At 67.6% G+C, this 57,671-nt stretch carries 42 protein-coding genes (1 of these 42 running past the window's edge); 30 read left to right on the top strand and 12 right to left on the bottom strand.

The window, feature by feature from the left end; all coding sequences use genetic code 11:
- Together ACFQW6_RS07360 and ACFQW6_RS07355 are read left to right on the top strand one after the other, a co-directional pair.
- A protein-coding gene (locus ACFQW6_RS07360; RefSeq protein WP_378542831.1) for a hypothetical protein crosses the window boundary here: on the top strand, window positions 1–1,463 show its 3' portion. Its footprint begins 55 nt before the window's first position; only the last 1,463 of its 1,518 coding nucleotides appear in the window; the start codon falls outside the window, past its left edge; its stop codon occupies window positions 1,461–1,463.
- A 248-nt stretch (window positions 1,464–1,711) separates the two neighbouring features.
- Entirely contained in the window at window positions 1,712–2,743 is a 1,032-nt protein-coding gene (locus ACFQW6_RS07355) for a hypothetical protein (RefSeq protein WP_378542829.1), read from the top strand.
- Window positions 2,744–3,002: 259 nt separating this feature from the next.
- Here the strand turns inward: ACFQW6_RS07355 and ACFQW6_RS07350 are convergent, their stop codons facing one another.
- Window positions 3,003–4,262 (bottom strand): hypothetical protein, encoded by a 1,260-nt coding sequence (locus tag ACFQW6_RS07350; RefSeq protein ID WP_378542827.1) that lies wholly within the window; start codon window positions 4,260–4,262, stop codon window positions 3,003–3,005.
- A 114-nt stretch (window positions 4,263–4,376) separates the two neighbouring features.
- A complete protein-coding gene (locus ACFQW6_RS07345; protein WP_378542825.1) occupies window positions 4,377–4,538 on the bottom strand; it encodes a hypothetical protein in 162 nt (53 codons plus the stop codon).
- A gap of 957 nt (window positions 4,539–5,495) precedes the next feature.
- Here ACFQW6_RS07345 and ACFQW6_RS07340 point away from each other — a divergent pair.
- The 15 genes from ACFQW6_RS07340 (at window position 5,496) to ACFQW6_RS07270 (ending at window position 24,004) form a co-directional block, all read left to right on the top strand.
- Entirely contained in the window at window positions 5,496–8,390 is a 2,895-nt protein-coding gene (locus tag ACFQW6_RS07340; RefSeq protein WP_378542823.1) for an ATP-binding protein, read from the top strand.
- 544 nt (window positions 8,391–8,934) lie between these two features.
- Window positions 8,935–9,900, top strand: a complete 966-nt coding sequence (locus ACFQW6_RS07335; RefSeq protein ID WP_378542821.1) for a hypothetical protein — start codon at window positions 8,935–8,937, stop codon at window positions 9,898–9,900.
- Between the two features lie 45 nt (window positions 9,901–9,945).
- Window positions 9,946–10,164 (top strand): hypothetical protein, encoded by a 219-nt coding sequence (locus tag ACFQW6_RS07330; protein ID WP_378542819.1) that lies wholly within the window; start codon window positions 9,946–9,948, stop codon window positions 10,162–10,164.
- Window positions 10,161–11,009 (top strand): hypothetical protein, encoded by an 849-nt coding sequence (locus tag ACFQW6_RS07325; RefSeq protein WP_378542817.1) that lies wholly within the window; start codon window positions 10,161–10,163, stop codon window positions 11,007–11,009. The genes ACFQW6_RS07330 and ACFQW6_RS07325 overlap by 4 nt, the downstream gene beginning before the upstream one ends.
- Window positions 11,010–11,056: 47 nt before the next feature.
- A complete protein-coding gene (locus tag ACFQW6_RS07320) occupies window positions 11,057–11,341 on the top strand; it encodes a hypothetical protein (protein ID WP_378542815.1) in 285 nt (94 codons plus the stop codon).
- Complete coding sequence (locus ACFQW6_RS07315; protein WP_378542813.1) at window positions 11,341–12,237, top strand: hypothetical protein; 897 nt, start codon at window positions 11,341–11,343, stop codon at window positions 12,235–12,237. Before ACFQW6_RS07320 ends, ACFQW6_RS07315 begins: the two co-directional genes overlap by 1 nt.
- Window position 12,238: 1 nt before the next feature.
- Entirely contained in the window at window positions 12,239–13,057 is an 819-nt protein-coding gene (locus tag ACFQW6_RS07310) for a hypothetical protein (protein ID WP_378542811.1), read from the top strand.
- On the top strand, window positions 13,054–15,111 hold the full coding sequence (locus ACFQW6_RS07305; protein ID WP_378542809.1) for a type IV secretion system protein: 2,058 nt from the start codon (window positions 13,054–13,056) through the stop codon (window positions 15,109–15,111). Before ACFQW6_RS07310 ends, ACFQW6_RS07305 begins: the two co-directional genes overlap by 4 nt.
- Before the next feature lie 66 nt (window positions 15,112–15,177).
- The gene (locus ACFQW6_RS07300) at window positions 15,178–16,683 is read left to right on the top strand and encodes an SCO6880 family protein (protein ID WP_378542807.1); all 1,506 of its coding nucleotides are present in this window, start codon (window positions 15,178–15,180) and stop codon (window positions 16,681–16,683) included.
- Window positions 16,683–18,230, top strand: coding sequence for an ATP-binding protein (locus ACFQW6_RS07295; RefSeq protein WP_378542805.1), 1,548 nt, complete (start codon window positions 16,683–16,685; stop codon window positions 18,228–18,230). The genes ACFQW6_RS07300 and ACFQW6_RS07295 overlap by 1 nt, the downstream gene beginning before the upstream one ends.
- Before the next feature lie 21 nt (window positions 18,231–18,251).
- The gene (locus ACFQW6_RS07290) at window positions 18,252–20,615 is read left to right on the top strand and encodes a peptidoglycan DD-metalloendopeptidase family protein (RefSeq protein ID WP_378542804.1); all 2,364 of its coding nucleotides are present in this window, start codon (window positions 18,252–18,254) and stop codon (window positions 20,613–20,615) included.
- 75 nt (window positions 20,616–20,690) lie between these two features.
- Window positions 20,691–21,305, top strand: coding sequence for a hypothetical protein (locus ACFQW6_RS07285; RefSeq protein ID WP_378542802.1), 615 nt, complete (start codon window positions 20,691–20,693; stop codon window positions 21,303–21,305).
- On the top strand, window positions 21,302–22,792 hold the full coding sequence (locus tag ACFQW6_RS07280) for a type IV secretory system conjugative DNA transfer family protein (protein WP_378542800.1): 1,491 nt from the start codon (window positions 21,302–21,304) through the stop codon (window positions 22,790–22,792). Before ACFQW6_RS07285 ends, ACFQW6_RS07280 begins: the two co-directional genes overlap by 4 nt.
- Window positions 22,789–23,487: a hypothetical protein gene (locus tag ACFQW6_RS07275; RefSeq protein ID WP_378542798.1), complete on the top strand. Its 699-nt coding sequence runs from the start codon at window positions 22,789–22,791 to the stop codon at window positions 23,485–23,487. Before ACFQW6_RS07280 ends, ACFQW6_RS07275 begins: the two co-directional genes overlap by 4 nt.
- 208 nt (window positions 23,488–23,695) lie before the next feature.
- Window positions 23,696–24,004, top strand: a complete 309-nt coding sequence (locus ACFQW6_RS07270; RefSeq protein ID WP_378542796.1) for a hypothetical protein — start codon at window positions 23,696–23,698, stop codon at window positions 24,002–24,004.
- A 114-nt stretch (window positions 24,005–24,118) separates the two neighbouring features.
- Here ACFQW6_RS07270 and ACFQW6_RS07265 read toward each other — a convergent pair whose 3' ends face one another.
- Window positions 24,119–24,532 carry a hypothetical protein gene (locus ACFQW6_RS07265; protein WP_378542794.1) on the bottom strand — a complete coding sequence of 138 codons (414 nt, stop codon included), beginning with the start codon at window positions 24,530–24,532 and terminating at the stop codon, window positions 24,119–24,121.
- A 118-nt stretch (window positions 24,533–24,650) separates the two neighbouring features.
- On the opposite strand from ACFQW6_RS07265, the gene ACFQW6_RS07260 reads away from it, so the two are divergent.
- From ACFQW6_RS07260 to ACFQW6_RS07250, 3 genes are all read left to right on the top strand, one after another.
- Entirely contained in the window at window positions 24,651–25,325 is a 675-nt protein-coding gene (locus tag ACFQW6_RS07260) for a thermonuclease family protein (protein WP_378542792.1), read from the top strand.
- Between the two features lie 292 nt (window positions 25,326–25,617).
- Window positions 25,618–27,294 (top strand): recombinase family protein, encoded by a 1,677-nt coding sequence (locus ACFQW6_RS07255; RefSeq protein ID WP_378542790.1) that lies wholly within the window; start codon window positions 25,618–25,620, stop codon window positions 27,292–27,294.
- Window positions 27,295–27,517: 223 nt separating this feature from the next.
- Window positions 27,518–27,853 carry an Lsr2 family protein gene (locus ACFQW6_RS07250; RefSeq protein ID WP_378542787.1) on the top strand — a complete coding sequence of 112 codons (336 nt, stop codon included), beginning with the start codon at window positions 27,518–27,520 and terminating at the stop codon, window positions 27,851–27,853.
- A gap of 330 nt (window positions 27,854–28,183) precedes the next feature.
- On the opposite strand, the gene ACFQW6_RS07245 is transcribed toward ACFQW6_RS07250, so the two are convergent.
- Together ACFQW6_RS07245 and ACFQW6_RS07240 are read right to left on the bottom strand one after the other, a co-directional pair.
- Complete coding sequence (locus ACFQW6_RS07245; RefSeq protein ID WP_378542785.1) at window positions 28,184–29,137, bottom strand: hypothetical protein; 954 nt, start codon at window positions 29,135–29,137, stop codon at window positions 28,184–28,186.
- Window positions 29,130–30,017, bottom strand: coding sequence for a hypothetical protein (locus ACFQW6_RS07240; RefSeq protein WP_378542783.1), 888 nt, complete (start codon window positions 30,015–30,017; stop codon window positions 29,130–29,132). Before ACFQW6_RS07240 ends, ACFQW6_RS07245 begins: the two co-directional genes overlap by 8 nt.
- A gap of 479 nt (window positions 30,018–30,496) precedes the next feature.
- On the opposite strand from ACFQW6_RS07240, the gene ACFQW6_RS07235 reads away from it, so the two are divergent.
- Window positions 30,497–32,149, top strand: a complete 1,653-nt coding sequence (locus tag ACFQW6_RS07235) for a hypothetical protein (RefSeq protein WP_378542781.1) — start codon at window positions 30,497–30,499, stop codon at window positions 32,147–32,149.
- 279 nt (window positions 32,150–32,428) lie between these two features.
- Complete coding sequence (locus tag ACFQW6_RS07230; protein WP_378542779.1) at window positions 32,429–33,223, top strand: hypothetical protein; 795 nt, start codon at window positions 32,429–32,431, stop codon at window positions 33,221–33,223.
- Between the two features lie 471 nt (window positions 33,224–33,694).
- On the opposite strand, the gene ACFQW6_RS07225 is transcribed toward ACFQW6_RS07230, so the two are convergent.
- From ACFQW6_RS07225 to ACFQW6_RS07215, 3 genes are all read right to left on the bottom strand, one after another.
- A complete protein-coding gene (locus ACFQW6_RS07225; protein ID WP_378542777.1) occupies window positions 33,695–33,865 on the bottom strand; it encodes a hypothetical protein in 171 nt (56 codons plus the stop codon).
- A 142-nt stretch (window positions 33,866–34,007) separates the two neighbouring features.
- The gene (locus ACFQW6_RS07220) at window positions 34,008–34,697 is read right to left on the bottom strand and encodes a response regulator (RefSeq protein WP_378542775.1); all 690 of its coding nucleotides are present in this window, start codon (window positions 34,695–34,697) and stop codon (window positions 34,008–34,010) included.
- 16 nt (window positions 34,698–34,713) lie between these two features.
- Window positions 34,714–36,972: an ATP-binding protein gene (locus ACFQW6_RS07215; RefSeq protein WP_378542773.1), complete on the bottom strand. Its 2,259-nt coding sequence runs from the start codon at window positions 36,970–36,972 to the stop codon at window positions 34,714–34,716.
- Window positions 36,973–37,230: 258 nt separating this feature from the next.
- Here ACFQW6_RS07215 and ACFQW6_RS07210 point away from each other — a divergent pair, with 258 nt between their 5' ends.
- The 6 genes from ACFQW6_RS07210 to ACFQW6_RS07185 all read left to right on the top strand — a co-directional run bounded on the left by ACFQW6_RS07210 (window position 37,231) and on the right by ACFQW6_RS07185 (window position 44,251).
- Entirely contained in the window at window positions 37,231–37,575 is a 345-nt protein-coding gene (locus ACFQW6_RS07210) for a hypothetical protein (protein WP_378542771.1), read from the top strand.
- 106 nt (window positions 37,576–37,681) lie between these two features.
- Window positions 37,682–38,068, top strand: coding sequence for a hypothetical protein (locus tag ACFQW6_RS07205; protein WP_378542770.1), 387 nt, complete (start codon window positions 37,682–37,684; stop codon window positions 38,066–38,068).
- 486 nt (window positions 38,069–38,554) lie between these two features.
- On the top strand, window positions 38,555–40,528 hold the full coding sequence (locus tag ACFQW6_RS07200; RefSeq protein WP_378542768.1) for a prolyl oligopeptidase family protein: 1,974 nt from the start codon (window positions 38,555–38,557) through the stop codon (window positions 40,526–40,528).
- Window positions 40,529–40,957: 429 nt separating this feature from the next.
- Window positions 40,958–41,545 (top strand): hypothetical protein, encoded by a 588-nt coding sequence (locus ACFQW6_RS07195; RefSeq protein WP_378542766.1) that lies wholly within the window; start codon window positions 40,958–40,960, stop codon window positions 41,543–41,545.
- A gap of 285 nt (window positions 41,546–41,830) precedes the next feature.
- Window positions 41,831–43,042, top strand: coding sequence for an IS110 family transposase (locus ACFQW6_RS07190; protein WP_378542764.1), 1,212 nt, complete (start codon window positions 41,831–41,833; stop codon window positions 43,040–43,042).
- A 783-nt stretch (window positions 43,043–43,825) separates the two neighbouring features.
- Window positions 43,826–44,251 (top strand): hypothetical protein, encoded by a 426-nt coding sequence (locus tag ACFQW6_RS07185; protein ID WP_378542762.1) that lies wholly within the window; start codon window positions 43,826–43,828, stop codon window positions 44,249–44,251.
- Window positions 44,252–44,439: 188 nt separating this feature from the next.
- Here the strand turns inward: ACFQW6_RS07185 and ACFQW6_RS07180 are convergent, their stop codons facing one another.
- From ACFQW6_RS07180 to ACFQW6_RS07170, 3 genes are all read right to left on the bottom strand, one after another.
- On the bottom strand, window positions 44,440–45,312 hold the full coding sequence (locus ACFQW6_RS07180; RefSeq protein WP_378542760.1) for a hypothetical protein: 873 nt from the start codon (window positions 45,310–45,312) through the stop codon (window positions 44,440–44,442).
- Window positions 45,309–45,818: a SigE family RNA polymerase sigma factor gene (locus tag ACFQW6_RS07175; protein WP_378542758.1), complete on the bottom strand. Its 510-nt coding sequence runs from the start codon at window positions 45,816–45,818 to the stop codon at window positions 45,309–45,311. Before ACFQW6_RS07175 ends, ACFQW6_RS07180 begins: the two co-directional genes overlap by 4 nt.
- A gap of 267 nt (window positions 45,819–46,085) precedes the next feature.
- Window positions 46,086–46,847 carry an MBL fold metallo-hydrolase gene (locus ACFQW6_RS07170; RefSeq protein WP_378542756.1) on the bottom strand — a complete coding sequence of 254 codons (762 nt, stop codon included), beginning with the start codon at window positions 46,845–46,847 and terminating at the stop codon, window positions 46,086–46,088.
- Between the two features lie 212 nt (window positions 46,848–47,059).
- On the opposite strand from ACFQW6_RS07170, the gene ACFQW6_RS07165 reads away from it, so the two are divergent.
- Window positions 47,060–48,214 (top strand): IS30 family transposase, encoded by a 1,155-nt coding sequence (locus tag ACFQW6_RS07165; protein ID WP_378542754.1) that lies wholly within the window; start codon window positions 47,060–47,062, stop codon window positions 48,212–48,214.
- A 493-nt stretch (window positions 48,215–48,707) separates the two neighbouring features.
- Window positions 48,708–51,485: an ATP-binding protein gene (locus tag ACFQW6_RS07160; RefSeq protein ID WP_378542752.1), complete on the top strand. Its 2,778-nt coding sequence runs from the start codon at window positions 48,708–48,710 to the stop codon at window positions 51,483–51,485.
- Window positions 51,486–51,873: 388 nt separating this feature from the next.
- Here the strand turns inward: ACFQW6_RS07160 and ACFQW6_RS07155 are convergent, their stop codons facing one another.
- A complete protein-coding gene (locus ACFQW6_RS07155; RefSeq protein ID WP_378542750.1) occupies window positions 51,874–57,543 on the bottom strand; it encodes a PKD domain-containing protein in 5,670 nt (1,889 codons plus the stop codon).
- Window positions 57,544–57,671: the final 128 nt, after the last annotated feature.

The raw sequence follows: 57,671 nt of genomic DNA, 5'->3' as shown, positions 1-57,671 counted from the left end.
ACGGCACGCTGGACAAGGAGCTCAAGAAGACTTCGTACAGCTGGACCACAACCAAGATCTCGGTGCCGCCGACGTTGCTGGCGGCCATGTCGAAGATGGCGCAGTCCTTCTTCTGGTTCCTCCTAGAGATCCCGACCAGCGGCGACACAAAGGCGCTCCGCGGAGATCAGCTTCTAGCCCCCTGGGACCCTGAGTCACGACGCTACTTTGCGGAGCTCGAACCCGAGGTCCAGGTTGAGATCTGCGCCTGCGTCTGCGCCATCTCTCACGAATGGATCCACCACTTCGACCTACTTGGCACTCCGTTCGGAGCCAATCTGCACGGAAAGCTCTGCCGCGAGTACCTAGCATTTCAGAAGTGGGCTCCCCTGCTGACCCAGAAATGCCCCGACGTTTTCGACGGGCCCCTGATGGATTGGCTCGCGTCGACACCGGCTGGCCCCGATGCAGCTCAGGCGCTCGTCGGATCCGGCCCATTGGGACACGCCCAGGTCGAGCTCCGCGGCCCTGTGCGGTTCTACGAGGTGGTTCACGGAGCATTCCCTAGGCACGTCACGACAGGTTGGGGGGAGAACACGACGTTTCCCACGATCAAGCTCGGCGGGGATCGCCAGTACGAGAAGATCACGGTGAACGAGCTGTGGTCGACCATCCGCGGGGCGGGGCCCGACGGGTACCTGAGTCCGCGCGACATCGTCGAAGGTCGCGCATTTGTGCTCAACCTCTTGTTCATTTGGCACTTGGTCGGCGGGGCCGACCCACCCGACGGCATGGACGCGCTGGGACTGCTGCGGCGTTATACGGCCGCGTACTACGAAGACTCGCCTCGCTATACGGCCGCATTGGAAGTCGTTGCTGGGCAAACGGTCGACGACCTGCTAGCTAGCGGTGACACCGACCTAGTGCAACGCGAGCTCACGACCACGGCCGTCATCACGTGGTACGCACTACAGTCCCCGCCGCCGATCGAACGGGACGACGTCCTCCAAGGCATCACGGCACGTTTCCTGTACGCAGCCAAGGTCGCCAAGGACAACGACTGGCGAAGCTTCAAGGACGGTCCCCTAAGGCTGCTCGAGGGCGTAGACGAGCACTTCGCAGAGGTCGGATCCAAACCCTGCGATGCCCTGTTGCGGCAGTCCGTGCAGGTGCTGGAGCTGACCCGCACGGAGAACGCAGCCTGCAGCGCCCCCGAGGTCCGCGGCTGGTACGAAAAGGTCCTGTCTGCCATCCAGAGGACCCTTCATGCACGCATAGGAGACGGCTACTGGTCCCCTTGGGGACTGGCCTTCTCAGGGAATCCAATCGACCACGTCGACGACACCATCAACGCGGGCATTGGCCAGTTGGAGGACGCCCCCGCTTTGATGACTGACTGGTACGAGCTGCGTGCCCTCGTTCTGCGCAAGCAGGGCAGGCGCGAGGAGAAGATCAGCCAGTTGCGGTCCTGGTTCTCCGTTTAGACGTCGGCATACTTGGTGTTTTGATCGCGCGTGGTTCGGGCCGTTGAACCCGCCCCAGCTTTAATCGCGGCGGTTCACTAGTCGCCTGCGCAACCGCTGCCAGCCGTCAGCGTCACCTCAGGTGCCCCATTCCGCTTGGGCACGCCGTGAGCGGCCTAGGTTGGCCAGCGTGAGACGCCATCCTCCAGCGATTTTCCGAGCCACCGCGGAGCCTTAGGATCGGCTTCTCGACACCGAACGGAATCGTCATGTTCGAACTGCTTTACTACCCGCTGGTCCATCCGCCCAGGCGGACCCTCCTCGAGGCGACGCTGTATTGGGACTCGCTCACCAGCCTCGCCCCCGGCCCAGCCAGCGAAGGTTGGTACGTCTGGGAGGAGGACTTGCGGGTCCTGGAAGGCGAGGGCGTCTACAGGCGGACTCACCTAGAGCCGATGATGCTTGAGCACGACGTCGTCCTCGACAGGGTGATGGACAGGATCACGGAGGTGATCGATCATGCCGACCCGTCGACGCTCACCGTCCCTGACCGGTTCGCTCCCGACACGCGATTGTGGTCAGGCAAGTTGCCCTCACGAGTAGAAGAAGGACTTCGTGAGCGTCGCCTTCTCGTTGACGATGACCGTCACGAGGGAGCCCTGCGTGGCAACCCGCAGATCCTACTTGCATCGATCGCCTGTTTGGCCGAGGAAGCGTCCATGCTGCTAGAGGAGCAGACGGGTAACCGGGTCGTCCCCTCCACCGACAACCGGTACTCCCACGCATGTGCCACCATCCCTCTCCCGAGCACGGGAGCGGAAGTTAGTTGGATGGTGGACGTGGGGCAACTGCTTCCGATCCCGGACGCCGACACGCCCATCGCGGACGTCATCCAGTTCCGCAATAGCCACACCGATGAGCTCGGGCGCTGCTTGGATGCCTCGAGGAATATGCTTGCCGAGCTTCGCCAAGAGATTGCGAACCCCCGCGAGGTGGTCATGGAATTTGCCCAGCGACTTACGGCCGCAATCACTGATCTTCAGAACGCTGGAAAGTCCAGATTCCGTTGGGGAGTCAAGCGTGCAAGTTGGCTTACTGTCGCTACAGGAGCCACAGCGGTCGGAGGCTCAGCAGCCATAGACGTATCAGTCCACGCAACGCCGCTAGTGCTCGCCTTGAGCACAGTCGGCGGCGGCATTGCTGTGAACCTAGCTTCCGCTCCGACGAGGCCACGAGACGATAACTTCACCTATCTCCACCAGCTGAGTGAGGTCTTCCCGTCCGCCTTGGCGGCAAGCTAGGTCCGGGCCGCCGCATGCCAGCCAGAGACCTGCCGTCTACTGCGCCTCGTTGGCCGCGGCGCCGCTCTATGGAGACGTTGTATTTGAGTGGCCTGCTCAAGCAGCAGTAGAGAATCGCGGAATGCTGGCACACGATGCCGCGTTCCTGGGCTCACAGTCATATCGCCGCATGTCGGGTTGGGGAAGAAGGGCTTCTGCGGCCGTCAGGTCCGGACCGCAGACATACCGAGTCGACGCCGGGAATAGGCGTCGAGACGGCCTAAACCAGTGGACCCATGGTGCTGTACTCGACGGTTCGGGGGTCGACGTCGGTCGTCAGGAAGTGTTCACGCCGAACGTCGACGGATGACCGCCCATCACCGTCTTCGTGGCGCTCGTATACCGTCACGTCGACCGTCCATCGCCATTGAGCCGGCTCGACCTCGACGCCAGGATCGGGCACTGTGCAGTCCCAGCAGGCCGGCTCGAAGTCCTCGTGGACCTCGCATCCCACCGGGTCGAAGACGTTGAGCAGACCTGGCGTCCACAGGCTGGCGTCCGGCGGCCAGGAGACCTCTAACGTCATTCCGTCATCGCCCTCGTGCTCTGCAAGGCCCGCTTCGAGGGACGACCGGTGCAGGTCGGTCCAGTCAAAGTTCGGCGGACATGCGTGGTCCTCGGGAATGAGGAGGTCCAGCTCGGATCCTGGTTGCCACGTTCGTGAGTAGTCCGAGTAGATCGACCAGTCGAGAAGCACGGGGTCTTCCCAGCCGTCCGGCAGATCGATCACAAGGTCGTGCACCGTGTCTACGACGTTGGTGTGACCCGAGAGCACGGGTTCGGAGTAGTACCCGGGCGGGTCTCCACGCAGGCTGGCCGCGACCTCGTCGATGCGGAAGCTCAGCTCGAAGCTGCGCTCGACCTTGGAACCGAGCTCGCGCAGGCGATCAGCGATGTCGTCGCCGTCCCTGCGCAGTCGCTCGTAGTAGGCAAACTGCGACAGTGGGACACCCGCCTTCAGGTAGTCGAGCACGTGGACCGGAGGCAGTGGCCACGAGAGGAGCTCGTGCCGAGCCTCGACGCTGTAGCGATCCCGCAGTAACAGGTCGAGAAGGTCCCGCTGACGGCGACTCCACCCAGCGTTCTCCAGCAATACGGCCGAGCGGAGCTCTTCGTTGTCCGCCCACGTCGCGGCGGTTTGCGCATCGAAGCCTGACTCGCGCCACCGGCGCGCCACCTTCGGTCGCTCAACGGGATCGACGTGAGCCAGGGCGTTGAGCCAGTCCGAGTAGTCCTCCGCCACGACCCCCGCGACCACCCAGGCAGCCGCAATGGCGGGAAAGTCCGACTCCTCGAGATCGTCGTAGCCCGCGCTCAAGGCTTCGTGCCACGCCTCAGCCTCGGCGTAGGCGAATCCGAACTGCTGCCATAGGTTGACCTCGGTGAGCTCCGTGAAGCCCTCCCAGTACCCCGGCTCCTGCTCGTCCAGCCAGTCGGTGCTGGCCATGACCGTGCCCACGTCAACTCTCTCCCCACTCATGCGTCGAACCCTGTAGCAACGCACCGACAGCACACGCAGTCGGTGCCCGTCGTCCATCGAGCTCAGCTGGCCCCAGAGCGGAGCTCGTCGTAGGTCCCGGACAGTAGTTGAGCATCATGGTCTGGAAGTACGGGTTGGCGAAGAAGAGGTCGAAGAGCGCGCCGTTGGCGTCGTGACGCTGGACAGGAACTTCTTGATCTTCTCCGCGAGCACCAGCTCGTATTGGCTCCGATCGTTGTGCAAGGCGACCTCACGCAGCTCGACGTCGTCCTTCACGACTACCCACTGCTGATCGCCCCAGACTTTGGAAGCTGCAGTTGTGCAGAATGTAGACCTCGCCGGATTCGCCCATGAGCGGAGTCTGACATGACGGCAATCTTGAGCCGTTCTCGCTCTCGCACACCTTGGGCCGCTTGACCTAGTTCAAGCCCAGTGGCGGGCTCAGCGTGTTGGTGGCACCCGCACCGCGCGTCATTCCAGCCGCTAGGCGGGACGCCTCGCGCGCCGACCCGTCTCCTCGAGCCAGCTGTCGAAGTCTCGGAGTGCTCGAGCTGAACGGTCGCTATCGCCCCATCGCACAAGCGCGTCGAGCACGTGGGTGATGTAGTCGTCCGCGAAGTCCTGCCACTTGAAGTCCGGCTCTGCCAATGGGTACGCGGCCATCTCCGGTCGTAAGTGCGCGATGGCGACGCCCCCAAACACCTCACCGACCGCGGCTCGGACGCTTCGACCCACATGTCGCCAGTCGGCCGGCAGTCGGTGGCCCTGCCGATCGAATGCCTCGGACCATGCAACCACGGAGGAGCCGACTTCGACCTGTGCCAACTCGACTCGCCCCCAGCGCCGAGACATGCCTCGTAGGTCTCGAAGCGGCGCGCATAGGTCAGCAGCCGCTTCGCGGCGGATAGCGCGCGTCTCTGTTGCGCGCGTGGCGCGACTCGAGAGCCGGTATCCCGCATAACTGCCCAGCAACCCGGAGGCCACGCCGGGCACCAGTGCAATGAAGAGTTCCATGGGCGCAGCATCTACAGGACCACCGACAACGATGGTGCGCCCGAAGTGGCGCCAGGCAGAGGTGCGGCATTCCGCCGCTTGGGGACCAGGCAGCGTTGCTGAGCAGTGCCTGGCAAGCTGCTGCAAACGCTTCGGTCCACCCTCGTCACCACCTAGACAGAATGGCGGGCACGGTCGATTCTGGGGCTAACGCCATCCGTACGGGTGAGGGAGGTGGGGATGAGCGCCCTGCCGCGCCCGGACGTGCCGTTCGGAGCGCATCGCGACCTTGTCGATGCCCTCCACGCACTTCACCACAGCGCGGGATGGCCGTCCCTGCGCACTCTCGCGAGGGCGACGGGCGTCTCTCACACAACCGTTTCCAAAGCCTTCTCGACTCCGACCGTCCCGTCGTGGGGGACGTTGGAGCTGCTCGTACAGGCCATGGACGGCGACGTGGCCTACTTCCACGAGCTTTGGGTGAGCGCCACGATGCCGACCGGCGCTGCGGCACAGGACGTGCCTGGTATGGCCGGGCGCCGAGTCGAAGTCGCCGTCCTTAGACGTCATCTCGCGGGTGGAGACGGGCTCGTTCTCGTGGCTGGAGAGGCTGGCATCGGCAAGTCCGTGCTTGTCGAGTCCGCCGTGTCATCGACCGACGTCTTCGTGGCCATCGGTCACTGCCTCCCTCTGTCTGCCGCTATGCCGCTCATGCCGATCGCGGACGTCGTGCGCACGGTGGCCAGAGTGGACGACGGCCGATGGCTCGAACAGGCACTGGGGCATTGCCGACCGTACGTGACTGGGGCGTTGGCGCCGTTGCTGCCTGAGCTCTCCGACGATGCTTCGGAAGTAGCGAGCGGCGAGTTCGCACGCCACCGCATGTCCATGGCGGTCGTCGAGGTCTTGGAGGCGCTGGCTCGGATCCGACCGGTGGCTTTGGTGCTCGACGACCTGCACTGGGCCGACATGCCCACGCTGGATCTGGTGGAGCAGGCTCTCAGCTGGGGACTCGGTCTGCCCCTGGTCGGCACGTGGCGGCTTGAGGACCCTGACGTCTCTCCAACGCATCGCGAATGGGAGGCGCGCATCCGCCGGAACCGCGCCGTGACCTCGCTGGTGTTGGAACCCTTCACCCGGGAGGAGACGGCCGACCAGTTGCGGCTGACATACGGCGAGACGCCGCCTGACGCCGTCGTCGACCGCATTCATGGGCTGGGACAGGGACTTCCGCTGTACACCGATCAGCTGGCCGGCTCGCATGACGGCGAGGTCCCGCAGCAGTTGGCCAACTTGCTCGACCTCCGGCTCGGCCAGCTTGAGGGCGAGCCTTGGCAGGTGGCTCGCGTCCTGGGCGTCGCCGCACGGCCGCTGGCTCCGGACACGCTTCAGCAGGCCACGGGGTTGTCGACATCGGAGCAGTTGCGCGGGCTTGCAGGTTTGGCCGAGCGCCGCGTGCTGCGAGTTGGAGTGACCGAGCGCGTGGCGTTGGCTCATCCGTTGCTCCAGGATGCCATCAGACGTCGACTACTCCCCGGCGAGGCATCCACCGTGCATGCCCGCCTCGCGGCCGTGCTGGCCACGCTTCCCGACGTCGAGCCGGGCGAGGTCGCCCGACACTGGCACGAGGCCTCACGCCCCGACGAGGAGATCGAGTGGCGCATCGCCGCCGCCCAACGCGCCCGCGAGCGGCACGCTCCAGCGGAGGCGTTAGAGAACTGGCTGCGCGTCCTGGTGCTACGCGACCTAACGGACCGGGCCGTCGACGTCCCGCTGTGGCAGATGCTCTGCGAGGCCGCGGACGCGGCTGCAGACAGCCAAGACATCGACTCTTCTCGTGCTCTCGTCAACCGAGCCCTCGCACTCGACCTCGGCGACCCGATACGCGTGCGGGTGCTCAGGTTGGCCGGCGCGATCCACTGCTACGGCGGCGACCAGGGAAAAGGCGTGGAGTTCCTCGATCAGGCGAGACAGCTGGTCGATGTGGTGCCCCCATCGGTGGAGCTGGTCGACGTGCTTCTTGCGCGGGTGGCGAACCTGTCGGATGCCGGTCGCATGGACGATTGTCGCGTTGACTTGGCGCGAGCGATGGAACTGCTCGCCGACTACGACGATGGAGCTCGGCTGCAGCGGGTTCTCATGTGGTCGGCGTGGTACGCGATGGCCGACGGCGAATACGACCGTGCCCGGGAACTCATCGGAGACGCACGTGCCGCCGCAGAGCCTGGCGCCGACCCGCACGCAGACCTTGCTCTCGCCGTGAACGCTACCGACATCCTGTTACACACCGGCGCTCCGCCAGCCATGTTGACCGCCGTAGCCGCTGAACCCCTGGAAGTGGCCGCGCGATGGAATCTGGACGAGCGTTTCCTCGCAGCCGTGTTGCGGGGCAACGTAGCTGAGGCCTACCTCCGCGCCGGCGATGTCGACCTGTGCGCGCAGATGCTCGAGCCGGACGTCGGTCAAGCGCCGACCCTCAACACGGCGATGTCGCACATCACCTACGCAGCCGTCGAGCTACGTCGCGGGCACATCACAACCGCCCTCCACCGTTGCGCCACGGCCGACGCCGCACAAGGCAGTCGGGGTTCGAACTGGGCCGAGGTGGTCCCGCAGTACGCCGAGGTCCACATCTGGGCCGGATCGCCGGCCGCCGCGATCGTCCTTCTCGAGCAGACGCTGGCCGAAACCCTCCTCACTGACAACGCACGAACCGCCGCGCCCACGCTCGCCTGGTGCGCTCGTGCGTACGCTGACTTGATGGACCTCGACCAGGCATCCGACGCCGAACGGGAGGGGACGCAAAGACACCTGCTGACTCTGCTCGAGCAGGCCCATGTCGACCCATTCGGTGCCACGGCGACAGGGATCCTCGTCCCCGCGTGGCGATCGCTCTGGCGTGCGGAACTGGCGCGCCTCATGCGGACTGACCTCGTGTCGGCATGGACGGACGCGGCCGCCACATGGGACCTACGCAACCGCCCCCACGACGCCGCGTACTGTCGCTGGCGAGGCGCACAGGCCGCCCTTCGTCAGCACCAAGGCACTCTTGGCAGACGGCTGCTACGCCGAGCAGCAGCCGACGCCCGTACGCATGTACCTCTCCGTCTGGCTATCAACGCCACCGGGCAGTGAGGGCGGCGCTCCGAGGCATACCCCTCTCCAATAGGCGTGCTGGCGAACCTCTACGCCGTCGGCTCGATCTCTCCGACGTACGTCATACCGCCGCCTATGACTGTCAAGCGCGGCCGCCCTGCGGTCGACGCTCGGGTGCATTCCGTCCCGCAAGCCGATCCCTCTGCGGGATATTCGCCTGGAGCAGCGACGGGATGCCGCTCCTCCAACACCTGCGCAATGTCGCATCTTGGGGGTCGACGCGGCTCGGTGACTGCGCAGATGCGCGATCGAGGCTGACGTAACGGGAGGTGTTCAACAACGCCGTCGAGTTTCAGTCTTCGCAGCATCTCGATAAGAAGGCCGCGCAAGGGTCGGCCGGGAACTTCTTCAGTTTTCGGGGGGACGGGGGCGTCCCCCCGCTCTGACCTGCGCAAACGCAAAGACCGTATCCCCGTCGAGCAGGCGTCCCCGCTCGAAATCAGGGGTTGGGGGGACGGATGCGGGTACGCCCGCTCGCGATCTTTTCTGCCGTGCTCAGCCACGGACGAAAGGAGCGAGCGCGATGAGTGTGGGCGACCAGCTTGGCCTCGACGACAACAGCGAACTGCTCGACCAGGCCCGCCAGAAGTGGCCGGCCTGGGTGGCCGCAGATCCGCGCCTCGGTGTGGTCGACAACTTCGACGACCTCCGCTCCTGGTTGCCGGCGGTGGACCACGAAACCTCCGACCAGGTCCTCCTCGCGCTGGCCATGCTGGCGGCCCCCGACGGTGGCGACGACATCGCAGCTGCGGCCGCTCTGGCCAAGTGCTTGCTGCCCGGCGCCTGTCGGCTCGCGTGCTGGCTGAGCACCCTCCCGCCACGCGAGGTCTTCCGCGACAGCCAGCCGGTTATGGCCGGCGCCTGGTCAGCAGTCGAGCGGATCGACGAGCTGGTGGCCTCGCAGCTATGGATCGAGGTCCGCACGTTCAAGTGGCGCCGGACCCGCAAGGTCGCGGCCAACATCTTGATCAACACCCGCGTCGGTGTCCTCCGCGAGGTCGGCGGCTTCTTCTACGTCTCCCGCGCCGACCGCTCCTGGGCCAACACCACGCTCGTCGAGTCTTTCTCAGCCGGCGACCTGACGAGCGTCGACGGCGGTGCCGGCTACTCGGCTGAGATGCCGACGGAGCGGGCCGCCGGCACGCTGTTCCACCGACCCGAGATCCTCGCCGCTGCCGGACCCGAGCAGGACGAGCAGTCGGCCGCCGAGGAGCTCCTGGAGTTGCTCGCGTGGGCCTGCGACCACAAGGTGATCAGCGCCGCGGATCGGTACCTGTTGCTGTGCTTGGTCGAGGAGGCCGACCGAGTCGAGACCCGCAGGCTGGCGCGTGGGTATGGCGGACTCCTCAGCAATGAGGTGTCCAGCCGGGTCGCGCCCCGCATCGGGGTCTCTGAGGCAACGGTCCGTCGCCACGGCTCGCGAACCATGCGCGCCCTCGCCGCGGCCGCCCCGAGGAAGTTTGGCCATGACGAATCAGCCCGGAAGTGATCGCTCGCGCCACCCGCGACACATAGGCGACTGGAGGTGAAGCCCATGACGAACACCCACGACGGCGAGCCCCGTACGCCTGAGCAGATCGCCGAGCTGTTCGCGATCGCCGGCCGCGAGATCGAGGCGGTCGAGCAGCTGACCGGCTGCGTCGCCCAGCTGCACGAAGTGCAGGCCGCGAAGGCTCAGCTGGCGATCCTGACCCCGGCCGAGATCCGCGCCGCGCTCGCGTTCCGGCGATGCGCCCTCAGGGGGGCCCAGTGAGCACCCGGTCCCCGAGCCGCCCGGTCGGTGTCGACGAACTCAAGCGGGCCTGGCACGCACTGAACGCCGGCGAGTTCCGCACCAGGACCGGCGCCGGTAGGGGTCCCCGCGGCCGCGGCGCCGCCGCCGCCGAGGACAACTGGTCACCGGTCCACGGCGAGCACACCATCGCCGTTCTCGGGTCCGCCGGCTCGGTGGGCGCGAGCACCGTCGCCCTGGCCACCGGTCTCGCCGCAGCTGCCCCGGTCCGAGTCATCGAGTGCTGCTCGGTCACCACCTCCGGACTCGCCGCGGCGAGCACCGCCGAGCTCGGCCTCCACCAGAGGGACTGGCGTCAGGGCAAGCGCGACCACGTCCTGCTCGAGCGCGCCAGCGAGGTCCTCGCCGGCGTCGACGAGGTCCCGCCGCCCATCGAGGCTCAGAACGAGACACAGCTGACCATTCTCGACATCGGCTGGGAGGCCGGCCAGCTGCTGGCCACCGACTGCTGGCTGGCCGAGGCCGTCCGCGCCGCCGACCAGATCGTCCTGGTCACAACCGCCACCGTCCCCGGGATGCGTCGCGCGGGAGTCGCCATGGACCTGCTGTCCCCTTGGCAGCCCGAGCAGATCGCCCTCGCCGTCCGCGGGCCACGCCGCAAGAAGTGGCCGCGCGGCCTCGAGCACGCCGGCGGCCCCGCCGTCCACCGCGCCCTGGTCGCGGAAAGGTGCGTGGAGATCCCCGTTGACCGCGAGCTCGCGGTCAACGGCCTGGACTCCCGCCCCGTCCCTGCCCCCCTCATCTCGGCAGCACGTCGGCTGCTCGAGCCCGCACAGCGGCCCACCGACACCAGCGAAGGCGCCTGACCCTCCCGGGGTCAGCAACCCAGAAAAGGGAATCCCCCATGGACGTCATGACCGCAACCGCAAGCACCGTGATGGCTGTCTGCCCGAAGGCGCCTCCGGGTGCTGTCGGCCCCACCAACGAGATCACCAGCTACGTGCTGTGGGGCGTCATCGTCCTGTTCGGTCTGGGCATCATCATCGCCATCGCCGCGATCATCGCCGGCCGAGTGTTCTCCCTGCCGCACGCCTCCAAGGTCGGCGTGATCTCGGTGGTGGTCGTCTTCGCCTGCGCGATCGCCTACCTGGTGCTCCCCGGGATGCTCAACGGGATCCTCGGCAAGGGCTGCATCTGATGCGGCGCGCGGCCGCGAAGAAGGCAGCTCCCTTCGAGCAAGGCACCAGCGAGTGGAGCCAGCGCAGGCTGCTCGGCATCCTGGCCGCCGCCGTCGCCGTGGCTGTACTCCTGCTCGCCGGCCTCGCGTACGCGGTCTACCTGGCGATCGCCGGCATCGGCGACGAGACCAGCGCGAACACCGGCGTCGCCACCGGCGAGACCGTGCGCTCGACGGTGGCCCGCGGTGCCGCGCATCGCGATGAGATCGCGGCCGTGCCGATGCTGACCGTGCCCGAGAGCGCCGCCTTCCCGCCAGCAGGCTCGGGGACCCCCCGCGCCAATGCACCGGAGATCAACGTCCCGACCGGGACCGGAGTCAACGGGCCCGCGTTCGTGGTGACCGGGTTCCCGCACACCCCGGAGGGCGCGGTCGGCCAGCTCGCCCAGATCGACCTCGCGGTGCTGCAGTCGATGAGCCTGAGCACCGCCGAGGAGGTTTACAACGCCTGGGCGCTGCCCGGCGGGGTCAGTGCGGAGGACTGGTGGATCACCGCCAGCGTCCGTGCGTTTCTCTCCAGCACCGGGATGGGCGAAGTCAAGGACCCCAGCGCCTCGGTGTCTCTGGAGCCGGCCGCCGCGCTGGTCAAGGGCACCGACGGCCCCGACTGGGCGACGGTGTGCGTGCTGATGAAGGTCAGCGCCACGTACAAGTCCGAAGGCCAGATCGCCTTCGCGCACTGCGAGCGCATGCAGTGGGTCGGCGGCCGCTGGATGGTCGCCCCCGGCGCTCCGCCTGCACCCGCACCCGCGACCTGGCCCGGCACCCAGCTGGGGCACGAGGCCGGCTGGCGCGCCTGGTCCACCGACCACACCGCCGAACCCGCCCACCCCGGCGACACGGAAGAGGAGCACTGACATGCGCAACGGGATGAGCAGTCGGATCAAGGACCCGACGGGGGAGTCCCGTACGACCCTGCTGCGCGTGGGGGTCCTGGCGGTGATCGCCGCCCTCGTGGCCACCGCCGTCTGGCTCGGAGCGCGCGGCCGGACCGATGACAACAGCGGAGCCGACAAGACCCCCCGGGACTCCTCGAGCCAGACCGGGCAGCAGGGGCGGAACGTCTCACTCGACCAGGTCGACCAGGTCGCCCCGGAGGCCGCACCCGCAGACGGCGTCGTGATCCCGACCGGCGCCGACCAGGTCGACGGCTACCCGACCCAGTTCCCCCAGACCGACCTGGGCGCGGTCGCGCTGCAGGTCGAGGTCGCCAAGGCGCAGTTCGGGTTCGACTACGACCAGGCCGCCACCGTCGCTGGCCTGTACGCCAACCCCGAGGACAAGGCCGTCTTCGAGCAGCGCGCCCGCGACGCTGTGGCGCTGCGCCGTCAGCAGGCCGGCGTCCCGAAGGAGGGGGACGTCCCCCCGCCCGCGTCGTACGCCGTGACGCCGATCGCCTACACACTCGAGGAGCTCGACACCGGCTACTACGCGGTGAACCTGCTCAGCTACGTCACCCTCACCACTGCCAACGGCAACGTCAGCGACGGCCTCTACGCCGGCACCCAGCTCATGCGGTGGCTCGAGGTCGACGGCGTGGGCGACTGGCGACTGGTCTCGGGCAGCACCGCAGACATCGAGCACTTGGTCTCCACCGGACAGCCTAAGGCGGTCGCGCCGGGCGCCCCGCAGTACAAGCAGGCCGGCTGGATCCCGATCAACGGAGCACCCCAGTGAGCACCGCTGATCTCTTTCGCCGGGTCACTCGGCTGGGCATCGGCGCCCTGGCGGTCCTGGTCCTCACCACGCTCCTCGGAGCCGCCACAGCTCTTCAGGCGCCCGCCGCCGCAGCCGAACCGGCGACCAGCGCGGCGGCCAGCACGGCGGCCAGCGCAGCGGCCAGCACAGCGCAGGTCGCCACGGTCGAGACCCCCAGCCAGGCGCTGGCCCGCTCTCTCAAGATGAGCTGTCTTGGTCCCGACGAACTGTGCGACCTCGGCGGCGACGCCGTCGAGTGCGCGGAGGACCCGGTCGGCTGCGGCAAGGCCGCGGCCGGTGGCGTCAAGGACGAGATCGAGGACCAGGTCGAGGGCGTCCAGGAGTGCCTCGATAACCCCAGCCTCACCGACTGCGCAAAGGGAGTCGGGGGAGTGGTGCCGGGCGTCGGCGGGTGTGGGCTGCTCGACGCGATCTGCGACGCCGGGCTCCCGGGGATCGGAATCCCTGGCGTCCCGGGGGTGCCCGGCATCCCCGGACTCCCGAACGTGGGGGACCTCTTCGGCGCCGGCATCCCGGGCCTCGGTGACATCCCCAATCCGTTCGAGAACATCGGCGACGTCATCGCCAAGGCGGCGGCCGATGCCTGGACCTCGGCAATGCTCGCGGTCTGGAGCTCCGGCCTGTTCGTGCTGCGCATCGTGCTCACATTCAGCGAGCTGTTCTTGACCCCCGACCTGAGCAACGACGGACCCGGCAAGGACCTCTACACCTTCACCCTCTGGCTCGCACTCGCCCTGGTGGTCATCCTGGCGATGATCCAGCTCGGCGCCGCGGCCTTCAAACGAGAGGGCAAGGGCCTCGCGCGGGCGTTCATCGGCGCAGGCCAGTTCGTCCTGGTCTGCGCCTGCTGGTTCGGCTACTGCGTCATGATCGTCGCGGCCTGCGGCGCCATCACCAAGGCGCTGATGAAGTCGCTTCTCCAGGTGCAGACCTGGCCAGACTGGGATCCCCTGGGCGGCCTCGGCGTCGACGACATCACCGAGTCCGGCGTGGCCACCGCGCTGGCCTTCCTTGGCATCTTCTTGTGGCTAGCCGCGATCGGGCACGTCCTGGTCTACCTCGCCCGGGCGGCCTCGCTGCTGGTCCTGGTCGCCACCGGTCCGCTCGCCGCGGCCGGGTTGGTCTCCGACTTCACCCGCTCCTGGTTCTGGAAGTCGCTGCGCTGGTTCCACGCCGCGGCGTTCACACCGGTGCTGATGGTGATGGTGCTGGGCATCGGCGTGCAGTTCGCCAACGGCGTCGCTGCCCACCTCGCAGACAGCACCGCCAAGGCGTTCGGCACGGCACTGCCGGCGGTCATGACGATCCTGATCAGCGTCGTCGCGCCGCTGGCGCTGTTCAAGCTTCTGGCCTTCGTCGACCCCGGCACGTCCAGCGGCGCGTCGTTCCGTCAGGGAATGGCCATCCAGGGCGGCCTCCACGGGCTGCTGAGCGGCGGCGGTGCCGGCTGCGGCTCGTCGGCCGCGTCGACCACCGACGGCAACGGTCGCTCGTCGGGTGAGCATAGCGCCGAGGCCTCGACCGGCGATCGGTTCAACAAGTCCACCCAGGGCGTCCTCGGCAGCTTCGGCCCGGTCGGACAGGCGTTCGCTGCCGGGCTCGGGATGGTCAGCAGCGCCGGAGCGAAGGCCACGTCCCTGATGTCGGACGAGACCAACCAGGCCGGCGTCGGGCAGAGCACCTACGGACCCGATTTCAGCGGCATGGGTGGCCGCCAGTCCGGCCAGTCCAGCGGTCAGCCCGGCGACCAGAGTGGCGGCACCCACCCCGGCTCGCAGAACGGCGGGGACGACGACTCGCCGTTGCCGACCCCGCCGCCCCCGCATGCCCCGCCTGCTTCGCCCACCGGCGGCGGACCCGGCGGTGGCTCGGGTGGCGGCTCTGGCGGACAGGGCGGCGGTGGTGCCGGAGCAGCGCCCAAGACGCCGGCCGCCGGTGGCGGCGGGGGAGCGGCCGGAGGTGCCGGCGGAGCCGCTGCGGCTGGTGGCGCGATTCCCCCGGTGGCGGTGTAGCCGACGCGCCGCACGACCTGCCCCCAGCTCCGATCGACAGGCAGTGACCCGGGAAGGAAACCGACGATGACCATCTACGCCGACTACCAGCGCGACCGCATCGGCTGGTTCTTCGGCCTCTCCGGAGGCCAGCTGATGTTCCTGGCGCTGGCCAGCCTGCCGGCGTTCTGGGCGATCAGCCGCGGAGCATGGTTCTCCGCGTTCCTGTTCACCCTGGTCTGGCTGTTCCTGCTGGCCATCACCGTCATCCCGGTCCGAGGCCGCTCGGCCACCGGCTGGGTGTTCGTCTCGACGATGTACGCCGTCGGCGGGCTGCTCAGCTGGACCTCGTTCCGTGCCAAGGCCACCGAGGGCCGCGTAGAGGACGTAGACACCCCCGACCTCCCCGGGGTGCTTCAGGGCATCAAGATCCACGACGGCCCGCCGCACGGCTCCCAGCTGCAGCGGGTCGGAGTAATCCACGATGACGCCGCGAAGACGTGGGCAGTCACCGCCTCGATCGTCCACCCCGGCATCGGCATGAAGGACACCGAGGAGCGCAGCCGCTACGGCGAGGCGCTGGCCGGGCTGCTCGACGTCGCCGGCCGCACCGAGAAGATCGACGAGATCCTGTTTATGGTCCGCACCGTCCCCGAGGACGGCGCCGAGCGCGATCTGTGGGTCAACAAGCACCGCCGCGACAACGCCCCCCAGCTGTCCGAGGTCGTCAACAGCGACCTCGCGGTCGGACTCACGCAGGCGTCGGTTCGCACCGAGCAGTTCGTGACAATCGTCGTCCCGGAGACCCGGATCGCTCGGTCGGCCAAGGAGTCCGGCGGTGGCTTCGAGGGCCGCTGCCGCGAGCTCTACCTGCTGATGGCCGAGATCGAGGCCCAGCTGCGGGGCCCGATGGGGATGACGTCGGTCCGCTGGCTCACCTCGCCGGAGCTCGCCCTGGCGTCCCGCACCGGGTTCGCCCCAGGCGATCGCGCCGGCATCGTCGAGGCCCTCGCCATGCGGGAGCAGGACCCGAGCGTGAACGCCGACGTCCCGTGGGCGCTGGCCGGGCCCTCGGGCGCCGACGCGACGGTGCGGCACTACAGCCACGACGCGTGGAACTCGATCAGCGCCACCATCAAGCTCCCGACCCGCGGCGTGGCGATGGGCGCCCTGGCGCCGATCCTCACCCCGAGCGAGTCCGGTGAGCGACGCTCGTTCGTCGTCGCCTTTCCGATCGTGGCCCAGTCCAAGGCCGACCGGCAGTCGGGCAACGCAGAGTGGGCCGCAGACCTGGCTGAGGGAATGAACGAGAAGCTCGGCCGCAAGACCCGTGCCAAGCAGCGCGACGAGGCCCACAAGGCCCGCGGCCTGGACGCCAAGCTGGCCCACGGCAACGCGCTGGTCCGGCCTTACGCCGTGTGCACGGTCACGGTTCCCAAGACGCTGCGGATCACCGAGTTCGGCCGCCGCCTGGACGCCTCGATCCGCCGCGCCGGGTTTGCGCCCCTGCGGCTCGACCTGGCCCAGGACGTCGGTTTCGCCGCCTCGACCATCCCCGTCGGGATGAGCCTGACCCGGAGTGGAGACGCCTGATGCCCACCACCGCCCGCAGGAACCTCGGCGGCGCCAAGTCGGGAAGGGACATGGCGGCGTTGCTCTCCGACTTCGGCCACGACCTGCCCACGATCCCCACGCTCGCCCCGGAGGCCAAGGAGCCCCGGATCTTCAAGTACGCCTCGCGCCGCGGTGCATCCCGCCGCGGCCGCGGCTGGGCGCCCGCCACCGCCCCGGCGCAGGCCTGGCGGATGACGAGTGACCAGGCACCGGTGTTCTGGCCGTTCGTGTCTGCGCCGGCCCTGCCGCCGACCGGGGCGCAGATGGGCGTCGACCAGCTCTCCGGCGGCTCGTTCTACTGCGACCCCTTCGGCTGGGTGCTGCGCGACGACGTGTCGGTGACCAACCCGAACATCTTCCAGTTCGCCAAGCCGGGCACCGGCAAGTCCGGTACCACCAAGGCGTTTTGCACGCGGGTGATGCCCTTCGGCTACCGCACCTTGGTCCTGGGTGATCCCAAGGACGAGTACGAGTCGCTGTGCCGCGCGCTCGGCGTCGAGCCGTTTGTCATCGCCCCCGGCTTCTGGGCACGAATCAACCCGCTGGCCATGGGCCCGCTCGGCCACGACTGGGAGAAGCTCTCGGCCGAGGAAGCCCGACGGCGCACGACGATCATCTTCAAGCGCTGGCTGGTTCTGATCCGCGGCTTGGTCGGCAGCATGAAGCTCGACGACCAGCGCCGGGTGCCGTTCGGACCCGACGAGGGCGACGTCGTCCGCAACGCCTTGGGGATCCTCACCGGCTACGCCCCCGGCAACTCGATCCTCACCGAGACCACCATCCCGCGGCTGTGGGACCTGCTGCGCAATCCCACCGAGGAGCTCGTCCGGGCGTGCGAGTACGGGAGCCCCCGCCAGTTCCTCGACCAGACTCGGCTGCTGCGCAACGCGCTCGGCGAGCTGGTCACCGGGAGCCTGGCCGGTCTTTTCGACGACTTCACCAACATCGAGGTCGATTGGCGCGCCCCGATCCAGTCGTTCAGCCTCTCCCGGCTCGATGGACTGGGCGAAGAGGCCGTGGGCGTCGCGCTGCTGTGCATGAACTCCTGGGGCCGCGGACTGCGCGAGATCGCCGAGCCCGGCGACCTGCGCATCGTCGTGCGCGACGAGGTCTGGAAGCAGATGCGCCTCGGCGTCTCCGCGGTGATGAGCTTCGACGCCGACCTGCGGCTCTCGCGCGGCATGGCCGGCAAGGGCGGCGACATCCAGTTCGCCAACCTGCACAAGCCCTCCGACCTGCTCTCGGTCGGCGACGCCGACTCCCAGGCCGCGATGATCGCCAAGGACCTCCTCGAGCTCGCTGACATCAAGATCCTCGGCGGCCAGAAGCCGCGCGTCGCGCGCGAGCTCGACTCGATGCTCGGCTTCGGCCCGATCGCCCAGGACCTCGTCTCCGGGTGGGCGATGCAGGACAAGGGCCGAGCGCTGTGGTGCGTCGGAGACGCCACCTACAAGGTCCAGACGGTGCTCCACCCGCTGGAGAAGAAGATCTACTACACCAACGAGGCCATCGAGGCCGCCGGCTGAAGCGCTCGGGACTGACCTGTCGTGAAAAGGCTACTCCTCGCTGGACTGCCGGTCCTGATCGTCATCATGGCGCTGCCGTTCGTCGTGACCCTGATGGTGGTGATGACCTCGACCGCGGCCGCCGAGTGCCGCACCCAGACCAGCGAGTCCGCACTCACCGAACTCGGGGACCTCGGAGTCATCGATGGCCCCTTGGGCGGCCCAGTTAACGGCACAATCACCATGGCCTCTGTCGAGGAGCCGCCGACCGGCGACGTGTTCGCCCAGCTGATGCAGCTGAGGTTCGCCTCCAGCTACCCGACCGTGACCACCGAGCAGGCCCGCAACGCGATCACCATCGCCCAGGTCGCCCACGACCTCCAGGTTCCCCGCTACGGGCTACAGGTCGCGATCGCCACCGCGATCCAGGAGTCCAAGCTGGTCAACCTCACCGGCGGCGACCGCGACTCCGGTGGCCTGTTCCAGCAGCGTCCCTCGACCGGCTGGGGGAACCGTGCTGAGGTGACCAACCCGGTGCTCGCCACGCGTGCCTTCTTCGGCAAGGCCCAGCACGCAGGCAACCCGGGACTGCTCGACGTCCCCGGCTGGCAGGACATGCCGCTGACCCGGGCGGCCCAGGCCGTGCAGCGGGCGGGCCTTCCCGACGCCTACGCCCAGTGGGAGGACGTCGCCGGCGACATCACCCACCTCCTCGGCGGCGACCTACTCGACCTGCCAGACGTCGACGGCGCGGTCTCGAACGCGAGCAATTGCGAGGACACCGTCAACCCGATCACCGTCGGGACCTTGAACATCCTGGGCGCCGGCCACACCGACAACCAGGCTGGCGGCGGCAACGAGAAGGCCGGGTACGCCACCTGGGACAAGCGGCTGCCCGGGGCACTCAGCGCGATCGAGAACGCCGGCGTCACCATCGCCGGCCTTCAGGAGGTCCACGGCCCCCAGGCCAGAGCCCTGGTTGACCGCTATTCGGCCAAGTGGGGCATGTACCCGGCCACGGGCAACACCCAGAACAAGGTGATCTGGGACCGCGGCAGCTGGAAGATGACCGACTCACGCCTCGTCCAGATCCCGTACTTCAACGGCAAGGACGTCGGGATGCCGGTCGTCCAGCTGACGGGTGCTGCCGACAGGGTCAACACCGGGCAGGTCATCTGGGTCTGGAGCATCCACAACCCCGCCAACACGCAAGGGAACGCCGCCGGGCACCGCACGGAGGCGTTGCGCCGCCAACTGGCCACCATGACCGAGCTCGCCGGCACCGGCACCCCGGCAGTGATCCTGGGCGACTTCAACGACGGCAAGGACGGCAATAACTCCTCACACTGCGTCCTCACACCTAACCTGAGCAACGCCTTCGGGGGATCGGCCGAGCCCTGCAAGAAGCCCCAGGACGACGCGCCAATCGACCACATCTACGGCGCCAACCTCACCTGGGCCAGCGCGGAGGTCGACAGCAGCACCCAGGCCAGCAAGGTCGCTGACCACCCGCTGGTGACCGCCACCACCGACGGCAGCAGCGCGGGCTGCGCGGTCGCGACCGAGACCGACTACAACCTCGGCCCGGTCAAGCCGCAGCTGACGCAGCTGGTCAACATCCTCGGCCCGATGTTCGACATCAAGACCGTCGGCGGCTACCGCGAAAGCGCCACCGACCCCCACGGCCACCCGGCCGGGCTGGCGGCCGACTTCATGGTCCCGCTGACTCCCGCCGGCAAGGCCCAAGGGGACGCGCTCGTGGCGTACGCCCAGGCCCACGCCCGCGAGCTCGGGATCGACTACATCATCTGGTACCAGCGCATCTGGTCGGCCGCGCGAGCCGACGAGGGCTGGCGGCTGATGGAGGACCGAGGCTCGGCCACCGCGAACCACCTCGACCACCCGCACATCAACGTGCTGCCCAACGCCCAAGTCTCCCCGGTCGGCCTCGAGGGCGCGTCCTGCGACGAGGTGGTCTACCCGGTGCCGGCGGAGTACATCGGCACCGACAAGGGAAACTGGCACGACACCGGGCCCTACTGGTCCAACTGGCACACCGGAACCGACTTCTCTGCCCCGTGCGGCACGACCGTCTACGCCGCCCACGCCGGCACCATCGAGATCGACACCAGCCAGAGCTGGGCCGGCCCGCAGCTGGTCAAGGTCACCACCGGCGCCGCTTCCATGGCCAGCTGGTACGCGCACATGCAGGGCGTCATCGTCAGCCGCGGCCAGACCGTCGCTGCCGGCGAACCGATCGGCCAGGTCGGCAAGGAGGGAAACGGCTCCGAGTGCCACCTCCACTTCGAGGTCCACCTCGGGAACGGCTCCATCTACGGACCCGACAACGTCGACCCCTCGACCTGGCTGGCTGAAAACGCCTCGAACTCGAGGCGGTCTGTGTGATCGCTGCCGGGCCCCCCGACACATAGGTGACCAGCCAGAACTTCGACCACCCACGATTCCAGGAGGCGGAATCCAATGCAGCGAGAGCGACGACGCAACCCCTATCCCTGGACCTGGGAGATCCCTGTGGCCGTGGCCCTGGCGACCCTATCCGTCACTGTCAGCGGCATCCAGTTCGGCCGCTCCATCGCGAACGTGCTCGCCGGCGCCGGCTGGACCTGGCCCGACGCCAACGCCGGTGCGTTCCCCACGCCGATCGGCACCGCCTTCTGGACCAGCCTTCCCGGCGTGCTCAGCGGGCACGCCGACGCCGGTCTCCCCACGCCGACACCGGACAGCCTGGCTGGCCGCGGTCTGGTCTGGGTCAGCCTCGCGATGACCGAGGCCGTGCTGCTGACCGCCACCATCTGGGTCGGCGTCTGGGCCTACCAGCGCTGCGGCCCGGGACGCATGCGCGGCATGGCCACCGCCGCACAGGCCGAGAAAGTCCTGGGCGTCACTCGGCTGCGCAAGGTCGCCGACATCGTCCGCCCCGACCTCTACGGCAAGCACGCCACCGCCACCGCGGCACCCGTTCAGCGCACCGCCGGCGACCTCACCGAACAGACGGGACCGCAGCTCGGCCACGGGCTCAGCCCGTGGCTCCTGAACGGCCGCTGGACGAAGCCATCAACGGGGGAGGAGCGATGAAGCTGAGGTTCAACCCGTGGGAAGTGGGCTGGCGCATCGGAGACGCGCACGAGCCGCGTGGCGGCGAGCTGTGGGTGCCGTGGGACCGCACCGCCGGGGTGATCGGTCCGCAGGGCTCCGGCAAGACCCTTGACCTGCTCACCCCGGCGCTGCTCAGCGCGCCGGGCGCTGCCCTGGTCACCCTGACGAAGGTCGAGGACCTGCTTCTGAGCCTCACCGAACGTTCCCGTGGGGACCGGCCCTGCGTGGTCCTGGACCCGTTCGGGCTGGCCGAGGGCGTCTGGGGTCATGGGGCCGACGAGTTGATCTGGGACCCGATCGCCGGGTGTGTGGAATCCAAGGTCGCCGAGCGGCGGGCCAAGGCCTTCACCGCCGGCACCGTCAAGGGCGCGATTACCGGCGGCACCGGGGACGATGCCGCCCGGTTCTACGCCGCGGAGTCGGCGAAGGTGTTGCAGGGCTACTTCCACGCCGCGGCCCTGACCGGCAAGACCCTCGAGGACGTCTTGCAGTGGGTGGCGAACCCGACCGCGGCCACCCAGCCGATGGAGATCCTGCGACGCCATCCGCACGCCGAACCGTTCTGGCACGGCCTGTTGCACGGGGCGCTCAACGGCGACGACCGCACCGCCGGAAACACGATCACCACGGTGCAGCAGGCGGTGTCTCTGTTCTTCCAGGCCGACATCCGCCGCCGATGCGTGCCGAACGACGGGCACCCGGCTACCGATCTGGCCGACGTGATCCGTCGACGCGGCACCATCTACCTCCTTGGCCGCGAAGACCCCTACGCCTCAGCGAGCCCGCTGATGACCGCGGTAGCCGAGCACGTCCTGGACACCGGGCTGCTGCTAGCCAACACCTCACCGTGGGGCGGCCGGCTGTGCCCGCCCCTGGTCTCGGTCCTCGACGAGCTGCCCTCGACCGCACCGCTGCCGACCCTGCGCACCCGGATGGCCAACGAGCGGGCCCTGGGCCTGTCGTTCATCTGGGCCGCCCAGACCCGTCCCCAGCTGACCAGCATCTTCGGTGAGCACGAGGCCCGGGCACTGCTCGGCCTCACCAACACCTTGGTGACGTTCGGGGGGTCCAAGGACGTCGCGTTCAACCGGGAGATCTCCGACCTGCTCGGGACCGTCCGCATCGGCCGCGTCACCCACGCCACCGGCGGGTCCAACGGCGGCAGCCGCAACTTCTCCGGCGACGACATCCCCATCATGCGGCCCGAGGAGGTCCGCCAGCTTCCCGAGCGGCGGGCCCTGGTTATCGCCGAGAACGGCAAGCCGATCATCGCCAAGCTGTACCGCTGCGTGGAGGGCAAGACCGGTGAGCGGCTCATGGCTGATCAGCGGGCGCTGCGCGCGCGGCTTACCAGCGACCGCCGCTCGGTCATCGCCCCCGAAGCCCGAGCGGCCGCTGCCCTCGTCGAGGCGCGCCGCCTCGGGTTCGTGGACGACGAGACCGAACCGACAAGGAGTTGGCCGTGACGACGGACCAGGACCGACGGGCCGCGTCCACCCCGTTGGTGCTGCCGTTCCCCGTGCCCGGGGCACAGGTCCGGCTGGCCTATCGCGAACTCCACATCGCCGTCAACGGCACCGAGGAGCAGAAGAAGGCCCTCGGCAACTACGCCGAGCTGCCCCGGCCCTGGGAGCCGGCGACGTGCCCCGACCCCGAGCTGCGACATCAGTTGTGGGAGTGGCTCGAGGACGTCGTGATCTGGCTCAACCGCGACTACACCTGGGACGTCTCCGGGCTCATCCCCAGCTGCTGGCCAGTGCACCCGCACCTGGTCCACGAGATCGCGGTGCTCGCCGATCAACGCCGCCGCGCCGGGCTCGCCATGACCAGCGACGCCCTCGAGGAGTGGCACCGCTACTGCCTGCCCACCTTCACTGACCGCATGCGCAACAGGCTGCGGGCCCACTGCGACGACGAGCACAAGAACTGGCCGGCCAAGCCGCGACACAACGAGCACCTCGGGGAGGCCAGCACCCAGCGGCGGGAGAACGACTTCGTTCACGACGTCGACGCGCTGCCCGCCAGCCGACGAACCTACGAGCAGCCCGAACGGGTCGGTCGACCGCGCCTCGTCGAGGTCGACCTGGCAACCGGCGAGATCAACGACGACCCGCTCAGTGCGCAGCCGCGCACCCGGACCGAGAAGGGTCCCCGTAACTGATGTGCGGCCATCGCGGCGAGCATTCGCGCCGATCTGGAGGGGCCATTGTCTCGCGTGCATGGACGCCGAACTACAACCTGCCGAAGGTGTGCGGCACTGGCGTTGGCACTGCTTGGAACGCACCTGCACGACTTCACGGCCCTGCCGTCCTCCACAGAGAGGACGGCGGGACTTCTGCGCTGTCCCCGCCGGGCTGCAGACTGGCCCAATGCACACGACCGACGTCTACCCAGTCGCGAACCGCGAAGACGCCATCGTCGACATCCCCATTCCGTTCGCCCGCGCCGGGACGTGGCACGCCGAAATCCGCGCACGCCTCCTCGACGCGGAGACCGGCGACTGGTACTTCGAGGTCGGCTACAACACCGGCATCGCGGAGAACCGCATCGGCAACTTCCCCGCCGAGTGGGTGCGCCGCCCCGATATCACGGACCTGGACGGCATCGTGCCGGACGACGTGCTCGCGAGGATTCGGGGCGACGCCGAGGTCATCGACATGCCGCAGCGCAACGCCTGACCACCGTCAGCCCGCGTCTTCCTCGGCGTCAGACCACCACTCGCGGTCACGTGCTTCAGTACCTCTTACAGGAGCCGGCAGTCCTCGTCCCCTCGCGCTCCGGCTGCGGCTGACTCACACCTTCAGGGTGTTCCTGGCGACCTGCGCACGCACGAGAATCTCGAGCTGGTCCAGCCGGAACCACCGGCGACCACCGTGCACCGTGTACGGCACCCGCCCACGGTTCGCCCGCATCTTCAAAGCCCCCTCTGTGCAACCCAGCACCACCGCCGCGGTCGGTACCAGCAGCCACTCGTGCTCATCGTCCGGCGGCTGCGGACCGGTGGCATGGCTCGAAGGGCATCGACGCTCGCGCTCGGCCGCCGCCGTCCTCCGCGCGGCCGCCAGCTCGACCACCTGGTCGCGCGACAGCGACGGCCGCTTCCGTCTCGAGGTCAGGTCGCCGCGACGCAGCATCTTCGGAATCAGGCTCACATGCACGCCGAGCAGCACCGCAGCCTCGCGGTGCGTCACCCACTGGTTCGCCACGACGGCAGGCTAGACGACCTACCTACTTCGCAGGAGAAGTAACAAATCGCCTACAAGAGCCACGGAACGGTGACACGGTGCTGTGATCAGTACCGACACACCACACGGGGATATCACCATGATCAAGCACACCGCTCGGGCGCTCGCCCTTCTCCTGGCCGCTATTGGCCTCACCGGATTCGTCCAAGTTCCAGCCTCCGCGATCGTTGACCGCGACTGCAGCGACTTCAACACCCAGTCCGCCGCCCAGAGCTTTTACGTCAACGCCGGCCCAGGCGACCCGCACCGCCTCGACGACGACAACGACGGCCGAGCCTGCGAGACCCTGCCTTGCCCCTGCGGCGTCCGCAACCAGAATCCGCCCAGCCCGGCGCCGGTGAAGGTCTTCCGCGAGACCGGCAACGTCGTTCGTGTCATTGACGGCGACACCCTCAAAGTCCGTCTCCGCACGGGCGGCATCGTCGACGTCCGCATGCTCGGTATCAACACCCCCGAGCGCGGCCGCTGCGGCACCGGCGACGCCACCGACAATCTCCGCAACCTCGCCCCGGTCGGCTCGACCGTCAACATGGTTTCGGACCGCACCCAGGCCGCCAAGGATCGCTACGGTCGCCTGCTCCGCTACGTCGCGCGTAAAGGCGGCTACAAGGACCTGTCCTACCGCCAGATGTGGAACGGCTTTTCCAGGCCCTACGTCTTCGGTAAGAAGCCGGTCGCCCGGCACCGCCAGTACGTCCGCGCCTCGCAGACCGCCCGCAACAGCGACCGCGGCCTCTGGGCCAGCTGCTGGTGAAGCGTCGACTCTCCTGAGGCGGTTAGGTGCCCGCTACCAATGTTGGATGCGAGCGATTCGTCGGCATTCAAGGAACGGGGGAGGAGGCGCAGGTGTGTGGACGGCCCCCGAACGTGATCGCTCGACAGCCAAAGGCGGAATGACTCACCCATCGCGGCAAGCGGGACGTTCGCGAGTCGGCGGTGGCTTGGCTGTCGGAGCGGTGAGGATCGACCTCCCAATCAGTCAGTGATACGGGATGCCCGAGCTGACCCCAGGTCGAGCGGTCTTGGTCGTTCTAGTGTGTTGCGGCATGACCAAGCGCTCAGTCGTGCTCTATGCGCGCATCTCGGTGTCGACCGAGGAGTCGGTGTCGGTGGCGCGTCAAATTGCGGCGGGTCGGAAGTACGCAGCTGCCCGCGACTGGCGAGTCGTCTGCGAGTTTGTGGACGACGGCGTTTCAGCCACGCACAACAAGCCTGAACGGCGACCCGCGTGGAGACGGCTCTTGGCATCGCAAGTGCCATTCGAGGCGGTGGTGGTGTGGAAGGTTGACCGGCTCGCACGGCGGGTCATCGACTTCCTCCACGCAGACGAAACGCTACAAGCGCGCGGGGCTGCGATCGTCTGCGTGGAGCAAAGCATCGACATGACGACCGGGGAGGGCCGGGCTTTCGCGCAAATGCTGGCTGTGTTCGGTGAAATGGAGGCAGCCGCGATCTCATCGAGGATCACCGCGGCCCGAGAACACTTGGTTTCCGAGGGGCGGATACCTGGCGGACGCCAGCCATTCGGCTGGCGCTCAGTACCCAACCCCGATGGGCCCGGCTTCGTCCGCGACCAGGATCCCGAGCAGATCGAGTGGGTTCGGGGCATGGTCGAGCGAGTCATGCGAGGCGACACCGTCTACTCAGTGACAACCTGGCTCAACAAATCTGGCGCGCCCGGACCCCGCACGCGCCGCGATGGTCGCCCGTGGGGCTACTCCAGCGTCAACGTCCTCATGCGGAATCCAGTGCTCGCCGGGATGTTCCCGATCCACGCGCGCAGGGGCTTCGACCTGAACGGCTTCCCCCACGTTCGACGCAACGAGAAAGGCGAACCCATCATCGCAGCGGATGGGCTCATTTCCGTCGAGGACTTTCAAGCCCTCCTGCACGCGATAACCCACAAACCGCACCCGTCTGCAAGGCACCGGCACGGCTCCTCGTCTCCACTCCTCGCCCTCCTCGTCCAATGTCTCGCCTGCGACCGTCGCCTGGTGCGGCACCACGCTCACGGCAAGTTGACCTACTGGTGCCCCGTCTGCGGACAGGTCGTGAGCGCGATACCTCTCACCGATTTTGTGGTGCAGCGTCTTCTCGCGGAGCGAGGCTCACAACGCATGTTTAAGCGGGTCCTGGAGGTGCCAGAGAACCCGGCGGCGGCGCAGAGGCTGGCTGTGATTGAGCACGATCTGAAGGTGACCGCATTGGCCCTCACGGAAGACCGTGCGGATGCAGACACCCGCCACCTAAGCGAGGAGGTCGCTCGGCTCAAGCGCGCCCGCTTCGAAGCACGCCGCAGAGTCGCCGGTCAGGCGTTTGAACGGTTGACCTACGTAGGGACGGTAAAACAGGTCTGGGAGCAATGCGCAGATGACAGCGAACGCAACGCCGTCCTCGCCTCACAAATCGAGACACTCGCAGTCAGCAAAGCCGTGGGAGGGCCAAAATTCAACGCCGACCGCGTGCACCTAAGTTGGAACAACGAACGGAAGCCGATCGCTCCGGTCAGCGTCCCAGTAGGGCCCATCCAACGGCGCGCGAGTCAACCGGGCCCGTGGATCTCGTACAGAGATGCCTCTCGCCTGTCCGGCAGCAGCGAAGGGCGGATCCGCCGCGGCATCAAAACCGGCCTGATCACTCGTCGCAAGGCCGAACCCGGGCACCCGTCCCTCAACCGTAAGTCAGTCATCGCATTCCTTCGCCACGACGGGATCATCGACTGACCACCGTGCACGCACATCGGCATCGGCGAAGCCGCGCCAAACACGGCAATCCGGGCGTTGGGTGGTGCCGTTCAGGCGGGTAATGCTCCCCGCCCGCCGAAGGAGGCGGAACGCCTCCTTGCAGGAGGCGGACTAGGCCTCCAGCGACTGCAGGCTTGGCGGGCGGGGTCACAACCAGCTCGAAGGTTAGACAAGAGCGCCCTCCACCCGCCACGATCGGACCGTGGCCAAAACGACAGTTACTCAGATCACAGATGATCTCGATGGTTCAAAGGACGCAACAGAGGTCGCCTTTTCGTTCGATGGCGTCGACTACACGATTGACCTGTCGAAGAAGAATGCTGCAGCGATGGCGAAGGCTCTCAAGCCGTACGTCGATGCGGCAACCAAGGTCAGTGGTCGAGGGACTCGTGCGCGACGCACGAGGGCCTCTCGAGCCACTGGACCGCGCAAGGATCTCGCTTCCGTTCGTGAATGGGCGCGGGGTCAAGGCCTTGAAGTGTCCGACAGAGGTCGGGTCCCCGCCGCTGTTGTGGAGCAGTACGACGCTGCGCACTAGGTTCGATGCTCGGGGGTTCTCCGGTCCTTGTCATGCTGGCTTGCAGCTGAAGTCCAGCGCTGTCCCGCTGCGACCGCATCCGTGACGCCGACAGGCGGCGCTATGACGCACCATCCGTGACCCGCGTGTCACGCTGGCTAGCGTCGCATCTGCAGCAGTTAGCACCGGACAAGTTCGCGAGGAGCGCGCATCTGGACACGCAGCGCCGTTCCAGTCAGCGAAAATCGCTAGGCCCGTCGATGACCAGTCCGCAAACAGTTCAGCGGTGGCCATGCACGCTCGGGCGGGCTCAGATAAGTCGCCAGCTTCGAACTAGCCGTGTCTCACGCATCATGGCGAGAGGAGCGTGCGAATCGCTGCCCGCAGTGTTGTGCACTCGCTGTCGCTGATCGGGCGCTCCACGGTTTCATTCCCTCCCGTGGCGGCATGCGAGACGCATTCGGTCAGCACGGCGGTGAGCTGGGTGACGAGGTCCGCCCGTACCTCGTCGGCGGTCCGATGCGGTGTCTCGTCGGGGTCGTCGCCACCCGCGTCGTCCTTGGCGTTGCAGGCCGTCGCTTCCAGATCAGCATCCGTGGCTCCAGCCTCACGGGCCTCGGCGCACGCCTTCGCGGTCGCCACGGCCTCGGAGTCGTCACTGGTCACTACGTCGGCCAGGAGAGCGAACACGAGAAGGCCAGCGGCGACCACGCCGTAGGCAGCCCGTGACCGCGAGCCGCTGACGGCGTCGGTAGACCTGCGCCGGATGATGGCCAGGCGGGCACGAGAAGCTGCGAGATCGGTCTCCGAGCGCAGTTCGTCCGCCAGCGCCGTACGCCGCATTCTCTCGTCGTCGGTGCTGGCCCGCGCGGCGGCGGCCCGAAGGCTACGCTCCCGCTCCTGCACTCCAGCCAGAGATTCAAATCCGAACCTGTGAGCGGACTGGGCGAAGATCCTTGCGACGTCCTGACCGTCAGCGGCGCTCACGCCAGTCTGTGCTGTCGAGTCCAAGTCAATGACGACCGGCTGGCCGACCTGCATCAGCCGGATGGCCACATCGACGGCCGCGATGGCTGCGGCTAGCAGGCAAAGCACGGCCGCTATCGCGATAGTCCAGTCGAGCCAGCCCCGCAGCGGGGCCAGATCAGAGATCGTGGATAGCCCCACTGCGCCCGTCCCAACAGTGGCGATCGCCGCCAACGTCTTGCCGAACAGATCAACGCGTCCGCGCAATTGGTCGGCGGCCTTATCGATGGCTTGTGCGCCGACCTCGATGAGGGCTGGCTTCGTCGCCGGCTCAGGCATCTGAGCCGGTGCTCTGCTGACGTGGCTTGGCGCCGCTGGGAACAGGCCGCGACGACTTCCCGCCTGCCGGGTTCTTGGCAGTCTGCTTACTGGGGGGCGGCTCCTGGGTCGGTTCCTTGAGGGGCTGCGGAAGCATCCGGGCGAGGTCGTCACAACGACGACGAAGCCGCAACGCCATCTCGGCAAGCACGTCCAGCTCGTCGATAAACTTCGACGTCGTCGTGTCGGAATCCGTGGACTCGAGCTTTTTACGTGCTGTCTCCAAGGTTCCTTGCCCGGAGGAAAGTCGACCGGCAGCAATGTCGAGGTCAGTCGGGGGCGGCGTGCCCGCCTGTTTCAATTCCTTCTCGGCTTTACCCTTGGCGATGTCATCCAGCTCCTGTCCGAGTTCGGCCCGAAGAGCGGCCTCGTGGTCTGGCCCCGCTAGGTGCGCACGACGGACTCGCTGCTCGAGGGCAGCAAGCTCGGCTTCGACCTTCGCTTTCTCCGCGAGCGCCTTGGCCAGCGCGGCCTCGGCCTTGGCCCGGGCTGCTTCGTGGCGCGCGCGCTCCTCTTGAGCCTGCACCAGAGCAACGGTCTGCGGTGGTTCGACCTCCTCGGCGGTCCTCCTGCCGAGAACCCGTGCCCGGCGCTCCAGGTCTATCGTCTCGCGCACGAGGTCGCGGGCGAGTTCTGCCGCCAAACGCACTCCATCCGGCTCCGCGAGCCGGTCAAGCTCTTCGGTGGCCGTCCCAAAGGACTTGGCCGCGGCGTCGAGGTTAGTCGCCACCGACTGCCACGTGTCCTTCGGAGTTCGCGCCGGCTTGTCAGGGCTGGCGGGCTTCTCTACCAGCGTGGCGAGCCAGCTGAGCAATTCCTCTGTTTCGGACTTGAGCGACATCGCGACCCCCGAGCAGGCGTGTCTTTTCGCGAATGTACAACCACCCCGCCACGTCCGGCAACGACTCCCAGCACCGGTCATGACGTTGCCAAGAGTCGCGGTAGCCGAGTTCAGCGACTCTCAGGCCGAACGTTATGGCGAACCTGTGCCCCGTGGTTCGCAGGAACGGGCGGAACTCGTCGGGTCGACTACCAGTCCTGCGTCCACAGCGAAGCCAGCCCCACCCGCACCAGCTTGGAACGGCAAACCCGCGTTCCCGCGCCGACGCGGCCTCGAGAGTTCGTCCGCTGAACGGCGATCGAGACAGAACGAGATGCCAGTAGGAACCCGAGACCCCTTGTCGCGGCGGTAGGACGCAGCATCGACGGTCCGATTGCGGATCGTGGTGCAGCCGCGCTCAAGACCTCGAGCAGCCGCGGTTGACTGCCGTCGCCACCGGCCGAGATGGTGACGATCCATCCTAGATCGAAGGGCGCGTCATGGCAGAGCTCGACGGGTCGATCCCTACGACACTCGGTGCGCTGGTTGGCGCAGCAACGTTCGCGGCCGGCTTCCTGAGCACCCGGGTTCACCGGCAGCGCGATCAGGCGCTCATGATTGCCACCGAGACCGACGCGCTCGCCGACGCGGCGGCACGGGCGGGCGAGCCGATCCCGCCCGAAGTGCTCCGCAACCAGCTCCGCGCGCTTGACGAGGCTGGAAACGACCGCCTCGACCGGGTGGCCGGTGCTTCAGTGGTTGTCCTCGCGGGCTCGGCGGTTGTGCTCGCGTTGGTCACGGCGCGCGCGCAAGGTGTTGGAGGATCGAGTGAAGCGGGCCGATTACTGATCGCGTTCGTGGTGGCCGCGCTGGTCGTCCTAACGGTCGCAGTAGTCGACCTCGTGTTCTCTCGGCGTGACGTCAGTCGCCGCCGCGCCGCCAGCATCTTGGGCCTCATGGAGCGGTCTGACCGGCTCTGGGCCGGCACCGGCACGGTCCCAGAGGACCGCTGGAAGGAGGCGCTAGCCACTGCCACCGCGGCCGTACGGCGCTCACGCGGCATGTTCGGTCCGGCGTGGCAGGTGCTAGGCAACACCTATCTGGCCCGGCTGGGGATGCCACGCCCACCAGCGGACACCTGGGTCAACGCTCGATGGGCCTTCGATAGGGCGACCGCGTTGGGCCCGGAGTCCGCAGGGCTGCGGTGGGCGCGCGCGTATCTTCTGGAGATCGGGCCGGAGCCGGACTGGGAAGAGTGCGTGCGAGAGTGGGTCCGCGGATGCTGGTTACATCACGAGGCGACCCGCCCGCTCGCCCGAACTGACGAGATCGTCGAGGGGCCGGATGAGCGCACCCACCGCACCATCGCTGCGAACCGTGGCGAGGTTCCCGCACCCGACACACTCCGCTTCCGGCCACGGGACCCGGTCGTCTTCGCTGGCGCGCTTGGCCGAATACCGCCGATGACGAGCGTGGCGAGCCTGACCGCCCGCTTGCTCTACGAGGGAATCCGGCGCGAGCCCGATGCCGCAGCGACCGCGGCCCAGGTATGCGTCGAATGGCTAGAGCGCCAACGGCACACCCTTGGGTTTCTGGGGGACGTCGTCGCTGACAGCACGGCTCGAAGCCTTCTCGCGCCGGACGACCCTCCCGGATGGTTCGAGACGATTGAGCACTACGTGAGCGAGGAAGGACCGATTCGCCGAGCACAGCGCGAGGCCGATGCGGTGGAGGCGGCCGCGGAGGCTGAAAGACATGCGCGCCATGAAGAGATCACGCGGCGGCTGGAAGACCTCGACGCATGGGTCAACGGCGACGAGGCGACAGACGACATGGCTCGAGACCCCGACCAGGAGATCGACTGGGACGTGCAGATCGCACGCAATCAGGAGCGACTACATGAGATCGACACGATGCGGCGCGAGCACCAGGACTGGCTCGACCAGCAGCAGGACCGTCAGGCTGAGAACGAGCGCCAGTCGCGGGACCTTCGAGACTCCCTAGACCGCCTCGATCGGATCCGCGCCGGCCGAGCGACCGAGGCCGACCTAATCGAGGCACAGATCGGCGTGGACGACCTGCCTGACGCCCCGTGGCCAGAGCCGCGACCGCGCCCCGGTGACCCGCCAGCCGAGCCACGAGACCCGGGGTAGCGCAGTGCGGCGAGTCGTGCAGGTGGGAGGACCGGCGCAGAGGCGTAAGCCCACTGAGCATTCTCGCTTTGTAGGGATTCCCTCGCCACCCTCGATAGGCGCCATCTCGCCCCGAGGATGCGCTTGAAGGCGCGCGCCGGCACGCGGCGGAGTGACGCGGTGAAGTTCGAACGCCGGCCGTGGACCAGACAGCCGTTGCAGCCGGCGCGCCGGGGGCGCACCATCGAATGACGGCCCTCTCGGGTGCGCGAATACACGTCGGCGCAGAGGACGGCTCACATGAATCCTGCAACCCAGCAGTCCGAGGGGTCGACAGACTCCTCGACGTACTCCCACCTGACCGCGCTCGGCGTTGCCGTAGCGATTGTGACCAGTCTGGGAAGCTTTTACTACACCTACAGGACAAGTGTTCAGGCGGATGAGAATCGAACGCACGTGGCCCGCCAAGAGATTGTTGCCGCGGTGTTGCAGATGGGGGACATCCATCGTAAGCGTGAGGATGGCTATTCGAATGAGATCCTCCTACTGGCCAGGGGCGCCGAGAAGCTGATCAACGACTCGCGGGGGGAGGACCTCGAGCTCGACCCGGCGACGTACCGGCAGATATCGGAGTATGTGGCATTCTCCACCAGCGACATGGAGCTCGCGACTCGGATGGCTGCCGCGGCCGTCGACGAAGCGGCGCCCGCCGATATCGAAGTCGTACGGGCGCGGCGCGTCCTCGGCAGCATCGCGGCTCAGGAGGGGGACCTACAGGCGCTTCGCACGGAGTTTGCGGCGGCGCTGCGTGCCGCCAAGGTGGCAACAGACGACGAGCCGGCATTGGGGTCCAAAGTGGCGCGACAGACGCGGGCGTTCAGACTGCTCGCTGCGTTCCTGGGCGCCAAGAAGGCGCCGAACGCGAACCTGAGGGCCCAGTTCTGTGCGGCCGCAAACGAGTGGCGCGATGACCTCACGGCCGTCCACAGCTCGATGCACCTGTCCTTCGTCGCCCTACAAGTTCATCGCATCGCCGGTCCAGACTCCACGGATGCCGACTTGAGTGGCCAGTGCCCCAGCGTCACCGACGGTTAACGAGGGTAAGTGGGTCATCCGTGCCGACGCCGACAGGCGGAATGACGCGCCCGTTGCGGGAGGTTCGGATCGCCGACGCGAGCGTCGAATGCCTATTCACGGGGGCGATGCGTGTGCTGGTCGCCCGAGCGGGCGATCAGTCCATAAGTCCATCCGCGAGCATGGCTCACTCGTCTGCATCAAAGGTTGAAGGATCTACGCGCTTCCACCGGCATGCCACAGGGTGGTGCATCGTGCGCGCGCGTTGGGAGTCAATCTTCTCGTCGGAGATTGGGTATCTGCGGTCGTCACCAGGACACGCCCCGCTGCTCTGCGAACCTGCGCTCGGCGCGACGCCGCGTTCATTTGACGCTGCGTCGTTGTTCGAGATGGTCTCCGCCCTGGCATCGGCGCCGCGGGACCTCTTTACGCGAGCAGGGGCCTGGGGCGGTGGACCGAGGGACACGGCTTGGAGTACGGGAGGCGCGGACCTCAACCGCAGGCGTCGTACCCGCCCTTGTAGACGCATTCGCCTTGCGGAGCGGGCTCGTACGGGTCGTAGGTGTCAACGCCGCCGCCGGTGTTCAGCACAGCCGCGAAGAACGTCAGGATGGCGGCGATCAGTCCGATCACGGCGATCACGAACTTCACAGTCAGGGTCATGACATGCCTCCGTTCTGTCGTGGGGCATCGAGTGTCACGCGCCCCGGACCGCGGCGCACGGGGCGTGCGTCCCGACGAGGCCGGGACGATTCGGTCACGCTGTCCGGGACACCTCGCCCGGGGCTCTGTTGCTATGCGCTTTCTAGTGACCGCTTCCGAACCCCGCGTCCCGGGCGCCGACGATCAGCTTGTATCGGTTGGCGAGCTGGACCTTGCCCAAGATGTTGCTCACGTGGTTGCGCACGGTCTTCTCCGAGATGGTGAGGATCCGGGCGATCTCGATGTTGTCGTGCCCCGCGGCCACGAGGTCGAGCAACTCGAGCTCTCGCTCGGTCAGGTACGGGAAGGCGGCCTTGCGGGTCGGGCTGGCGGCCGCGGCCGGCGCGGGCGCCGGCTGCTCCTCCGCGGGTTGTAGGAACGTCTTGGCGCGCAGTGCTAGTCCGGGCCCCAGGATCGACCCACCGTCCGCGACGAAGGAGATGGCGTCGACGATGCGGTCGACCTCGGTGCCCTTGAGGATGTAGCCAGCGGCGCCGGCACGGACGGCGGCGAACACCGAGTCGTTGTCCTCCATCATGGTCAGGACCACCACCCGGGCGGTGCGCGGCGCGTCCTCGGTGATCAGGCGGGTGGCCTCGATTCCGTTCATCCCGGGCATCTTCAGGTCCATCAGGATCACGTCGGGCTGGTGAGATGCGGCCAGGGCCACGGCCTCGGCGCCGTCGCTCGCCGTGGCGATCACCTCGACCGAGCCGGTCTCCGACAGGAGCTTGGCAAGGCCGTCACGGAAGGCGGGGTGGTCATCGACCACCATGATGCGGATGCGTTCCATTGTCAGTTCCTCGGCGTCAGAGGGTCGCCCGGTCGAAGGGGAGGAGGGCCGTCACGGTCGTACCACGCCCGGGCGTGCTCTCAACAGAGAAGGCGCCGCCGAGTTCCTCGGCCTGCTGGCGCATCGAGGTGAGCCCCACGCCACCGGGGCGGGCAGGGTTCGTGGTGCCGCGGCCGTTGTCGGCGATCGCGACGTGCAGTCCGCGATGCTCAAGGGTCAGCGCGACCCGGCACGTGGTGGCCCGGCTGTGCTTGGCCGCGTTGTGCACCGCCTCAAGGACAATGCGGTACGCCGCGACCTCCACGGCTGCCGGCAACGGCTCGACATCAGCGGCATCGACCGTCCACCGCATCGTCGTGTCGCCGGTGGACCAGCCGGACGCCCGCTCCCGCAGCGCGGTCACCAGCCCGAGCTGGTCGAGGGCCTGGGGGCGCAGGTCGTCGACGAGGCGGCGTACCTCGGTGATGTGGCTGCGTGTTTCTGCCGCGATCTGGGCCAGGAGCGCGTCGACACGCGTGGGGTCATCGGCGAGCAGCCTCCGCGCGTTGTCGAGGTGCATCGACACCATGGCAAGGTCGGGGCCGAGGCGGTCGTGGAGGTCCATACGAAGCCGCTTTCGCTCCTCCTCGCGAGCGGTGACGAGCAGCTCCCGGGAGTGCTGCAGTGCCTGATTGAGGATCAGACTCTCCACCAGGGTGCCGATCTGGGTGGCCACGTCGTCGAGGAGCCGTTCGTCCCGGGGCCCGAACGGCTCTCGTCCACGTGCCACCCCGAGCGTGAGGCGCCCCCAGGGCCGTCCCCCACTGCGGAGGTCGACGACAGTTGGGGCGCGGTGCTCGGTTCCGATGGAGACGCGGACCGGGTCGCCTTCCTCGGCTGGTCTTACGTCGATCTCCGCGTAGCTGAGGCGCAGGCTGCGGGCGAGCGTGTCGAGCACCCGCGACAAGGTGTCCTCGACGTGGGTGGCGGAGGTGATGTCGCGTAGCTCGGAGACCACCCGGTAGGGATCGTCGCGGGGGCCGAGCACGAGGCGGGAGAGGCGGTTCGACAGGAGGCGAGCCAAGGGCAGTAGCAGCATGGCGATGACGCCTCCCGCCACCAGGTGCAGGAGGGCGCTGTCGGGGAGGACGGCCGTGACTGCGGCGGCCGTCGCCACGAACAGTCCACCGACGACGATGGCGGCAACCACGAGGAGCAGGGACCGGCGGACGATGAGGTCTACCTCGTACAGGCGGTAGCGCAGGATCGCCGTGACGATCCCGGCCAAGGGGATCGCCAGCGCGAGCGGCTGGAGATGCAAGGCCACGGCGGGCGTGCCGGTGAGGAGGTCGGCCAGCGCGCCGAGCAGCACGAAGCACAAGAGCGCCAGCAGCACGCTGCCCAGGACGATTCGCAGGGCGAGTTGATGCTCGCGGTGATGTGTCTTCCTGGTCCGGACGACCAGGAGCGTGGCGATCAGCGGGAGGACCAGCAGCGCGGACGGCGCGGATACGAGCACCAGCGCCTCGGTGCGGGCCAGCCCGGCCTCGCGCGTGGTGCCCCACAAGAGCAGCCAGGCGCCGTACAATGCGAACGGCACCGCGAAGGGCACGAGCCTGAGCCACGGCCGGTCGCGTAGGGACTGCATTGGCTCGGGGAACGCACAGGCGAAAAACAGCATGCTGCCCCAGGCCAGCGCGTTTGCGACCTCGCCCACGACGTAGGGCCATACCCCTCGACCGCCGGCCAGGTCTACGACCTGGAGGCCCAGTGGGAACGCGGTCATCCCGATCGGGACCACGACGGCGAGCGAGAGCAGTGCCCGGGCCGCGGGGTCGCCGGACCGTCGCCAGAAAACGAACGAGCCGGCTGCCGCAAGCCCGAGCCACAGCACCAAGCCACCGACGTTTGCTCGGAGGGCGTCCCACACGGGGTAGTGGGTCAGGGTGACCTCGAGCCGTACGGGCGTCCCGTCCGCTCCCGCGACCAGGTAGGCCAGTTGCTGCCCGACCGTGGGCCGGCCCGTGCCACCGGCGGTGCCCGCACTTGCGTCTTCGCCCCACGGGGCGCCGTCGGCGCCCAGTACCCGCGGCTGGATCCCGGCCTTCTCAGCCTCGGCGAACCAGCCGGCCAAGGCACCGTCGCCGTACACCGCGCGCACGGGGACACCGTCCTCGTCGGACCAGTGCGGATCGGCGCTCAGCGAGGACGACGCGACCACCAGGGTCCCGTCGGAGGGGCCGGCGGTGAGGGCGACGGCACCCCACGCAAGCGGAAGGACCAGTGCAATGCCCACCCAAGCGACCCGAGCGCGCCGGGAGGGCGGGGGGTGCGCCGTCGGCGCCCGGAGGGGTCGATCCGTGTCGGACTTCATGGTCTGCCCATCATCGCGGGCTTGCGGGGCGCGGTCATGGGGCGACTGTCCCGACTTGGGCGCGGGACGCGCGTCCCGGTGCGCCGAAGGTTCCTGACCAGGTCAGGACCTCAACACCATGTCCGCGGCCGTCGCGCCGACCACTGTAGAAGAACCCATCCACACGACAGGAGAAAACCAATGACCCATCAACCGGAACCCAGCCCGAGCGCCGAGGACGGCGCTCAGTCCCTGCTGGTCGGCGTCGCGGTGACCGCTGCGGTGGTCGCCCTCAGGGCACTTCGCAACCGTCGCGCCAGCCGCACGCCGCGCGTCGAGCAACGACCGCCGACCCGCCGCAGCGACCCCTCGCAGGTGGACGGCGCCCGCAGCAGCACGGCGCCCCAACCGCGCCCGGCGCCGCTCTCGAGCACCGATCCCGACGGCTACCGCAGGTTCGTCAACAGCATGTTCGACCTCTCGCGAGCGGGCCACGAGACGCGCATGCGCACCTACGGCAGCAACCCCGGCCCCCGCCCCTTCTAGCCGCTCCCGCGCGGAACTCAAACCACTCATCCTTGGAGAAGACATGCGCACACCCACAGCCTCACGAGCTGCCCGATACGCCAGGATGGCCACCGCGTGTGCAGCCGTGGTCGTCACCTCAGCGCTCACGCAATCGCCAGCCGGCGCCCACCCCCAGCGGGGCCTGGCGGCGAGCATCCTCACGAACGAGGTGTCCTGCGTCGAGGACATCTTCTGCGCGATCGAGGGTCGCGTCCGGGTCTGGAACAACCGACCGGCCGGGACAGCTCCCATTGTGATCTGCGTCGGCGTCGATGTGCACACCGCAGAGCACCAGTCGCTCTCGTTCGAGCCCCCGCTGCCCGGTGGCCAAGCCGTCATCCGGCTGCGCCCTGGGCGAAATGGCGTCGCCGATTACCGCACAGTCTTCGATGACAGCGGCCCGGCCCACCACGTGCACGTCACTCACGTGCATCGGCACGTGGTGCACGGGTTCGGCGGACAGCAATGCTGAATGCCCGGGGGGCGTCGCGACGCCCCGGGCCTCTGGCTCTGGCGCCCGGTGACCGAGAGGGACCACCAGCCTGGGACGGTGAGCGATCACCAGCAAAGCATCTTGGTCAGCGGCGACGCGCCGGGCCACATGCCGAGGATTCGGGCGGTTCGGCACGAAGGTCGCAATCCTGATCACGCTGCGCACCCACAGGCGAGCCGAGGCGGGTACTCGGGCCACGAGGGACGACTCACCGTTGATTCGGCCGCCCGAGCGTTGCCATTCGCAGAATCACACGCGGCCAACAACTGCACGTGGCAGCGAACATCGCCGTTGCGTCGCCTGTACCCGCTCGGTCTACGGCGACGCGTTGGTCACAATCACGGCGAAGGATCGGCTGCCCGGCTCGGCGGCGGTATGAGTCGCCACGAATCTCATCGCAATGCACCTTCGACGTGCCTGCGGAATGCGGCATGATCGGGCGCAACCGAGTGGAGGGGCGGGACGGTGAGGGCCGATCCGGACAGTGGGTTCTGGTTCCACGGTGAGTGGATTCCTGATCCCTACGAGTGGCTCGAGCGGTTCGACGATCCCGAGGTGATGGACTGGATCGAGGAGCAGGAGGCTGCCACCCACGCGCTCCTCGACGCGGTCCCGGCACGGGACCGGTTCCGCGCCGCGGTGACCCGTGGGTCGCGCTACGAGCGGCTGTCCCGGCCGATTCGTGCGGGAGGACGCGAGTTCGTCTGGCAGGCCGCTGCGGACGACGAGAAGCTCGCGTTGCGGATGCGCCGCGAGCCGGAAGGGCCGCTCGAGACCGTGCTCGACCCGAACACTTGGCCGAGCTTGGAGGCGCTCGTGTTCGCCGTACTGTCACCCGACGGCCGGCTGGTCGCCTTCGGCAAGGCGACCGGCGGCACCCATGACGCGCGGATCCAGATCCTCGACGTAGACACCGGAACCGTTCTCGCCGACGAGCCCAGCGGCACGAGCCACTATCGCCCCGCGTGGCGACCGGACTCGGTGTCGTTCTTCTATCCAGCGGTTGCCGACGGCGAGGAAGTGATCCTCGAGCACCGCATCGGCACGGCTCAGGATCGGCAGGTCTTCGGCGGTCACGCCGACTTCTGGTGCTGGGTCGACGTGACCGAGTGTGGCCGGTACGCCGTCCTGTACCAGTGGGACTTCGTCCACGCCAACACCGTGTCCCTGCTGAGGTTGGACGACGACGAGCTGCTGGCGGTGACGACGACCATGCAGGCGGTGAACCAGGTTCAGGTGGTCGACGACGACCTGCTGATCGTCACCGACCTGGAGGCACCGCGCGGCCGGCTGTGCAGGGCATCGTTGATGAGCCCCACCGTGTGGCACACCGTCATCGCCGAGAGCGACGACACTCTGCAGACCGTCAGCGGGATCGGTGGCCACTTGTACGCGGTCTACTCCCACTCGGCGTCGCACCGGATCACCGTGCACGCTCCCGACGGCGCCAAGATCCGCGACGTCGCACTGCCCGGTCTCGGATCGGTCAATGGAAACGAGGGAGGCGGGGTCGTCAGCGGCGTCACCGGAAGCTGGTACGGCGACGAGGTGTGGGTCGAGTTCCAGTCGTTCGTCCAACCTTTGTCGATCTACCGCTACGACTTCCACGACGACGAGCTCACCGGCTACCACGTTCCCGATCCGGTGATCAACGCCGTCACCGAACAGGTCTGGTACGAGTCGATGGACGGCACGCGGGTGTCGATGTTCATCGCGCGGCCCAAGGGGACCGACGGGCCACTGCCGACGCGGCTCAGCGGGTACGGCGGGTTCAACATCGACATCTCGCCGTGGTACTCACCGGTGCATGCGGCCTGGCTCGAAGCGGGCGGGGTGCTGGCCTTCCCCAACATTCGCGGCGGTGGTGAGTACGGACGCGAGTGGCACGAGGCGGCGATCAGGACCAACCGGCAGAACGCGTTCGACGACTACATCGCGGCCGCCCGCTGGCTGGTCACGAACGGCTACACGACGACCGGCCAGCTGGTGTCCCGCGGGAACAGCAACGGCGGCATCCTCGTGGCGGTCACCGCCCTGCAGGCGCCGGACGCGTTCCGGGCCGTGTTCTGCCGTGCGCCGACGCTTGACATGATCCGGTTCACCAGGTTCGACAACGGGCGGACCGCGACCGTCGAGTTCGGCTCGCCCGAGGACCCGGTCGAAGGTGCCTACCTCGCCGGGTACTCGCCGTACCACAACGTCCGGACAGGGGTCCGCTACCCAGCGATCGCGTTCGTGCCGGCGATGAACGACAAACTGGCGCCGCCGTACGACCCGGTGAAGATGGTGGCCCGGATGCAGGCAGACGCGACCGACGGCGGGCCGTACCTGTTGCTGCCACTGCGCGACTCCGGGCACGGCGGAGCCACCACCCAAGCTGCGCTGATCGAGCAGGACGTCGACGAACTGTCCTTCTACGTCTGGGCACTAGCGATGTGATCGTGAACAAAATTCTGCGGGATGTAGGGAAGCGAAGCCGGCTCCCCACCCTATTTCACACGCGACCCCGCCGAAAACGCGGCTGGATAGACGCACGTGTGAAGTAGTTGCGCCCCGAGACGTGGGGCACGCTCGCAGCTACTGGCGACCGGTCCTGCACGGACTAGACCGCCGGTTTGTTCGGTTGGCCTGGAGCTACTCTCAACAGCGCGGTGGACTTCAGCGGCTGCGCGGCCGGCCCGCGCAGCTATGCCGGACTTTCGGCTGGGGAGGTGTTTGGTGTCCCACGCACAGGCAGCCGATCATCCCCGACTGGTGCCCGACGATTGGGTCGCCGAGGCGAAGGCCGCTACTCGGCGGTGGGCCACAGTCCTGCTCATCGGTGTCGCGTGCGGTGTCGTTGTAGCCGGGGTCCTCAGCAGATTGGTCATGTTCCTGCTCGCCGAGCTCAACCCGGAGGCGGCGGGCATCCGCAGCGACGACGGTTTCATCATGGGTCAGATCACCTTGTCGGGGTCTACCCAGTTGGCGCTGGCCGGAGGTCAACTAGGAGCGATCGGGGCGTTCCTGTATACGGCGCTGCGCGGCCTGATGATCGGGCCGCCCTGGTTCCGGCTGCTGTCCATCTCGGTCGGCCCGGGAGTCGTGGTCGGCGCGACCCTCGTACACACCACGGGTATCGACTTCCACCTACTAGAACCCCTATGGCTGACCATCGGCGCCTTCGTGCTTCTACCCGTGATGTTCTGCGCGGCCCTGCACCTATTGGCTGAGAGGGCTCTGAGCCATGGTGGTGTGCGGTCGATGCCGCTGCAGGTGGTCGGAGTCACCCTCGCCATACTGACGCTGCCGTTAACGCTGGTTCTAGTCATTGGCTGGCTCATCGCCCGGGCGTTCCGCGGCGATGACTGGGTCTCGACGACCGCGGCCGCGTGGTTCGTCCGGGCTGTGTTGGCCCTGCTGTTCGTGATGGCAGTCTTCGACCTTGTCTCGGACGCCAGGACGCTGTCCACCTAGACCCGAACTGACATGCGCGGGTAATGAGCCGCGCATCTCCTGCCACGCGCCATCAAGCGGCTACTAGACACTCGACTGCAGGATCGATGTCTGGCCAGACTCGGTCCAGGTGCCCGGCGGGAGGCTCTTCAAGCGGCTGCCCACTGAGTGTTGGTGTGGCTCTCTTCCGGTCTGCAGTCCGCCGGGCACCGTGACGAGGCGTGGCTCGAAAGGGGACTGCCCAGCTCGTAGTAGCACTGCCCACCTCGCCGTCCCTATCGGTACGAGGCGAAGCAGGAGAACGCTATGGCGAAGGTGATCATCGGGGTCGATCCCCACAAGCTGTCGGCCACCATCGAGGTCGTCGACCACCACGAGAGACTCCTCGGGTCCGGCCGGTTCGCAACCGACCAGGCCGGCTACACCGCGATGCGCACGTACGTGAAGAGCTGGCCCGACCGGGTCTGGGCTGTCGAGGGATCCAACGGTGCCGGTCGGTCCCTGGCTCAGCGTCTGGTTGAGGCCGGCGAGCAGGTCGTCGACGTGCCGGCCAAGCTCGCGGCCCGGGTCCGGCTCTTCGACACCGGTCACAACCGCAAGACCGATGCCCGTGACGCGCACTCGATCGCGATCGTCGCGGTCCGCACCACCACCCTGCGTGTGCTTCGTCGCGATGGTGAACTCGAGGCGCTGCGGATGTTGTGCGACCGCCGTGAGGAACTCACCCGGCTGCGGGTCCAGACCGTGAACCGGCTCCATCGGCTGCTGGCCGAGCTGGTCCCGGGCACGGCGAAGAAGGACCTCACCGCCCTCCAGGCCAAGGCGATCCTCGCGTCGGTGCGGCCTCGCGACATCGCAGGGAAGACCCGTCGCAGGATCGCTGCGGACGAACTCGCCGACCTGGTGGCGGTTGAGGCGAAGATGAAGAAGGTCACCGCCGAACTCAAAGTCATGGTCAAGGTCCGCGGATCCCGGCTGATGGATCTGCACGGAGTCGGACCCGTGGTCGCTGCTCGGACGTTGGCCGACGTCGGTGACGTCGCGCGGTTCGCCGACCGCAACCGGTTCGCGTCCTGGACCGGCACCGCACCGCTGGACGCCTCGTCTGGTGAGCAGAACCGGCACCGGCTATCCCGGGCCGGGAACCGGCGGATGAACCACATGATCCACATCGCCGCGATCAGCCAGATCCGCCTCGATACTCCCGGCCGGGCCTACTACCGGCGCAAGCTCGCCGCCGGGAAGACACCACTCGAAGCCCTGCGCTGCCTCAAGCGGAGGATCTCGGACGCCTTCTATCGACAGCTACTTGCAGACGCCCAGGCAACGCAGACCGCACCCGTTGAGACGGGTCCGGGAGGGCACTGCGGGGCGACTCTTCAATCCAGCGCGGCCGACCTGCACCCGCACATCGACACTTCGGATCAGCCACTTCCCGGACCCGCGAATACGACGCTACAACCGCTTCAACGCTCGCGGAAGACCGCCGGGCCGAGGACCCCGCAGACCACCGGTTGACAACAAAGGGGAGCCGGAAGGACGCGGGTTCTGACGCGCTAGACCACCCCGAGCAGCGCGTCGCCTACGCGGCACGCCTCCCATAGAACGAGGCGGCTCGAGCTCGCCGCCGAGACGGGCGCTTCCCAACCTTGGTCTGACATCAGTCGCCAGCCTGGCGTTGCCGCTTACCCGTCCGGCGCAGTGTTTGACTGCGCGGCGTGAATCTTGGCGGCAAGACGCACGAGCCGTTCTTCTAGTCGTTGGCCGGGATGACCTACCGATTCTCCGTCACGGTAGACCGACAACCCGGCGTCCAGCACAAGGAACTGCAGGTGCTTGCGCGGCACCGTCCTCGGCTGGAACTCCTGGTGAGGCTCTTGCCTAATCCCCAGATCACCCAGAATGAGATACGGCGTCAGACCTTTAATCACGACATCGCCGTCGTGAAGTGTCCAACCCTCCCATCCCTTGTCTCCCATCGCGTGACCTCACCTCCTCTCTCCCGAAGAGGAGGCTTGCACGACCAGCACCCCCTCGGACACGACCGACTCCAGCGTCGATGGGACCTCGCTGCGGCGTCAAGGGATGCACCGTCACGCGGCGGACTGCCGCGCCCCAAACTCTTTCGGCTGAGTCGGGCGCGAGGCAAGCGGCGGTAGCGATTTGCTGCAACTTGGCCCGGACGTGGCTCCCGGTTCGTAGGGTGAGCAAGACCGCCGAACTGAAGGCAGACTGGCGCGGTGCGCGCCAGCTGCTGCCATCGGCGACGCGGCGGCCCATTAGCAGGAAGACAGGCTATTCGTGCTTCGACCTCAATACGCGGTTGCTTCTTGCGCTGCGCTGCTGGCCTTCGCGCTGGCTGGATGCAGCGGAAGCGACAGCGGCAACTCCAACGCCCTGACGGATGCGGATGCAACTCCCCAGTCGATCCTTGATGCCTGGAAGGCAGCGGTCTGCGACGGAGGAACGTACAAGCAGCCGGAACTTCAGAACTTGGAAGGCGACGAGGTAGGCGGTGCCGTGTGCTTCTTGAGCGGCGTCGGGACCACGGAGAACCGCCACCAGATTTCCGTTTGGAGCTCTGAGTCAGCGGTCGAGGTGCACATGGCGGGCCGCGACTGCGCGAACTATCTGTACGTCATGGGACCGACCTGGACCAGCGGTGTGACGACTGAAGCGGTTGCGACGGATCTGGTCGAAGCGGGCGGACAACTCTGCGAGGGGTGATCATTTCGTCTACGGACTGACCCGAATTCGACCACGAGCCGATCCACACGTTCCGCTCGAGCCGACGCGGCGTCAGCACTGGCGGCGGTAAGACGCACTCATGGCGTCAGATGCGGACGTTGTTCAAGGCGCCCAATTCGGCATGACGGCGTGCGCACGTAGTCGGCCCGTACGGTTCGCCTGGGTTGTCACTCGCTCATCACGAATTTGATCGAGTCGAGGACCTCGGTGGCGCGATCCACGAGTTCGATGGACGCGTCGACTTGATGCCACTGGTCGACTACGACCGCTGTCCCGTCCAGGTCCACGACCCAGAAGTCGATGAGGACCTCCTGGGAGCTCGAGCCGTATGAGACGCCACGACTCCTTGCTAGCGGCTCAGCACCCCGCGTCCGGGCAATCTTGTAGTACTCGTAACCTTGGCACTGGTCGTCGATTCGCAGCCGCGCGTGGATGGCGTCGTGGCCGAATGCCTCGGTCGGCGTGAGTGGTTCGACAACGGTGCTCCACGGTAGCCGGACCAACTGCCGGGCCAGGGACTCCGGGGAACTGCTCGCGGGCAGGCTCTGCCAATCGCCGGAGCAGGGGGCGGCGCCAGCAATTGCGTCGGGCTGATAGACACCGACCCCGGCCCAGGTGTCAATGGGCTCGTGGACCAACGGCTGGCCACTCCATCTCCAGTTCTCGTCCGCCACGGTCAGGTCCGCTTTGATCGTGTCGCCGACAGAATCGGACCCCACGAACGCTCGGTAGGTGCCGGGAGCGATCGACGTCATGTTCTTGTGGTCGGGAAATCCCGACAGGACCGCTGCGGGCTCGGACTCAGAGGTCGCGGGCGGCACCGTGACGGGCCCGGGATCTCCCCGACCACCCTGCGCGACGCCATACGCACCTCCACTGATGATCACGACCGCAGCCACAGCCACGCCGACCCGTCCCGCGTTGCGGCGACGCCGGCGGGACCTACCTCCACGGATCAGCCACTCAACGTCGGGAGCGGGAACGTCGCGCATCTCGGCCTCCCGACCGAAGGCCGCTGCGAGTTCCTTGTCGAGTCTCATCCCTCATCCACCCCTTCCGAGATGCCGGCTGCGGACAGGGCCCGACGGAGGGCCCCGATCGCCGTCGACGACTGCGACTTCACTGTGCCGACCGCGCAACCGAGAGCATCCGCGATCTGCGCCTCGCTCAGATCCTCGTAGTAGCGCAGCACGATCACCGCCCGCTGCCGAGCGGGCAGCGCGCACACCAACGGCCAGATCAAGGACCGGTCCAGCACCGGCACCTCGGCAGAGGCGTCCGCGGTCTCGGGCAGCTTGTCCCACGGCTGCTCCCCGATCCACGCTCGCCGACGGCTCGACACCAGGGTGTTGGCCAGCATGCGCCGCACGTACGCCTCCGGGAAACCCATCTTGCTGATCCGTGGCCAGTTCACGTACGCCTTCTCCAAGGTTGTCTGCAACAAGTCCTCCGCTCCCGTCGGCGACGCCGCGAGCAGGTAAGCCAGCCGGTAGAGCGACGCCCACCGAGCACCGACGAACTCCGCGAAGTCCTCGTCTGTGTTCATCGATCACTCCAAAGCGCCCGGTACATCTCTTCAACGCGATGGTGCGGCGATCCGGTTCGTTCGCGCCACCAAACTTCCGTCGTCCGCCGTGCTGAGCTCACCGCTCGCGACCGACGCAGAAGCGACGCAATCGGCCGCCAGCTCGAGAGTTCGGGCAAGAGAGGCACCGGGAAGGGCGGACGGTTCACAGAATGAGCGTGCGCTTGCGGGAGCTCTCGGGCCTCAGATCGGGGAAGCCGCCCCGAGCCCGTTGCGTGAGGCGTCAGTTCATTGGGAACTCGCCAGCCGTTGCAGCTGGGCAGCGGCGTCTCGAAGGACGGGGGGACCGTGGCCGACGAGAATGACCTGGGGCTCCAGAGCGGCGAGCTTGCGAACCGACTCTTCGGCTCTTTGTTGGCCGAAGGTGAACTCCGCCATCGGGCCTTGCAGCCCGTCGATAGTGTTGGAGATCGCGTCTCCGGCGACGAGCACCCGCGAATCGGGATCGAAAACGGCGATGTGGCCACGAGTGTGGCCGGGTGTGGTGACCACCTGCAGGCCGAAAACCTCCTCGCCGTCTGTGACTGAGCGCACCCTTCGCCGCGAGAAGCTGTCGAAGGGGTCGATGGAGTTCGCGTCCTCCTCGCCCGCGTAGAGGGCGGCGCCCGGCGCCCGATCGGCGACCTCACCTAGGGCGTGATGGTGGTCGAGATGAGCGTGGGTGATCAGGACGTGGCGCACGCGGTCCCAACCAGTACCGGCAGCTCCTAGCACCGCTCCGAGTTCCTCCACACGACTCCCGAGACCGCAATCAATCAACGCCGCCTCGTGGCCGCGCACGAGCACGTATGCCGACACGTAGGCGAAGTCGACTCGCCACCAGTCCAACCCGGCGGCGGAGCTGCTGTGGCCCGGGCCGCCGGCTGCTTCCTTCTCGTTGTCGGTGCTGCAGGCCGTAGCAAGCCCAAGCACCGCAACCCCGAGGACGCTCCTGCTTGCCTGCATCAAGAACCACCGCCGCCCCCGAACACTCGTCGCCGTCGGTGCCATACCGCGAGCGTGCGGCGACGGTGAGTTGTAGTCAAGGCGCTATTGGGTTTCGTCTTGCACAAGGCGGGACAGTCGCTTTTCCGCAGACCGACGATTCGGCCCAGCACACACGGCTGTCATGTCCACGCACTTGACCCCCCACCTCCGACGCCCGCTCATGGGGGCGCTCTCAACGGGTCAGCGCAACACTTCCTTGACTCGAGGAGGTTGCGGTGGGACATGGTGACTACGAGAAGCTGACGCCAGAGACGATCGACGTGTTGTGGGCGAGATTGCGTGAGGGGCAGGCAGCGAAGCCGACGGCTCGGCAGCTAGGTCTGTCACCGAGCACGGTGCGTACCTACCTGGTGCGCTGTGGTGGGGTCAGACCTGATCCCCGGCGTCGGTCACGGTGTCGCCTGTCGATGGCGGAGCGTGAGGAGATCTCTCGGGGCTTGGCGGCGAAGGAGTCGATCCGAGCCATCGCGACTCGGTTGGGTCGAGCGCCCTCGACGGTGAGCCGAGAGATCAACACCAACGGCGGGCCGAGGCGATACAGAGCAGCCAGAGCCGATCGTGAGGCGTGGTCGCGTGCGACCCGTCCCAAGGCGTGCAAGCTGGCTATGAATCCGGTGCTGGCTGGCATCGTGGCGGAGAAGCTTCAGCGACGATGGTCGCCCCAGCAGATCGCAGGCTGGCTCAAGTCCAGCTACCCCGACGACCCGGAGATGCACGTGTCCCACGAGAGCATCTACCGCACCTTGTTCGTCCAGTCCCGCGGCGCGCTGCGCAAGGAACTGACCGCTCACCTGCGCACCGGGCGGGTGATCCGGCGACCCAAGGGAGTTCGGTTGCCCGACGGTCGTGGCGGCCGGCCCAACACGCTGCACATCTCCGAGCGACCGGCCGAGGTAGAGGACCGGGCGGTGCCCGGCCACTGGGAAGGCGATCTGGTGTTCGGCAAGGGGATGAGCCCCGTTGCCACGTTGGTGGAGCGCTCGACCCGGTTCCTGATGCTGGTCGCGCTACCTGGTGGCAATCACAAGGCTGACGCGATGGCCGATGCGCTGGCTGCCGCGGTCACGACGCTGCCGCAGCAGCTGACGAAGTCCTTGACGTGGGACCTGGGCCACGAGATGGCCCAGCACCAGCGGTTCACCGTCGCCACCGGTGTGCAGGTCTACTTCTGCGATCCTAAGTCGCCTTGGCAGCGTGGAAGCAACGAGAACACCAACGGACTTCTGCGTCAGTACCTGCCCCGCCGGCTCGACTTCCGCACCCTGACCCAAGACGACTTTGACGCCATGGATCAAGAACTCAACGAACGCCCTCGACAGACCCTCGGCTTCAAGACACCATCACAAGCACTAGCCGAGGTGTTGCGATGATCGCCTGAACCCGCAGGCAGATCCGGATGATCGAGCTGGCGCCGTCAGGCGGCGAAAAGACGCGACCACCGCCGCCTTCAGGGCGGTTCTTCCGCTGCACTGTGACGAGTTGTCGATGGAGCACTTGAGGTTGGGCCAATCTCACGCGCGGCTAGCTGCGATCGACGGATTCCCTCCCTTGATGGACATGCCAGTGAGCGCGGCAAGATCGCGACCAGCACCGGCGATGGCTACCGCATCTCCCGCGGTCTGGGTGCCGAGCGGCAGGGCCATGGACAGCCGCGGCAGGAATAGAGGATTCTGGGGAGGGCTCGGGTGCTCTTCGCCCTGGACGATCGGAGGTGCTTTGAGCGCGCTTCCTCGTCCCAGCCTGCCCATCGGCCCACAACGTGATCTGGTCGAAGCGCTCCACGACCTGCACCACCGAGCAGGATGGCCGTCCCTACGTGCCCTTGCTCGTGAGACTGGGGTCTCCCACACGACCGTCTCGAAGGTGTTCTCCGCGCCGGGTCTCCCAGCGTGGGGCACTCTCGAGCTTCTTGTGGAGGCACTGCAGGGTGACGCTGCTTCGTTTCGTGAGCTCTGGCTCGACGCGTCCGCACCCGCGGGCCGATCTTCCCGACATGAACCCCGGATCGCTGGCCGGAGCGCCGAGCTGACTGCCGTACGACGACACCTCGAGGCGGGCACCTGCCTTCTCCTCATCACCGGAGAGGCTGGCATCGGCAAGACGACTCTCGTCGAGGCTGCCACGGCCGACACCGACTGCTTCATCGCCAGGGGGCACTGCCTCCCACTGTCAACCGAAGTGCCATTCCTGCCGATCGCGGATGCGCTGCGCAGCATATTCGATCACGACGTGGGCCATTGGCTTAGAAGCGCCTTGTCCGAGTGTCCCGCGTACGTGGGCAACGCCCTCGCTGGACTCCTCCCCGAGATCGCCCCGGACGCCGAGCCTCTAGTGCCGGGCGATGCCTTGGGACGGCAGCGCCTCTTCGTGTCCATCGCCTCGGCCCTGCGGTCCCTCGCGTCAACCGGTCCACTCGGACTGCTTATCGAAGATCTTCATTGGGCCGATACCGGCACCCTCGATTTCCTCGAGCGCTTGGTGAACACTCCACTGCGACTCGCTGTCGTCGGCACCTGGCGTGTCGAGGACCCCACAACCGACCAGGGGCACCGCGATTGGTTCGAGCGGATGGCACGATCGGCGAGGGTTAGGCACCTCGAGCTGCTTCCCTTGTCTGAGGACGAGACAGCTGACCAGCTTCGCCTCCTGGGTATGGATGTTCGTGACGACCTGGCGGCCCGCGTACATGTGCGCACGGGCGGACAGCCCCTCTTCACCGAACAGCTGGCGGCGCACCTCGGGGACGAGGAGCCGCTTCCCCGGCTTCTGGCCGACCTCCTCGACCGGCGGTTCACCGGAATCTCCGAGGCGGCTTGGTCGATCACCCGCGCGCTCGGCGCGGCCGACCGGCCGCTGACTGCCGACCTACTCAGTGCCCTCACCGGTCTGCCTCCAGCCCGCCTCGTCGAGGAACTCCACGACCTGCACGGCCGTCGCCTTGTGCGCACCACCCCTCTCGGTGCGGCAGAGCTCCAACATCCGCTCCTGGCCGAGGCAACCCGCCGGCGACTCGTAGCGGGCGAGGCCCGCGAGATACATAAGGCACTTGCAGAGGTGCTTGGCGCCGAACCGGACGCGTCACCGGCCGAGGTCGCCACGCACTGGCAAGGCGCGGCGGAACCCGAACGCGAGCTCGAATGGAGGATCGCTGCGGCCCGATCGTCGGCAGCGAGACACGCCGTGGCGGTGGAAGCGGAACAGTGGCTCCGAGCCCTGCAGATCTGGCCGGCCGATTGTGCAACCGCCGGCACGCCGCCTGCCACACGTCCCGAGGCATACATGGCCGCGATGGATGCCCTACGCGTGTCATTGCAGTTCGATCGAGCCGCCGACATGAGTGACAAGGCCGGGGACAGTCTGGGCAACGTCGATCCCCTCACCAACGCGGAGCTACTCCGCCGGGCCGCCGACTTCAAGGGGCAACGCGAGGGTGCTGATGCCGGGATGGCGATCATCGACGAGGCAATAGCTGCTTATGAAGCCCTGCCACCAAGTGTCGGGTTCGTGTACGCACTGCTCAGGAAGGCGGCCCTGTTTCTGGCCGACGGGCGGTTCTCCAAGGCGTTCGACTTCACTCGAGTAGCAGCGCAGGTCGCGGAGCAAGTCGGGGACGGCCGAGCGCACCGGACCGCCCTGAGCTGGCTGGCTTGGCACGAAGGGGTCAACGGTCATCAGGTACAGGCGGTGCGCACGATGAGTCGGGCAGCAGCACTCGTCCCGGTGGACTCCGATCCAGAGGGAGACATTAGGCAGGCCGTGCTGCTCACTGACCTTCTGTTGCAGACGGGGGGAAGCGTCGACGAAGTCGATCTCGCGGGGCAGCCCGGCCTCGACGTCGCCGAGCGCTGGGAGATCGAGAGCTACCACGTGCTGCTCGCCCGCTCGAACATGGTGCGGGCTCGGATCCGATGCGGGCGCGTGGCCAATGCCGCGGCAATAATCGATCCTCTTTCCGAGGAACCGGTCAACATTGATCGGTGGCCACTCCACCTGGATCGCGCCGTGCTCGATTGCCTTCGCGGACAAGGCGACCTCGCCAGGCAGCGGATCGCCTCATTGCTACAGGGGTTCGACGACCGAGTAATCGGGGACGACGTGGAGTTCCTGCACGACGTGGCAAGTGTCCACCTGTGGAACGGCGAGGCCAATGAAGCCTTCGAGCTGCTCATTCCGGCCCTCAACGCCCAAGTGGAGTCGCCGCCCGCGGGCGTCACGGAACCGGCTCTGCTCCTTGCTGCACGCGCTGCTGCGGACGCAGCGTCGCTCGACGACTCGGTTGCGCGTCGGCGCCTTGACACGCTCTTGAGGCTCCACTCCCGGCTCCCCGAAGTTCCGGCACTTGAGCGTGACGAGCAGCGCCCGCAACCCGCCAGGAGAGCCTTCGCTGCCAACTGGCGAGCCGAGATTGCTCGATTGGACGGCACGGAGACGGTCGACCACTGGGTGACCGCTGGGCGCGCATGGGACGTGCTGTCCCGCCCTCACGACGCCGCCTACTGCCGGAGCCGCGCAGCGGAGATCGCCACAAGGGAAGGTCGCCGAACAGTCGCGGTGAAGCTGCTGCAGCGCGCAGCCGTCGACGCTCGTGAGCACGTTCCTCTGCTGGACGCGATCAGGAGAACCATGCGCGGTTCCCCATAAGTGTCTTCTCCATATCCAGCTAGGCACAGCGCGGCCCAGAGCCTCGTCACGGAACTTCGCCTATGCATGCGGTGGCGATCATCGTGACCGCGAGAACCGTCTATAGAGGTGCGCCGTGCTATCGGGAACGGCAACGGCGCGGCAAACTAAACTCGATCTGAAACATCTACAAAGCCCAGCATACGTACGCCTGACGAGGCGCTCGAACGTGCGTGACCCCCGCGTCATGGCCGATGGGCTGTCGAGGTTTCCCAATCGCGGCGGAAAGACGCATATCGAGGTGCCACCCGCCCCGATCGCGCATCGCGTACGAGACGCAAGGTGCGACTGCTCCGTAGCACGTTGACATCAACCCACTCCGGCGGTGAGCGGCGGTTCCGGAGGCGGCTTAGCGTCGTTTGATGATCGCCGCCGCTATTGGCCGCACCACGATGCCGCCGTTTGCACGACTGAGCTGGCCTGTGAAGGATTCCACGCTTTCGCCAAGGCGGTTGCGTTTCACCCGCACCCTTAGCACGTGTCGGGTCCGGCCCGGTTCGAACGTGAGCTTGGTGCGCAATCGTGTGAAGTCTGACGGCGCTTTGGCGGATCCATCGACGGTGGTGAACCAGACGGTCACGGCCTTGTCCGGGGCGCCAGTGAGCACCACGATGAACTTCGCGTAGGAGTTGCGCGACGCTGATGGACGCACGCTCCGGGCGTCGAGGACGCGGAGGGTCGGCCGGTTCAGGGTCATTGGCGGCGGCGTCGGGGCGGGCGTGGGTGTCGGGACGAGGGACGGGTCTGGTGCGGGACTCGGACTCGGCACGGGGGTCAGCTCCGGGTCGGGGACCGGGCTCGGCGTAGGGTCCGGGTTGGGGTCTGAGGCTGCGGTGACCACGACCGTGAGGTCGCCCGTGTCGTCCGCTCCTGCATCGTTGCTGGCTCGCACGACGAACGTGTATGTCCCCGGAGCGGTTGGCGTTCCCGACAGGATCCCGGCGCCCGACAGCGACAGTCCGGCGGGAGGTTGACCCTTGACGACGGAGAACGTCGGCGTCGGCGAGCCGGTCGCGATGAACCTGTACGAGTAGGGCGCGCCGACGGTGACGGTCGGTGGCGGGGTGGCTTCCGCGAAAGTCGGAATGGTCGCGTCGTCGGCGATTGCGACGTCGGCGTAGGCAGATCTCGAGCCGTCGCGGACGTGTACCGCGGCTGATCGAGCCGTGGTCCGTTCGAACGTGTGGTGCACGGTCGCCCCTGTCGCGCGGGCGCCGTCGGAGAACGTCCACTCGTAGGTGGCTGCTTCGCCGGCGTCCGGGGCTGCGGCGGTGAAGGTGAAGGTGTTGCCGCTAGGGCGGGCGGCCGTCGCAGTTGCGTTGAGCGGTGACGGAGCAGGGACGTCTACGTAGGTCCGGACGTCGGTCGGCTCGCCATCGGCGGGCACGTCGTCGCCGAACAGGGCAACCGTCCACGTGCCGACTGCCGGCTCAGCTACCTCGATCCATTGCGACGTAGCAGTGCTGCCCGACGTGACCCCTTTGGCGTCCGTGGCGACGAGCTGACCCGACGGGTTGCGGAGCCGCATGGTGACGGTGCTGCCGGACCAGGACGTTTCGAAGCGGGCCGCCGTCGCACCGGCGGAGACGTCCACGGCACCGGCTTCGACTTCAGCGCCTTGCGGCACGCGGACCGACGCTGCCAGGTCCGTGCTCAGCGCACTAGCGAAGAGCTGCGCATACGACTGGTGGCCGTCCGCGTTGGGGTGCAGAGAGTAGGCCTGCGGTCCGGCATTCTGCGGGTTGAGCACGTCGTTGAGCAGCGGGTCCACGATTGAGTTGAAGTGGGTGTCTGCGTTCAGCGTCGCGCCTCGACACAGCTCGTGACCGGCGAACGGCGAGCCGGCGGCCGTAGCGTCGACGTACTGGATGCGTCGGTGGCCGGCCCTGCGTAGATCGCTGATCGCGGTTTCAATAACGCCGTTGAGATCGTCGACGACCCGGCGCACCGCGGCTCGCTCGGGGCGGGTCAGTTCGAAGAGGCCCGCGCCCTCGACCAGGCTCGGGAACAACTCGCACGGTGCCGCGTCGCCTTCCGTAACCAGTTGGGGGTAGCCGGCGACCAGGATCCGGGCGTTCGGCGCTTCTCGAAGCACGGCCAGGTAAGACCTGCTCAGCCGTTGAGCGAGCACGCCGTTACGCAGGTTGCGTGGTGTGACGCGTCGCTCTGGGTGGGCGGCGTACTCAAGGAAGGTCCTAGCCCGTTCGTCAAGGTCGCGCTTCCACGCGCACTTGACCTTGCCGGCGAGGTCACGGGGGTCGATGCAGTCGACGACGCCGTCGATTAGGTCCTTGGCCAGGCTGACGCCTTCGAAGTAGTCGGCGCCGGTGTTCAGCCAGGCGTTAGAGCCCAGGACCTCTTGGCCCACGAGGCCCCAGTCGCACATCCACAGGACGCAGGACTTGGCGATCTCGGCGAATCCGATGTCGTTCCCGCCCATGGTCAGAGTGACCACGTCCGTGAAGTCGCTCAGATTATCGAGCTGTCGCTCCTCGCCGGCGTTGTCCGCGTTCGGCTGGTCGAGCCACGCGGCGATGGCGCCTGAGCATGCCTGATGCGAGGACGGAAGAAGTTGTGCGGCCCGGCCGCGCTGCCCGGCGAGAATGCGGGAGTAGGACCCCTGAGCCGACCGATGGCAGGTGTTGCCTTCGCCAGACGGGTTGGCGACGGGTAGGTCTTTCGCGGTGCCATCCTCGAAGACAGGGACGCCCTCCCCCGAGGAGTAGGAGTCACCCAATGCGACGTAGCGTGGCGCTCCTTCTCCGAGGGTGTGGACGAAGTGGACCGAGCCGTCCGAGAGCACGGTGCCGACGGCGAAGTACCGCCCGACGGAGCGTCGCTTCGCGGTGAGCTGATAGGACTGCTCGGTCCCGCTGGCGGCGGCCTGGTCGGATACGAGGAACCAGTCGTTGTCCTGGAGTGATTGCGTCGCCCACAGCTGGTAGCGCGCGACGTGGAGGGGTGTCGGTGTTTCGCTGACGATGGTCCTCGGCCAGGTGATGACGGCGACGTCGTCCGTCACGTCGGTGGTCACGTCCCCGGACTTGAGCACGACTGGGGGAGCGTCGCGGAATGCAAGCTCTGGCGCTAGGTCGACGTCGCCTCCCGTCTTCTGGATGAACGAGCGCTCCAACCGGGTGACCAGCTCGGTGACGTCGTCGTTTCCTAGACCGGGGAAGAGGGTGTACGAGGCCCGGAAGGTCGAACCGGGCGGGATCTCGCCGGTGTGCTGCTTGCGCGGCGGCAGTGGCGCGAACAGGTAGGGCGCTTGCCATTCCGGGGCATCGACGGGCCGCGGTAGCAGTTCGAAGGAGACGTTGTAGACCGACACCGGCGACACGTTTGTCATCTCGACGTCGATCGTGAAGGGGCCCCATCGCCGTGCTTCGCGGTCAACCTTGATGGTTGTGTCCAGAGCCGAGGCGCCCCATACCTTCAGGGGCGACGCCGACCGGCCGGAGAGGTGGATCGTTGTGCCGAGCGGCTCCACAGTGGCGAGATAATCCACCATCACCGGATAGTCGCCCTCGACGTCGCCGCGGACCGTCCAACTCGCTTGACGGCTCTGGCCGCCTGGGATGTCAGGGATCTCAATCGTGGGTGACTGGGTAGCGGTCGTCGGCGCGAGGCTCAGCCCATCCGGAAGGGTGATGGACCCGGCCCCGCCCTGGAAAGTGAAGTCCGGCGCGGTGAGGTTCTGCACCACCATGGAGACGTCGAAGAATTCCTTTAGGAACGTCGCACGCATCGGCACCACCAGCCACTGAATGACGGGCTTGTCCTCGACATATTGGACGCTCGGTCGCCACACGGCGCCGCCGGAGATGATCTGGCTGCAGGTCGGCTCGCATGATTCCCCGCTGCCGCCGCCCGGCTGATTGGTCGGTTCGCAGTTGGCGATGCACGTCACGCCGGTTCCGGTGACCAAGACCCTCGGAGGGTCGGCAGGAGTGGGCGGAGCGGGCTCGCCCGGCTTCGGCTCGAAGTAGAGATTGAGCGTTGCTTCGTAGACGTGCTGGTTCTCCGGTGCCTCGGGGTCGATGCCGGCCTCTACGATCTCGTCGTAGGTCAGTGGCCGGTGGTCGACAGTCGCTGCGCCGGCGACGCCGGGCTCAAGGTCTACCTCAGCCTCAGCGCGTCCCTCGACAAGGGTGCCGGTAACGGCCGCGGGTCGATATCCCGGTGCCTCGACGTAGGCCGTGATCGTGCCGGACTCGGAAAGACCCGTGACGAGGGCGACGCCCTCACCGTTCGTCACGGCAGACTGCCGGGTGCCGTCGGGCTGGATGACGGCGGCCTGAGCGCCGGCGACTGGGCTGCCGTCCGAGCGCACCGTGACCTCGAAGCCGGACGCCGGGGGCGGGGTGTAGGTCGTGATGACGACGTCGTCTGTCGCCGTCTGGTCGCCGCTGCGGACAGTCAGGCGGATGGTGCGCCTGCCCTGCTTCAGGAAGGACCGTGTGAGTGTCGGCTCAGTCCCGATGACGTTGCCGTCGAGTCGCCACTCGAAGGAGGTGATGAGGTCGAAGGGCGTCGAGCCACTTGCGTCGAGCTTGACGTCCTGCCCGGTGGCAGCCATCAGGTCGTCCCCGGCGCGGGCGACCAGCGGGGCGGGGAGCAGTACCTGCACGCGGAGCGTGCGGCTGATTGTGTTGTGCCCGTCGCTGGCCTGTCCGCGCACGACGTACCAGCCCGGGGCGGTGTAGCGGTGCGACAACTGTAAGGGCTGGTCGTAGCTCCCGGTCGCGGGAGAGGACCCGTCGCCGAAGTCGACCCGGTAGGTGAGCGGGCCCCCTTCCGGGTCGCTCGCGCTAAAGGTAACGCCGAGGTCGTTGCCCGCCAGCACGGTGTCGGCGTGCAGCTGCATCGTGCCAGTGGGGGGCGAGTTGACGGCGCCTGCGACGACGATCGACGCGGAGGAGGACGCGAAGGTGCCGCCCGTGTCGCCGACCGTGACGACGACCTTGTGGGTTCCTGGCTGCTGGAACCGGTGGGCGTAGGTGGGTACGGCGTACGGCGCAGTGAGGGTGTGGCGAGCCAGCGGCGAGCCATCGCCCCAGTTGACCGTGACGCTGAGGGGCTCGCTGTTGGGATGGGACGTCGTGAGCGTCAGCTCGGCGTCAAGCGGAGCCGTGCCTGCCTCTGGCGTCAACGAGATGTTGAGGGGGATGGATGTGGGGTCGACGCCGACGCTCCATTCGCCGCTGGTGTAGGTGACGCTCCGCCCGGACGGGTCGGTCCAGGTCGTGATGGTGGTCAGGGTCGCCGGTCCTGCTTCCAGCGAGCCGACCGGGAAGGTCGTGCGCCAGATGCCGTCCGGCGACGGGTTGTAAATGGAGATGCTGGTGTCGCGAACCCGTACCCGCACCCGGGTGACCTTGACGGACGCATCGTTGGTCGGGGTGAACTCGAAGGGCGCGGTTCCTACCAGCGTGCCGCCGTCGGTGGGTGTTGTAAGGGTGCCGGGGGTGGTGCCGTCCAGGGTGATGGTGCCGGTGACGTCGTTGGTGGTGTTGCCGGCGGCGTCGGTGAAGACGGTGTGGACGGTGTAGGTGCCGGGCGGAAGGAGCTTGCCGGTGTCGTCGGTGCCGTAGAAGTAGAGGTAGCAGTAGGTGGAGCCGCAGGACCCCGTGCGGGTGAACGAGCCTTCAGTGATCACGGTGTTGCCGGCTTGGTCGGTGATCCAGTAGCGCCGGGTGGGGACGTTGGAGCCGTCTTGGTAGCGGAACTCCAGGAAGGCCGTCGACCAGGTGGTCGGGTTGGAGCGGTAGGTCGTGGCCGGTTCGGGGGTGGTGACCACAGGCGCTACCGCGTCCACCACGGTGACGTCGTGGTGTTCGGACTGATAGGTCCGCGAAGAGTCGCCCGCTGGGGTCCAGGTGATGTTGGCGTAGAGGGTGTTGGTGCCGTTGGGTGCGTCGGAGAGATCGATGCGTGCTCGGTAGGTGCCGGTGCTCTCGTCCAAGGCGGCGTCTTGGGTGGTGGGCGCGCCGTAGATGCGGACGCGGGTGGGAGTCACGTCGGCGCCCGGGGTAAGGACGGCGTCGAAAACGTTGGGCTGGCCGGGGACGGGGTCGACGGTGAGGGTGCCGGGGGTGGTGCCGTCCAGGGTGATGGTGCCGGTGACGTCGTTGGTGGTGTTGCCGG

Origin of the sequence: Nocardioides sp. GCM10028917 (assembly GCF_042666175.1) — a bacterium.
Classification (GTDB): Bacteria; Actinomycetota; Actinomycetes; order Propionibacteriales; family Nocardioidaceae; genus Nocardioides.
The sequence above is the reverse complement of the archived record's forward strand: the minus strand, read 5'-3'. Positions and strand labels throughout refer to the sequence as shown.

Excerpts from the sequence above, each read along its gene's own strand:
- ACFQW6_RS07210 (WP_378542771.1), top strand. The coding sequence starts at position 37,231 with ATGACCCATCAACCGGAACCCAGCCCGAGCGCCGAGGACGGCGCTCAG.
- ACFQW6_RS07235 (WP_378542781.1), top strand. The coding sequence starts at position 30,497 with ATGGCAGAGCTCGACGGGTCGATCCCTACGACACTCGGTGCGCTGGTT.
- ACFQW6_RS07195 (WP_378542766.1), top strand. The coding sequence starts at position 40,958 with ATGTTCCTGCTCGCCGAGCTCAACCCGGAGGCGGCGGGCATCCGCAGC.
- ACFQW6_RS07260 (WP_378542792.1), top strand. The coding sequence starts at position 24,651 with ATGATCAAGCACACCGCTCGGGCGCTCGCCCTTCTCCTGGCCGCTATT.
- ACFQW6_RS07255 (WP_378542790.1), top strand. The coding sequence starts at position 25,618 with ATGACCAAGCGCTCAGTCGTGCTCTATGCGCGCATCTCGGTGTCGACC.
- ACFQW6_RS07335 (WP_378542821.1), top strand. The coding sequence starts at position 8,935 with ATGAGTGTGGGCGACCAGCTTGGCCTCGACGACAACAGCGAACTGCTC.
- ACFQW6_RS07220 (WP_378542775.1), bottom strand. The coding sequence starts at position 34,697 with ATGGAACGCATCCGCATCATGGTGGTCGATGACCACCCCGCCTTCCGT.
- ACFQW6_RS07270 (WP_378542796.1), top strand. The coding sequence starts at position 23,696 with ATGCACACGACCGACGTCTACCCAGTCGCGAACCGCGAAGACGCCATC.
- ACFQW6_RS07320 (WP_378542815.1), top strand. The coding sequence starts at position 11,057 with ATGACCGCAACCGCAAGCACCGTGATGGCTGTCTGCCCGAAGGCGCCT.
- ACFQW6_RS07315 (WP_378542813.1), top strand. The coding sequence starts at position 11,341 with ATGCGGCGCGCGGCCGCGAAGAAGGCAGCTCCCTTCGAGCAAGGCACC.
- ACFQW6_RS07180 (WP_378542760.1), bottom strand. The coding sequence starts at position 45,312 with ATGAGACTCGACAAGGAACTCGCAGCGGCCTTCGGTCGGGAGGCCGAG.
- ACFQW6_RS07285 (WP_378542802.1), top strand. The coding sequence starts at position 20,691 with ATGCAGCGAGAGCGACGACGCAACCCCTATCCCTGGACCTGGGAGATC.
- ACFQW6_RS07230 (WP_378542779.1), top strand. The coding sequence starts at position 32,429 with ATGAATCCTGCAACCCAGCAGTCCGAGGGGTCGACAGACTCCTCGACG.
- ACFQW6_RS07330 (WP_378542819.1), top strand. The coding sequence starts at position 9,946 with ATGACGAACACCCACGACGGCGAGCCCCGTACGCCTGAGCAGATCGCC.
- ACFQW6_RS07240 (WP_378542783.1), bottom strand. The coding sequence starts at position 30,017 with ATGTCGCTCAAGTCCGAAACAGAGGAATTGCTCAGCTGGCTCGCCACG.
- ACFQW6_RS07245 (WP_378542785.1), bottom strand. The coding sequence starts at position 29,137 with ATGCCTGAGCCGGCGACGAAGCCAGCCCTCATCGAGGTCGGCGCACAA.
- ACFQW6_RS07295 (WP_378542805.1), top strand. The coding sequence starts at position 16,683 with ATGCCCACCACCGCCCGCAGGAACCTCGGCGGCGCCAAGTCGGGAAGG.
- ACFQW6_RS07340 (WP_378542823.1), top strand. The coding sequence starts at position 5,496 with ATGAGCGCCCTGCCGCGCCCGGACGTGCCGTTCGGAGCGCATCGCGAC.
- ACFQW6_RS07355 (WP_378542829.1), top strand. The coding sequence starts at position 1,712 with ATGTTCGAACTGCTTTACTACCCGCTGGTCCATCCGCCCAGGCGGACC.
- ACFQW6_RS07175 (WP_378542758.1), bottom strand. The coding sequence starts at position 45,818 with ATGAACACAGACGAGGACTTCGCGGAGTTCGTCGGTGCTCGGTGGGCG.
- ACFQW6_RS07225 (WP_378542777.1), bottom strand. The coding sequence starts at position 33,865 with ATGACCCTGACTGTGAAGTTCGTGATCGCCGTGATCGGACTGATCGCC.
- ACFQW6_RS07170 (WP_378542756.1), bottom strand. The coding sequence starts at position 46,847 with ATGGCACCGACGGCGACGAGTGTTCGGGGGCGGCGGTGGTTCTTGATG.
- ACFQW6_RS07300 (WP_378542807.1), top strand. The coding sequence starts at position 15,178 with ATGACCATCTACGCCGACTACCAGCGCGACCGCATCGGCTGGTTCTTC.
- ACFQW6_RS07350 (WP_378542827.1), bottom strand. The coding sequence starts at position 4,262 with ATGAGTGGGGAGAGAGTTGACGTGGGCACGGTCATGGCCAGCACCGAC.
- ACFQW6_RS07190 (WP_378542764.1), top strand. The coding sequence starts at position 41,831 with ATGGCGAAGGTGATCATCGGGGTCGATCCCCACAAGCTGTCGGCCACC.
- ACFQW6_RS07280 (WP_378542800.1), top strand. The coding sequence starts at position 21,302 with ATGAAGCTGAGGTTCAACCCGTGGGAAGTGGGCTGGCGCATCGGAGAC.
- ACFQW6_RS07310 (WP_378542811.1), top strand. The coding sequence starts at position 12,239 with ATGCGCAACGGGATGAGCAGTCGGATCAAGGACCCGACGGGGGAGTCC.